Below are 57,671 nucleotides of genomic sequence, written 5' to 3' on the forward strand. Positions count from 1 at the left end.
CCGACATGGGGCATTCCTTGTGGTGATGGACACAGATACTTTTTATCCCCTCGGCCACCAGGATGTCCCCGGAACGGCGGTCTATCACATCCACCATCAATCCTGTCACCTGGCAGAAATCGTTGAGCATCCGCGACAGCCTGTTGATGTCCACATAATCTGAAAGCTCACGTCTGACGCAGGTCCGGGCCCCGGCCTCAAAACCTTCGTGCCGGAAAGCATGGCTTATTACCGCTGTTTTCATCGCATCCCCCGTTTTTTTTAAACCTCATCCAGCCCGCGCCGCCACTCCCGTCAGCGGCGAAAGCCTACACTGATGAGGTCATCCGTTTATCTTCGTGATATATGGAGCCGCTTCTTCTTATGGACTTGTCCAACTGGCGCGCCACACCCTCCAACTCCTCCACATCCAGGCTGGCTAACGCCGCGATCTCTCTGGAGGTAAAAGAAAAACCCAAGTCCACGGCGGCCCTGTTCAGCGAATCCTTCGCCCTCAGCCTGAATTCCTCGTCGGTTATTATCCGCCCGAGGAAATGTTCCACCGATTCCTGGCTCATGACCGTTATCACTCCTAATTCATCCTTAACGAGTCCCTTCGCCCGGGTATCGCCGCCCCCTCTTTCCCGGCATGCCACCCAAGTGGCGATGCCCCGGCGATTACCCAGGCTCCAGGCTCTCACCCTTGTCTAATTAGCAATTACTTTGCCAAAGCATATAAGCCTATTTAATCAAGTAGTTATATTAATTCATGTACGTAAAAAGTGTGTTGTAAAAACACACGTGTGGCTTTTTACGACAAAGGTTTTGTGGGGAAATACAACAGGTTACGAGGTGCGGCGGTAGAAGATGCCTCTATCCACCTTCAATAATTCGGCGGCGCGGGACTTGTTATTCCCGCATTTTGTAAGAGTTTCCAACAGTACATTGTTGATGATGGAGTCCAGCGAGATATTTTCTTTGGGGATTGACAGGTTCAGCCGGAAAACGCCATCCTCCGCGCCGGGGACATGCGATGTCCCCGGGTTGCCCATCCCCTGCGATTCATTGATGATCAGGTGTTCGGGCTGGATCAGCTCGTCATCGGTGAGTATCGCCGCCCGTTCAACGCAATTTCGAAGCTCCCGGATGTTGCCAGGCCAGGGGTAATGGACCATAAGCTCCATGGCGTTTTCCGATATGCCAGGCAAGACTTTGCCAAACTGCGACCGGAACTGGTCCAGGAAATGATGGCACAACGCCGGGATGTCTTCCTGCCTCTCCCGCAACGGGGGCAGGTGTATGGGGAACGTGTTCACCCGGTGGAACAGGTCTTCCCGGAAATCTCCGGTCCTGCTCAACTCTTGCAGGTTGCGGTTTGTGGCCACTATCAGCCGGAACTCCGCCTTGATGGGTTTGTTGGAGCCAAGCCTTTCATAGGTGCGCTCCTGAAGGGTACGCAGGAGCTTCGCCTGCAGGTCCAGCGGCATGTCGCCTATCTCGTCCAGCAGAAGGGTTCCGTTACGCGCCGCGTCAAACTTGCCGGGCCTGTCGCGGTCGGCCCCGGTGAACGCCCCCTTGGCGTGGCCGAACAGCTCGCTTTCCAGCAGGTTGGCGGGGATACCGGCGCAGTTCACGGCCACGAAATTGTTTTCCACCGTTTCCCCCGCCGAGTGGATGGCCCGGGCCAGCACCTCTTTGCCCACGCCGCTTTCCCCGTAAATGGCCACGGTTACCGCCGGGGTTTTGGCCACCCGTTCGGCCAGCCGCAGTGCCTCCATCATGGCCGGGGCGTTGGTGATGATGTTCTGGAAGCTGAACTTGTCCATTAACTGGCTTTTCAGCTTTTTGTTCTGCTCCGAAAGCTTGAAATGGCTCAGGGAGCGCTGGATGGTGGTAAGCACCCTTTGAGGGTCGCACGGCTTCTGGATATAGTCGTAGGCGCCGTATCTCATGCAGGCCACGGCGTTGTCCACACTCGCGTATCCGGTGAGGATAATGAACGGCACGTCGCCGAACCGCTCCCGCACCTGCTGGAGAAGCTCGAGCCCGGTCATGTTGGGCATCATGTAGTCGGCCAGCACCACGTCTATCTTCAGCTTGCCCAGCATGTCCATGGCCTGGGCGCCTGTGGGGGCGGTGAGGCATTCCAGCCCGCTCTTTTTCATCACCTCCGAGAAGACGCTGAGGATTATCTCGTCATCGTCCACAATCAGGGCGGTGGCGCCAGCCACAAGGTCATCGCCGCCAACTCCAAACCCCATGCCCCAAACTCCAAAAAAGTTTATCCCCAGCCGGGAGTTTATTATATAACCTCCGGCGCCGGGGCGTAATGGGTAAAACTGGGTAGTGTCTCAGTTTGAAAGTACAGGGGAGATTCTTCACTTACGCTCAGAATGACAATATAAAAGCCGTTGATAACATTGTCATCCTGAGCGAAGCGCAAGCGAAGTGAAGGATCTGCCTGTTATTTGAGATTCAAACTGGGACACCACCGAAAACTGTTCTAACCCATTATTACTACGGTAATAATGGCTGATAAATTTTTCCATTACAGGGCCCGGTTTTATCGGTTAAAATTACGCGTTATTCCTGTTTTCCTGCCAGCGTCCGCCAGACCTTAAGGAGCGCGTTGCGGTTTTTGCGGCCCATGGGCTTAACCGCGTTCCCGTGGCCAGGGGTGGCGCCGTCTGGTTACAAAACGCGGTAAAGCTAACTGAGGGAGAGCTAAAAGGTGAAGTTCACCTGGAGCGTGGGTAGGATCGTCCTTACCCCGGAATTCATTAAAACCTACTCCCTCATGGCCTTTGCCGTAATCTTGATAAGCCTTTTCACCCTTAGCGCCGCCGTTTACTCTTACGAAACCGAGATTACAGACCGGGCGCAGGCGGGGCACGACGGGATGGCCCACCGTCTCACAAAGGAAATGTCGCTTTACTTCGAGGAGGCCGCGTTCCAGCTTCAACTTGTGGCCGACAATATGGATATCCTCAGCGTCACCCCCGAAACGGCCAAGCTGGCGCTGGACGCCACCAACGCCGACGCTTTCGATTTCCTGGACATATACCTGTACGACACTCAAAAGAACGTGATCACCTCCACCGCGGTGGAGGGCCTTATGGAAACCACGTTAACCGATGACGATAAACTCCTGTTTTTCCCCGTTGTGGAAGATGTTACCTTTTCCAAAGTAAAGTTCACCAAAAACAAGGTGCCATACGTTTCCATAGCCGTCCCTTTTTATGACAGGGGCTTGGTGGTGGGTATGCTAATCGGCCATTTGAACCTTAAAAGGCTTTGGTGGTGGATAGACGAGGTGAACACCGGCAGGGTTATGCGTCTCACCATTATTCAGCCGAAAACCGGCGTGATAGTGGCGGACCAGGCCAAAAAGAAGGTAAGCACCACTTACCGCCACTGGCCCCCCAGGGGCAAGTTAAGCAAGGCAAACGCATGGCCCGGAATAATAGTCCACGACGGGAGCGGGTTGAAATACCTTACGTACAACAGGACCTTCGGGTTTCCCCTGGTTCTGGCGATAACTACCGATTTAACCGTTTATGAAGCCAACATAGCCTCCATGCGGATGAACACCGCGGGCATCTGCTTTCTGGCGCTGTTATTATGCCTGCTCGTTACGCTCCGCGTTACCTACAAGCTCATGCGCAACCAGTTGATCATGGAAGACGCCATGAGCATGTACGAAAAACACCAGCTGGAGGCGGACGACCCGTCGCTGGAAAAAGCAGGAGGGCTGGTTAAATCTTTCGGCTCCATGATCCAGAACGTGGACAAGGAGCGCAGGCAGGAAATTATCCAGGAAAGCCTTTCCAACGTTGGCAGGATGACCTCCATTTTGGCGCACGACCTGCGCCATGGCCTGCACGTTATACTGAACGTGGTTTACATGATGGACCAGCTGGACGATTCCCTGAAGGGGATAATAGTAAAAACCGTGCACGACCTTACCACCAAAACCTCGGACATGATGGACTTCATCCGCGCCAACAAGGTGGATCCGCGCCCAACTTCAGTAGGCTCCGTGGCGCTCCAGGCCATGGAAACCGTGAAATACAGCGAACGCGCAAAGGACAGGGACATTTCAATTACGGAAGACGGCAACAGCAAAGTTACAATTGTGCTGGACAGGCAAAGGATGATAGCCGCCCTGGCCAACCTTATGCGCAACTCTGTGGAGGCTGGCGCCAAAAAGGTAACCCTTTCCACAAAACGGATAGGGGATAATATAGAGTTTATAGTGGTGGACGATGGGCCGGGCATACCGTTGGAGTTGCGGGAAAAGGTTTGGTTGCCGTTTTTCAGCACCAAGTCCAAAGGGTTCGGCATAGGCCTGGCGCTGGTGGAAACCGTGGCCCGCGCCCACGGCGGCGAGGCGTATATAGAAACAACCGGGGAAAAGGGTACGGACATAAGGATGTTAATGCCCCTGGTTCCGCCTAAATACCATGGCGCGCTTTACGAGGTGGACGAGCTTGGCGGCCTTTCCGACGAGGCCAGGCTGATGGTGGAATCTGTGGACACCCGGGGAAAAAACATCCGCTGATGAAATCTTGATTAGAGCGTTTTAGATATAGGCATGGAAAAATTAAATAGCTTGTTTAACGCCATTCGGGGCCGTGTCGCCCGGCCATTTGCCGTTTCCACCGGCGCCATAAAGGCAAAGCTTGTTGCCTTGCTTATGCTTCTACCCCTGGCAACGGCAGGATGTATAGGAGAAACAGTCATCAAGTCAGTGATGAAGAACGATGAGCCGGACACTTTCAGGGTGGGGTGGAACGTTGTTGGCCTGGAATTGACAATGCCAAATTTACTTAACCTCATGACAATGGATCAAATATTAAGCTACATGGTTAATTCTACCATTAAAGATCCTAATTATAAGTTTGATACCATTGTTGAACAATACAAAATGCTTGGTAATGGCAAAAAAATTATTATAAAGCTTAAGGATGACGCGGCTTTTCATGACCTTACGCCAGTAACCGCCTACAATGTGGCGCGCTCATTTGAATATGAGTCACAAATACAACCGACAAAACCGGAGTTCACTCTTGTTTTTAAAGCATTAAGCGACAAAGTTATTAGCGTGGAGTCAACCGATCCAATAAATTTATCTAATTTAAGGTTTCATATATTGAACCTGGATGGCTCAAAGCAAGTTGACATCAACAAATTCGACATTGTCGGCACGGGGCCGTATGAATTTTTATCTTTTGATAAAACAAAAAAAATACTAAGAATGAAAAAATTCCACCGGCAAACCCTTACTGATAGCATTGATGAGAAATACCTTGAATATTACTTATTTGATGATTATGAAAGCTCCCTGAACGCCTACCTGGAGGGTGTTGTAGATTATTTGCTTCTATCCACATTGGAAGACTTGCCTTTTTTGCGGCAGAATCAGAACAATATTTTTGTTGATACCATGACTAATTATCCCACGCTATTGATATTCAACTCGCGCCATCCATTGTTTAAAGACCAGCGCGTGAGGAAGGCATTTAGCCATTATATTGATAGAAAGGCCCTGGCCAACAGCAAATTCGCCCTTAATGGAGACGCCGTGCCCACTTTGGCGCCATTGCACATGTCCAGCCCTAGAACCGAGCCATTTATTGAAGATTACGACCCTGCCAGGGCGGAGCTTTTGTTAAGCCAGGCTGGCTTCACAAAAACGCCGCGTGGCTTTTGGCTGAAAAATGGCAAAATTTTGACTTTGGAAATATCATTCCCGGAACAGGATTCTTCCGGATTAAAAGCCATGCGGTTCCTTGCCAAGCATTTTGAGGCAAATGGAGTTAAGTGCAAATTACGGATGATTACCACAGGAAAATATGTCGATATCATTACCAGCAATGGTGATGATTGGCAGATAATGTATAAAATAATTATCGACAGAAACAATATATATTCTACAAACGATATTTATTCACCTAACAACGGCGAGAGTATTATAAAATGGTTAGACGCCAAATCGCAAAACAAATTTGGAAGTCTTTATGATAATTACTTGCTAAATAGGGATGACGCCGCATTGAAGAGCGGGTTGCAAAAGTTGATTCTGGAAGAAGCCCCTTGCGCCGCCATGTTCTATACAAAAGATTTTGGGATATTAAGAAGTGATTTCCGGTATTGGGGCGAAAAGATTTCCAGGGATATTTACGGTCTATATTATCTGGACAGGTAATCTTAATTGCTTCGCCAGGAACATTATATGCTTCGCCAGGGTCGCCTTATATTGCTTCGCCGGGGTCGCCTGACCCCGGTCTTCTTCAAGGAACCCGTGGTCGCCTTATAAGCGCTTCACCGGGGTCGCCTGACCCCGGTCTTCTTCAGGAACCCGTGGTCGCCTTATAAGCGCTTCGCCGGGGTCGCCTGACCCCGGTCTTCTCCGCTCCGCTCAGGAACCCGTGGCCTGGCGACCACGGGGAAGCGGTGGAATAGGTCGCCCCCATATGCTTCGCCGGGGTTGCCCCTATGCTTCACCGAGGTCGCCTGACCTCGGTTCCTACATCATCCGCTTTTCGCTTCACCGGGGTCGCCTGACCCCGGTCTTCTCCGCTCCGCTCAGGAAAACCCGTGGTCGGGCGACCACGGGGAAGCGATCACAAAACACCAACGGGGAAGCGCTCTAATGGTAACCACGGGGAAGCAGTGGAAAGGGGCCGCCCACATATCCGCTTCGCCGGGATCGCCCCCTATGCTTCACCGGGGTCGCCTGACCCCGGTCTTTTATCGCTTCACCGGGGTCGCCTGACCCCGGTTCCTAGTCCCATGGTGTCCAGGGGCTCACCACCTCCACCGGTAACGGGCCGCTCTGTCCTAAATAATCCCGGGCGCTTGACCAGGCAAAGTTCTCCGGCCTGTCGCAAAGCCGCCACTTCTTCGCAAGAGGGTTATTATGTATATATTCCAGCTTTTGTTTTAAAAACTCCCACGATATTAGTTTTTTGGGAGAGTGGGTTTTTTGCCATATCTGGATTTTCCTGTCCCGCTTCTCCACCGTGAACCGGCTTAATAAAGGGTCATTGTCACGATTTAGGGTTTCGATTATTTTCTTGGCTGTGTATTTATGGAAATCTCTTAGAAAATCCGCCAATACGTTACCTTCATTTATAGTTATTATCATGTGGATGTGGTTTGGCATGATTACATAGCCGTTTATTTTAATTTTGCCTTGTTGCGCCCTGGTAGATAGCGATTCAAGTATTATCCCGGCCATTTCCTTGCGGTGGAAAAGATGCGCCCATTGGTTGATAGTGGAGGTGATGAAATAAGCTTGGCGCATGAATCTATGATACGACAAATCAGGAACCCGGGGTCGCCTTATATGCTTCACCGAGGTCGCCTGACCTCGGTCTTCTCCACTCCGCTCAGGAACCCGTGGTCGGGCGACCACGGGGAAGCGGGGGGAAGGGGCCGCCCCCATATGCGCTTCTATGCTTCAACCGAAGTCGCCTTAAATGCGCTTCACCGAGGTCGCCTGACCTCGGTCTTCTCCACTCCGCTCAGGAATCCGTGGTCGGGCGACCACGGGGAAGCAATCGTAAAACAACCACGGGGTAGCGATCAAACAACAAGCCACCGGGACGCCAAAGCGCCCCGGCGTACGATGAACAAACTAGGCAATTCTGGCTACAGTCCCACCACAGCAACCAGCGGGCTCAACGAAACCTCTAAGTTCCTTTTTCTTCGCGGCTTTGGTCTTTTTCATAATGTCTCTCCTGTATGATTGAACATTAGTCTTGGGGTTGTCCCCATATGCTTCACCGAGGTCGCCTGACCTCGGGCCTTCTTCATATGCTTCACCGGGGTGGCCCCATATTGCTTCACCGGGGTCGCCTGACCCCGGTCTTCTTCAAGGAACCCGTGGTCGGGCGACCACGGGGAAGCAATCGTAAAACACCAACGGGGAAGCGCTCTAATGGTAACCACGGGGTAGCTATCAAACAACAAGCCACCGGGACGCCAAAGCGCCCCGGCGCTTGCAACAACTAGACTACTTTCGTAACTGCGCCAGAACAACAGCCTATGGCTGAGGCCTTTGATGTGGCCCTTATTGTCTTTTTAGCGGCGGTTTTCTTTGCTGGTTTCTTGGACGCGGATTTCTTTGCGGTGGCGGATTTTTTGGACGCGGATTTCTTTTTTGTAGCCATGAGAAGCCCCTTAAAGTTGGTATTAATAGACCAGAAGAACAGCCCACTCTTTTATATTCACTGAGGGGTTTCGCAACCCCGCAGTATTTGCCCTAACACCAGGGTTATTAAAACCCAAGTGATTGATGGTAATTTAGACCAGCTTCAAGGACGCACCACTACAGCACCCCAACGGCTCAACAAAACCCCTGAGCTGTTTCTTGTTGTTTATGCGGGCGCTGATTTTCTTGGTCTTCATGATTACATAGTTCCTTACAAAGTACGTTTACACTAATCACCGTGTTGGCCCTTGCCAGCCGGCGATATAAAAAACATTCACCAGTCCGTGGTCAGCGACCACGGGGAAGCAATCATAAAACGACCACGGGGAAGTGTTCAAAATGCGACCCGGTGGAAGCATTTTAGATGCTTCGACAAGCTCAGCATGACACGTTATTGCCGCACCGCACTTTTCAGGCGGAGTCTGCCGAAGCCCTACCAAGAGCGCCGCAACCCACATGGTTCGACAGGCTCAGCATGACACGTTAATGTCAGCCCGATCGCGCCGAGGGGCGCTTCGCCGAGATTCCCTGACCCCGCCCGGTCTTTTATCGCTTCGCCGTGGTCGCCCTTTTTGCTTCGCCGTGGTCGCCCTTTTTGCTTCGCCGTGGTCGCCTGACCTCGGTATATCCATCATTCGCGGGCAACCTCAGGGGGTTGCCCCTACAATACGCACAGGGCTACCCGTGCAACTTTTCAACGGGGGATTTACCGCTTTGTTTTGCCCGGTTGCCTAATGGCGTTTTAAAACCCGCGCCGGGATTTAACAACACCAGCGCCAATTTAAAAACACCCGCGTAAGCTTAGGGCTTTCGCCCTTACGCCCGCCGCGCCGAAACAAAACAAAACAAACGCGATTGGATTAGGACGCAGTTAAACGGCTATGCTCCCCCAAAAACCGGCACCAGCGTGTTGCGCTGGTAACCAGCCTCTACGCCATTTATTACTTGACATTAATTTTTATCATTTTACCGGCAAGTAAATCAACAAATTTTTTATAGAAATTTTACATTATTTATACCAGTTACAATAATATATATGGCCATACCATTAATATTGTCAAAATATCCCTACAAATGGTATTCCCCAATAAAAGTGGTGGATTATATCCATCTAAACCTTGGCTAAACCAACGCCATGTTTTGTGAAACGAATATAGGCAAACGCCATAATGATGTAATGCAACATGGCAGTTATTTCCAGGAGCGGTGGTCGGGCGACCACGGGGAAGCAATCAAAAAAAACACCACGGGGAAGCAAATTTCAACTTTATCCTCCACGCCCGGCCCAGCGGGTTACCCCCTCCCGCCTCCGGCGGACTCCCCCTTGGCAAGGGGGAGAAAGTAATAGCGAGCCATCACCCGCCACCAACACCCGCCATCAACACCGCGCCGCCATCGGGCCGTTTTGATGTAAAATGTTTTCATGATACGCAAAGCCTTTATTAAAACGTTGTCGGCAACCCTGTTAATGGCCGCAGTGGCGCTTTTCGCCTCCGCGCAGACCGGCGCCAAACACGCGCTGGTGATCACCGTGAACGGCGCCATAAACCCCGTGGCCGCCGAGTATATCGTTAAATCCATCGCCACCGCCGAAGCCGACCCCACAGTGGAAACGCTGGTTATCCAGCTGGACACCCCCGGCGGGCTGGACACATCCATGCGCCAGATAGTAAAAGAACTGCAACGCACGCCCATGCCCGTTATCGTGTATGTGGCGCCCAGCGGCTCCCGCGCGGCTTCGGCGGGGGCGTTCATCACCATGGCGGCCCATGTGGCGGCAATGGCCCCGGGCACCAATATCGGCGCGGCCTCGCCGGTGAACATGGGGGGAGAGGGGATGGACGTTACCATGAAGAAAAAAGTTACCAACGACGCGGCGGCGTACATCCGCTCATTAGCGGAAGCCCACGGCAGGAACGCCGACGCCGGGGAAGAGATGGTCCGCAGGGGCGCCTCCATGCAGGAGACAATGGCATTGGCGGAAAACGTGGTGGACCTGGTGGCGGCGGACCTGCCAGCATTGCTGGCCATGGTGGACGGGCGGGTGGTGAAAACCGCCGCCGGGGAGCGGAAGCTTGCCACCAAAGGGCTTGCGGTAAAACGGCTGGACATGAACTGGCGCGAGAAGATATTCGACGCCCTGGCGGACCCGAACATCGCCTACATGCTAATGATGCTGGGGTTTTACGGGCTGTTTTTCGAGCTATCCAACCCCGGCACGGTGCTTCCGGGCCTTTTGGGGGCCATATGCCTGATACTGGCGTTTTACTCGTTGCAAACCCTGCCCATCAGTTACGCCGGGGCCTTGCTTATACTGCTGGCGCTCATCATGTTCATGCTGGAGATATGGATACCCAGTTACGGGATGCTAACGCTGGGGGGGTTGATATCGCTGATTCTTGGGTCGCTTATGCTGGTGGACTCGCCGGAAGAATATATGCGGATCAGCCTTTCGATGGTATTGCCTGTGTCTGTGGGCACGGCGGCGTTTTTCTTTTTTCTGGTTGGTTCGGGCATCCGGGCGCAGTACCGTAAATCCATCACCGGCATGGAGGGGCTTATAGGGGAAGAGGGAATCGCCGAGACCGACATTTCCATGGACTCGCCCGGCACGGTTACGGCGCAGGGGGACATATGGAGCGCCGTTCCGCAAGACGGCCCCATCACCAAGGGAGAGCGGGTGGTGGTGGTTGGCCAGAAGGGGCTAACGCTTACGGTGAAGGCCGAAACCGTCAACCCACGTGGCGTTTGACGCGGGGCAGGAAATCCGCCGGGTTCAGGGGTTTGGTAACGTAATCGTCGGCGCCCATGGCGAAGGCTTTGTGGCGGGTTTCAATTTCTTCTTTGTCCCCGGCTCCACCGGCGGCCGTAACCACAACCACGGGAATGTTCTTTATGGAGTGGTTGTGCTTTATACGGAATAAAAGCTCGAACCCGTCCATCTCCGGCATGTTTATATCGGTTATCACCAGGTCCGGTTTTTCCGGTTCTCTTATGATCCTGCGGATGGCCTCGGCGCCGTTCTCGGCTTCTTTTATCTCCAGATCGAAAGTGAACAGCATGGATTTTATCACCTCCCGCGCCAGTTCCTGATCGTCCACCAGCAAAACGCTGGGTTTGCGGTGGGGGAGTTTTACGAAGAACACGCTCCCCTGCCCCAGCCGGGACTCCACCCAAATCTCCCCCCCATGGGCCGAAACGATATCCTTGCAATATGGCAGGCCCAGGCCCGTGCCTTTCTCCCCGCTGGTGCCGGGGGTGGAGGTTTTTATGTCCGGCCGGAAGATGTCGGATACGGCGGACGGATCTATCCCCACTCCGTTATCACGCACGGCAAAGGTCCCGCGCGCGCCGTTGGGGCTGAAGAAATCTATTTTTCCGCCCTGCAGGCTGAACTTCAAAGCGTTGGTTAGCAGGTTGCGCATAACCTCGCCCATAAGCGTAGGGTCGGCGAATATGCGGGAGCCATCGGGAATGTCGTTCACAATCTCCACCCCTTTTCTGGCGGCGGTGTGGCTTAGGCTGTCTATCACCGAGCCGGCCAGGTCTTTTAGCTGGAAGAATTTGGAAGCGGGTTTTATCTGGCCGGTCTGCAACCTGCTCATGTCGAAAAGGTCGTCTATCAGGCGGATGAGGCCATCCATGCCAGCGGATATTTTTTTGGCCATGTCGGCCTTGCGGGCGTCGTCCAGCGCGTATTCCTCGGCGCGTTCCAGGATGTGGGTCATGCCCTTTATGTTGTGCATGGGGCTTCTTAAGTCGTGAGAGATGAGGTTGACGAAGCGGTCTTTTATCTTGTTCATCTCCTCGGCCTCTTCCTTGGCGCGGCGCAGTTTGGCTTCGGCCTCTTTCTGATCCGTGATGTCCCGCACAGCCACCACCCGGGCCTTCTGGCCCTTATACATTATTTCGCGGCTGTGGATTTCCACCGGGAACACAGAGCCGTCCTTGCGGACGGATATTGTATCGTAGCTGGCGGCGCCGCCCTGCTGGATCTTTTTGCGTATAAGCTCCTGGCTCTGCGGCGGCATGATCTCGAGCATGTTTTTCCCTATCAGCTCGGGAACGCTGAACCCGCACATTTCCGCCAGCTGGCGGTTGGCGGCCAGGGTAACCCCGTCGACGTGGATGAAGATACCCTCGTAGGCGGCCTCGGCAAGCTCTCTGAACCGGCTTTCAGATTCCCTTAACGCCTCGTTGGCGGTGGATATCTGGATAGTTTTACTGGCCACCAGTTCTTCGAGCTGGTCGTTTGAGCGGCTGAGCGTTTCTTTCAAAATCCCCTCACGCTCGAGCAGATGGCGCTGGGCGGTCTCGTTTTCCAACCGCATGAAATTGATCCTGTCGGCCAGGGCGAACGAAAGCAGAATCACGTCCAGCCCCGCGCCCACCTGCGGCGCCCACAAAGACCAAGGGGCATATGGAAGATACCCCAGGTCTTTCAGGGAAAGTATGGCCACGCCGCCTAAAACCGCCGACCATGACAACACGTAGAACCTGGCGGGGCGGTAGCCTTTAAGCAGGCGGGACACGCCGAAGGCCAGGAAGATGGGGGCCGTTATCAGAGACGAGTAATAGAGCAAATCCAGCGAGAATTCCCAGAATCCGAGGCAGGACGTTACAAACCCCAACGCGAACACCCATTTGAGCGCGAGAAGGATTTTGTCTATCAACGGGGCCGCGCCACCCCTCGTGCCCAGGAACGATTGCGTGAACCAGGTGGCGGAAAAGAAGGCGGCAAAATAGGCTAATACCGGCCCGAAATCGGCAAGGTAAACAGAATCCCCCCACAGGTACTGATAGGCAAGGCCGTTGTAGGCGAACAGGGCCAGCGTTATTCCAGCGATATATAACACATAGTAGAAGTAACTTTTGTCCCGCACCGAGATGAAAAGGAAAAAGTTGTAGAAAGCCATCACCACCATGGCGCCGTAATAAATGCCCAGCCAGATATACTCCACTCCATTCCGCTGGTGGAACTTGTCCGGCGTCCAAACGTTCACCTTCACTTTCAACCCGCCGTAGTTTGAATAGGCGAACCTTAAATAAACCGTTTTTTCGGACCTGGCTGGAACGGCCACCTCAAACGCAGGTTTCCTGTATTGCACGGCGCGCAGGCTGAACGGGACATGGTCGCCGGATTTACGCTCTATAAACCCCGCGCCTTTGGCGGGCTCGTAAAAATTCACGAAATCGAACAGTGGATGGTCACTCTCCACAATTACGGATTGGGGGATATCGGAGGGGTTGGATAAAGTGAACCGCGCCCACAACGCCGCGCCGCCGAGGCCGAAATTGAGAGAGTCCGAGGTGGCCCTGATGAAACGCGCCTCGAATTCCGGGTTGGCGACCTGCTTTATGGTGAGTTTCCTGTCAGCGTCCTTCAGATAATGGAGCGAACGCCCCACGGATCCGCCGTCCACCCAAGGGCCGATGACAACGTCGGCTTTGGAAACGGTAGCCCCGGCCATTGTAAATATAAGGGCCAGCGCCGCCCCTGTTCTAAAGGTCCATAATTTTCGCGGCAAGTTCTACTCCAGCATGAGGGTCCAGAAAAGGAACCTGTTTATTTCCCGCCAGGCGGACTGGGCGCTGGTTTTGTCGAAAGAGGGGTTTTCAGGCTCCATGAAGGCGTGGCCTGCGTCGAACGTGATTATCTCCAGCTGTTTGCCCATGGCGGCCATCCTTTTTTCAAAGTTGGGCAACATTTCGGGAATGGGCTCTAAATAAGGGTCTTTGGCGCCGTAAACGCCCAGCGTCGGCCCGGCGATTTTACCCAGCACGAAGGGGTCATACTCCACATAGCCGTAAACTATCACCGTGGCGTCCACCGTGGCGCTGGTGGCTACACGCAAGGCTTGCCGCCCACCCATCGAAAAGCCCACCACGGCTATCTTTCCATGGCGCTCCCTTATTTTCTGCGCCGCCGTTCTCATTTTTATCAACGCTTCGGGGCTTTCGGCGGTATTAACGTAAAATCCCTGGGCAATCTCCGGGTCATCCGTCACCCGTCCATCGTAAAGGTCTATGGCGTAGGCGGCGTAACCGGCTTTGGCAAGCTGGTCCGTCACACTTTTCACCCAGCCGTTCAAACCCCACCATGGGTGAAGGACCAGAACCCCCGCGCGGGCGTCTTCCTTGCCGGAGAAATAAAGGTTGAAAGGGCCAGCCCCTGCGCAATCCATGGTTATCATTTTGCCGGAGAAACTGCTGGGCACGGATGAGACATATTCGGTGAATGCTGGCTGGGCCGTAACGGATAAAGCGAATGCCAGATAAACGGCAAAACCGACAATGGCTGATGAAACTTTAACCATAACCCCCTCCCCCGTTTAAGCCACGCGCCGCCCCCCAGCGGCTTTCATGCGTACAGGAGTTTCCATTATAATTCAATTTGCGGCGGGAACGGATATGCCTTATAAATGGACCATGTTTATAGGACATTACGGGGCCGCCATGGCGGCGAAAAAACTGGCCCCTAAAGCATCCCTGGGCGCGTTGATCATGGCCGCGCAGTTCATAGACCTTATATGGCCTCCCCTGCTCTTACTGGGTATTGAAAAAGCCCGCATAACTCCGGGAATCACTGAATTCACCCCGCTGGATTTCTATTTCTACCCATATTCCCACTCGCTTTTAATGACTTTTATATGGGCCTGCGCCTTTGGCGGAATTTATTTCGCCATAAGGAAGAACACTGTGGAAACCCTGGTCCTTTGCGCCCTTGTGATGAGCCATTGGGCTCTGGATTTTCTCGTCCATAGGCCAGACCTGCCGCTGGCCCCGGGTGTGGACATTTTTTACGGGCTGGGTTTGTGGAACAGCGTGGCTGGGACGCTGGCGGTAGAACTTTCCATGTTCCTGGCGGGAGCGTATCTTTATTACAGTTCCGTAAAACCATTGGGCAAATCCAGAGCCATTGGTTTTTTCACGGTAATAGTTCTGTTTTTGGCCATTTACGTGGGCAATCTAGCCTCTATCCCGCCCAGCATGGAAATGGTCGGAGCGTCGGGGCTATTGCTATGGCTGTTTGTCGCGTGGGGGTTCTGGGTGGATAAAAATACCGCAAGGTAATGTCACTCAATGAACATTGCGTCTCCATAGCTGAAGAATTTGTACTCTTCCCTCACCGCTTCCTCATAAGCCTTCAACGCCAGCTCACGCCCCATGAACGCCGAGACCAGTATCAACAGGGTGGATTTGGGCAGGTGAAAGTTGGTCAGCAATGCGTCCACCGCGCGGAATTTGTAACCTGGGGTGATAAATAGCCTGGTTTCACCCCGGCCATGCCTTAAGAGCCCATTGTCACCGGCGGCGCTCTCCAATAACCTGGTCACCGTGCTACCCACAGCCACCACGCGCCTTTTTTCCCTTTTTGCGGCGTTTATGGCCTGGGCTGAATCTTCGCTTATCTCGAAAGGCTCGGCGTCCATCACGTGATCCTCTATAACCTCCGATTTCACAGGGCGGAACGTTCCCGGCCCAACGTGGAGAGTTACCGGAACCACCACCACACCCAGGCGCTTTATCTTCTCCATGATCGCATCGGAGAAGTGAAGCCCGGCGGTGGGCGCGGCGCAGGAGCCCTCCAAGCTGGCGAACACGGTCTGGTATCTATCCCGGTCTGCGCTATCGGCGGCCCCGCTCTCCCGTTTAATATAAGGCGGCAAGGGAACCTGCCCGAAGGTTTCGGTGAGCCTTTTCATCTCGCTTTCCGGCTCGAACCGCACCAGCGCTTTTCCATCATCACGTTTTTTAAGAAATGTCACGGCGCCATCACCGGCCAGCAAAACCTCCCCATCTTTTACTTTCTGGGCTCCGCCCGCCAGCGCCTCCCACTCCCCGCCACCGAGGTTGCGAATTAAAAGTATCTCCACCACGGCCCCGGTCTTGCGGCGGGTGATAAGCCGCGCCGGGAAAACTTTCGTGACATTTATGGCCAGCGTATCCCCTTCCCTAAGGAGCGAAGGGAAATCGGCGAACCGCAGATGACGTGTCCGCCCATCAGCCCGGTTAACGGCCATAAGCCTGCTTTCACCGCGACCGGCGCTGGGTCTTTGGGCTATTAGCCGCTCCGGCAATTGGTAATCGAATAAGTCGATACTGGTCATGAATCGTTAGGGAATGGTTTATAGCCCTTATGGGTAAACGAAATGGGCCATTTCGGGCCGTTTAATTAACGAGCCTGTGATCCGGCGGATTGAGTTTCCGGCGAGGGGCTTTCCACGACCGCGATGGGCGCGGACGCCGGATCCTCCGGGACAACCGCCTCCGGCCCGGCGGCTTGCGCTGGCTCTTGCAGTTGGGCCAATTGGAGTTCTTCGTAAATCTGCGTAAGCTCCACCCCTGGGTAGAAATGCTGGACTATCTCATCATAAGTGGCTCCATTTTCAGACATGCCCCGGGCGCTCCACTGGCTCATGCCAACTCCGTGCCCGAACCCTTCGCCAGAAAAGACGAAAGCCCCCTTCTTGCTTCTTCTAACTTCAAACTTTGTCGAAAGTATCCTGGTTTCACCAAGGATCCGGCGCAATGTTTCACCGCTTACGATAATCTTTTTTCCGGAGCCCAAGGATATCTTTGCCCGGCGCACACGGCCCGATTCCGTGTGCGAGATGGCGTCAATGGCCGTAACTGGCCCTCCGCGAACGCCTAGCCTGCCCAGTCTGGCGGCAACCTCTTTGGCGCCTATGGCCCGTCGCCAGGACCGGTGGGGCGACCTGTCTTCGAAAAGAGCCGGCCTGCTCACAAGATAAGGACGCCGTTCTCCGCCCCACACTTCCTTTAAATCCTCTGTCCTGCCGCCTGCGGAACTGTGGTAGAACGTTCCCGCCGTTTGGCCGTCATACCTTGCGATTATCCCACGGGTGGCGAACACCGCCTCTTTCACCGCCTGGTTCACCCCTTTTTGCCCGCCATAGACCTGGGAGTTATATGTATTGTCCAGGTCGTACGCCCGGCCACCGGAACGCTCCATCTGGTATAGCGCGAAGGTGCGCGCCGCTATGGCCTGGGCCTTAAGAGCTTCTTCCGGCCAGGAACCGCCCATTTCCCGCGCCACCACCCCGGCCACGTACTCCTCCAGATCCACATGGTTCACCACCATCATCCGGCCATGGCCGTCTTTTACAAACTGTATCTCGCCATGGAACCTTAATGAGCCAACCCTGATGGGGCCGCTGGATGTGGCCGTTACCTCGTTGTCCCGCGCCAGCCTGCCACCGATGGAAAACCCGCCTGGCTTAACGGCCACCCGGGCCGTGCCGCCCTCGGTTTTAAGAATCACATTCTCGGAGCCGAGCATGAATTTGATGGGCCATTCGGAATGGACTGTGACCGAAGAAAGCCCCTTCTCCACCGCCACGCGAATGGTTTTGGCGTGAGCGCCGGGGGTTGAAAAAGCGGCGAATGCGAACAGGGCGCAAAACGTCAATCGCGGCGCCAGTTTTATCCGGACGCCGCGACAGGTCGCTCCCGCTATGGCTGTATTAAAACTCATCAGAGCCCGTTGTCCATCCTGTATTCGTTCAGCTTGTTCCGCAATGTGCGGATGGAAACGCCCAGCGACTCGGCCGCGCGGGTCCTGTTCCCCTGGACGCTTTCCAGCGTCTTCATTATCAGTTTCTTTTCCATTTGCGCCACCGTGACGCCCGGCGCTAATTCGTCCCCGGCCGCAGGGGTGGCGGCGGAAACATCGGGGGATTTTACTATATCCAGCATAAGATCCGCCACCTTAATAAGAGGCCCGGAGGAGAGCAGTACCGCCCTTTCCATAACGTTCTCCAGCTCCCGCACGTTGCCGCGCCAGGAGTGACGCTCCAGCGCCTGCATGGCCTCGTCATCCAAGCCTTCCAGCGCCTTGCCCATGAGCGCGTTGAATTTTTCAACGAAGTGGCCCACGAGCGCGGCTATGTCCCCGGTCCGCTCGCGCAATGGCGGCAGGTATAAGGGGATGACGTTGAGCCGGAAATAAAGATCCTCCCGGAACTTGCCTTCCGTTACCGCCTGTTTGATGTCCCGGTTGGTGGTGGCTATCACCCGCACGTTTATCGGCACAGGATGGGCGCCCCCAACCCGGTCTATCTCGTTCTCCTGCAACACCCGCAGAAGCTTGGCCTGCAGTTGCGGATCCATCTCCGTGACCTCATCCAGAAGCAATGTGCCCCCGTCGGCCAGTTCGAACTTGCCGGTCTTGCGGGCGATGGCCCCGGTGAACGAACCTTTCTCATGCCCGAAAAGCTCCGACTCCAGGAGGCTCTCCGGCAGGGCGGCGCAGTTTACCGCCACAAAAGGGCCGTCGGACCGGTCGGAATTTTCATGGATAAACCGGGCCACCAGTTCCTTGCCGGTGCCCGACTCCCCATGGACAAGAACCGTGGACCTGGATGGGGCCACCCTGCGGGCGATGTCCAGCGTCTGCTGGAGCCGGTCGTTAACGCTGACGATAACGCGCCCCTGGAATTTCTTTTTTGCCGGTGAAGGCTCTACGCCAGGTTTTTTCAGCGATACCGGCCGGGCCTCATCAGCGCCGTTGAACAGGCGGCGGAAAAGTTCGTCTAGCGTGTCGGCGGAGAAGGGTTTTAATATGTAGTCGCTGGCGCCTTCTTTCATGGCCTCCACCGCGTCGTCCACCGCGCCATAGGCGGTTATAAGCACAAAGGGCGCTTCGCTCTTGCGCTCCCGGATGGCCCGAAGAAGGTCCAGCCCGTTCATGCGGGGCATGCGCATATCGGAAATGATTATCTCCGGCGACTTTTCCTCGAAGGCCTTAAGCCCCTCCTCGCCGTTGCCCGCGGTGAACACTTTGTGCCCGGCGCGGCTCAGCGCCTCTTTGAGGGCGATCCGCATTTCCTCCTCATCGTCCACTACCAGAACGTTTTTCGGTTCGATGGCTGTCCTCATCATGATAAGGAATTCTATTAAATGGCTCTCATGCCGCAAAAGAGCGCCTTGAAAATTTTACGCTAAAACCGGCCATCTTCATAAAAGAATGTTAAACCAAGCCCGGCGTGGCGTGGCGTAAATCATGTCCACGCGATAACATATCCCGATGGTCAATAAATTATTGGCGGTCATCGCCGCGGTTGTCATTACATCCGGCTCCGTGGCGGAGAGCCGAGAAAGCGCCGTTCAAAAAGGGTTGAGGTTTTATAACGAGGGGAAATACGCCGAGGCGCTGAAAGCTTTTCATATATCCAAACCCCGGGAGCTGGACCGGAGGGCTTATCTTGCCTGGGGACTGAGCGCGTACAGGATGGGGAAATTCGAATCCGCCGCTATGAAACTGGAAAAAGCGGCTGGGATGGGCAAACCGGATGGGGACACCTGGGCGCTGACGGCGGAATGCCACTTGAAATCCGGAAATCCCGGCAAAGCGTTGCAGGCTGTAAGGAAAACCGCTCCCTTAAAAGTCTCCAGCCGTGGCGAGGTGGACTTGTTGTGGGGCTCCATTGCTGAAGCCAGCGGAGCTTATGGCGAAGCGGCGCAAAAATACCGCTCGGCCCTCGGCGAGAATCCGGATAAGGAATTTGATATCCGCGCCGGATTAGGCAGGGTTTTGGCCGGGCTTGGCGATTACTCCGGCTCCATTGAAAACTTCACCAGGGCGGCAAAGCTGAAACCCGGCGACGCTGAGGCGTTTTCCGGTTTGGGATACGCGTATTTAAAATCGGGAATGCTGGCGCAGGCGGAGGAAAGTCTTTTAACAGCCGCCAGCCTTGCGCCAGGTTTGGCCCCGGTGTGGTACAACCTGGCCTGCGCCCAATCGAAACAGGGCAAGGTGGAGAATGCCTGCGCGTCCCTGTCGAAGGCGTTTGAGACCGGTTTTAACGACGTTAACGGCGCCCTGTCCGACGATGATCTGGCCGGGTTGAGGGGAAAAGAATGTTTCTTGAAACTCACCCGGCGCATCCCGGTAAAATGATCCAACTGGGTGGAAGTTAAAAAACCGAAGCGCAATTTTTATTGAGAAATTTTGGCTCAATTCCGGAAAAACCGTGTTATATTGTTACCGAAAAGCCCATCCAAGCCCAGGGCGCTAATCTCAAGAGAACTTTTGCCAACACGGGGGGACGTGAAGGTGGAAAGGTTCAAATGTTTTTTAAACAAGGAGTTGGCGCCGATGCTACCCAATAAGCCCATGTTCGCCACAAAAAAAGGATTCACCCTTGTGGAGCTATTGGTGACTGTTTCCATCATCGCTGTCCTGATGGTGATAGTCATCCCGGAGCTTCAGAGGTACCGCCAGCGGTTTTACGACACAACCGCGCTTTCGGACCTGAACCAGTTCACAAAGGCTGTGGCCAATACGGATACCCCTGCTTTTTTCATTAACTGGATCACCACACCGGGAACGCATCCCAACTTTCCCGAAGTGAAGATTAGCAACGAGGTCAATATTCTAGACGTCTCAATAGACACCGGTTTAGGGTGGGTATGGTACGCGTGGGGGTGCCATTTAAAAGGCGAAACCGGATATTTCCTTTATATCCCATATGGAACCGACCCGTGGGGCGGCTGGATGGTACCAAACCAGATTCAGGAGAGTCCGGCATATCGCTGGCTTTGCCCATGAGCGTAACGCCTGATAGGCGTTTTATAAGGGAGGCAGGGGCGTTTACTGGCGCCGTATGGCCTCTATCTCCCGCTCCAGCGCCTCTTCCACCCGGGTTTTTTCCTGCCTGAAATTTTCCTTGGCTTCCTCCAGAGCGGCGGCATATTCAGGGCGCCCGGCTATTTTCTTCATTTTCTCGTCGAGCATGATTTTGGCCTCGGCAATCTTCGCCTCGGTTTTGCTCCGGGCTTCGGCTATGGCCGCTTTTTGGCTGGCGCTCAAAGATTTTAACTCGCCCCCCGTAAGCTTCGCCGCCTTCTCCATGGCCAGTTCCAGCGCCGATTTCATTTTTTAGGCTCCTCTTCAATACGCAATATCTTGTTCGTTGTTTTTGCCTTCAGCAGGGTTTTTATCCTGGTTCCCGGGGCCAGCGCATCCCCCGGCTCCATGCCGTTCAACATGGCTGTTTCCATGGCCATCCCCTCGTCTCCACTGACCTCTTTGGCTATGGAGAGGAAAGTCTCCCCTTCTTTAACCGTGTGGATGTGCACCACCCAAGGCGGGTTGGTTTGCCCACGCCAGGCGGGTTTGCCGTACCTCAACCCCTCAATGGCGTCCAGATACCTGTCGCGGAAATCGTTTGTCTGCCCGTCGCGGGCTTTCAACAGTTCGCTTTTGCCTTCGGCTTCTATGATCCTGCTCACGGTGTCCGGATGGGTTGCGGCGAACCCGTGATAACTGTGCCCCCCCTTCCGCTCTATGACCCTCAGCGACTCCAGGAACTTCACTATCCCTGTGGGGTCATACCCCGCCTCGTACGCGGTGATCATCCCCACCTGGTCGCTCTCCATCTCAAACTCCCGGCCATACCCTAGAAGGACCTGTTGGGAAAGGGATGTGCTTACGGTAAGCCACGCGCCGGCGTTCGCGCGGATTTCCTCGCTCAATGCCAGGCCGCCCAGGGTGAGCAGGGCCGAGCCTATCTGTTTTTTCATCTGCCGCACGGCGTGGTGGCCTATCACATGGCCAACCTCGTGCCCTATCACGCCCGCCAATGCCGCCTCGGAGTTTAGCGTGGCCAGAAGCCCACGGGTCACATAAATATATCCGCCGGGCAGAGCGAAAGCGTTTATCATCTCTTGATCAACGACTTTGAAGTGATACTCGAATTCCGGCTCGCGGATTTTGGTGAGTACCTTGTTCCCGACCCGGGTAACGTATTCCTGCAAGGCCGGGTCTTCATAATAGCCGTAGGAGCGGATGATGTCCTTGTCCGCCTCGCGGCCTATGGCCTCCTCGTCGGATCCTTCAAACAGGGCCAGCCCATACCGGGCCGTGCCAACGACAAGCGCCATCGCCGCCAGAATGGCGATTAAAACCGGCAGACGCCAAGGCTTTTGAGCGTTCATTAAAAGTTCTGTTAAAATATAAATTTTAGCACATAACGCGAGGCCATTATCCGCCCGGGCTACACGGCGGAACCTTGGCCCCATTGCAGGATTGCGATTCGAAAGTGAATAAACCGTACAAGATCGGCCTTTTGCAGATGAGCATGTCCACTGATCCGGCGGAGAACATGTTGAAGGCCGTTTCTCTCATAGAGTCGGCGGCCAACGCTGGCGCCAGCGTTATTTGCCTGCCGGAGCTGTTCTTGACGCCATATTTCTGCCAGCGGGAGGACGCGGCGCTGTTCAACCACGCCGAGCCAATCCCCGGCCCGGCTACGGATACGCTGTGCAAAGCCGCGGCCAGGACCGGAGCCGTGATAGTAGCCTCGCTTTTCGAGAAACGGGCCAAGGGGCTTTACCATAACACCACGGCGGTCATCGGCCCCGATGGAAAGCTTATGGGGATTTACAGGAAAAACCACATTCCCGACGACCCGTCCTATTACGAGAAATATTATTTCACCCCCGGCGACCTGGGTTTCAAAACCTTCGACACATCTTTCGGTAAGCTTGGCGTCCTCATCTGCTGGGACCAGTGGTATCCCGAGGCGGCGCGGCTGACGGCGCTTTTGGGGGCGGAGGTCATCTTTTACCCCACGGCCATAGGCTGGCATCCGGCGGAGCGTGAACAGTTCGGCGCGGCGCAGAAAGACGCGTGGAGAACCGTCCAGCGGGGCCACGCCATAGCCAACGGGGTGTATGTGGCGGCGGTGAACCGGGTTGGGCGCGAAATCACCAAAGAAGGGGGCGACGGCATCCAGTTCTGGGGCGGCAGTTTTATAAGCGACCCATTCGGCGTGGTGACCGCCGAAGCCTCCGCCGACCGGGAGGAGATATTGATAACCGAGGTGGATCCGGCGAAGATCGAGGAGACCCGCCGCAACTGGCCGTTCCTGCGCGACCGCCGCATAGACCTGTACGGCGGAATAACAAGCCGCTATTCCGACTGACAGCGACACAGTGAAAACCTCGAAACTTACCGCCCTGCCCGCGCGGCAGGGTTACCGGATGCCCGCCGAGTGGGAAGGGCATGACGCCACATGGATATGCTGGCCCCAGAACGGGGAAGACTGGCCGGGCAAGCTGAACACCGTCCAGTGGGTGTTCGCCGAGATGGTCAAAAAACTCACCCTGGGCGAAACCGTCCGCATCATTGTTGGAAGCGTCGACAAATCCAAAAGCGTCCGGCGGATATTGGCCAAGTCCCGCGTGGACTTGACCCGGGTGGAGTTTTTCATCATACCCACCGACCGGGGCTGGACCCGCGACATGGGCCCCATATTCATTAAGAACGCCGCCGGGGAAAAGGCCATCGTAAATTTCAAATTCAACGCCTGGGCCAAGTACCCCAACTGGAGGCTGGATAACAAAGTGGCGGGCATAGTGGCGAGGAAGCTGAAAACGCCGATAGTGGAAGCGGTGGTAAATGGCGCGCCTTTCACGCTGGAAGGCGGGGCCATAGATGTGAACGGCAAAGGAACGCTAATCACCACCGTGGAATGTCTGCTGGACGATAAGGTTCAAACGCGAAACCCGGGATTGGGCAGGAAAGAGACCGAACAGGCGCTTGCCGGTTATCTGGGCGCTAAAAATGTTATATGGCTCAACAAGGGTATTGCCGGGGATGACACCCACGGCCATGTGGACGACCTTTGCCGGTTCGTTAACGCCAATACCGTGGTCTTATGCGCCGAGGATAATCCCGCCGAAGATAATTACCGCCCGCTGAACGAAAACCGCGAGATATTGCAAGGCGCAAGGCTGGAGGACGGCTCCAAACCGGAAGTTGTGTTATTGCCCATGCCGGCGCCATTGGTTTTCGACGGGTTGCGCCTTCCGGCCTCTTACGCCAACTTTTACATCGGCGACGCGGTGGTGATAGTCCCCACCTTCAACGACGTAAAAGACCGGGTGGCGCTGGGGATATTGTCCGAACTGTTTCCGGGGCGGCAAGTTATAGGCATCCACGCAGTGGATCTGGTGTGGGGGCTGGGCACGTTGCATTGCTTGACCCAGCAGGAGCCTAAAGGCATTTAAACCACCGCATCATGCTTGAACTTCAAGGTTATCATCTGGCAAACATCATTCCGCCCATGACTATTATCAGGAAGTACATAAACCTCTTTACCGTGTCTTTATGGACATTATCGCTGGTGGCCGAGCCTGACAGGGAACCGGCCACAAGAAACGGCGCGCAGATGGCGAACCATTTTAAGGCCGCAAGCGTGGCCAGACCGGAAAGAGCGTAGAACGTGATGACCATGATGTTGCTCACCACAAAATAGGTGACTAACACCCCTTTTTTTTGATCTATCTCCCAGGGCTGGGTCGTGACGAAAAAAACCGATATGGGGCCGTTTAACCCAAATGCGCCGCCCAGGATACCCGAGAAGAAACCGAACAAGTACGCGAGCCTGGCCCCCATTCGCAATTTGATTTCCGCCACCATCAGTGAAAATATTGCAAAGGCTATGAGAAATGAGCCAAGGCCCATTTTTATCATCGAGGGGTCCAGTGATTTAAGGAAATAGACCCCTATGGGTATGCCGAAAACGGCGCCGGTGAACAGCGGGCGGGACTTTTTAAAATCCAGCCGCTCATGCCACCGGAACATGAGGGTAAGGTTTATAAGGATACCATTCAACAGGGATAGCGGAATGGCTGTTTTCACGTCTATCAGCATGGCGAACAGCGGAATGGCGATAAGGGCGTGACCGAACCCGGCGGAACCCTGGGTGAACGCCGAGGCGAACGCTATCAGCGGTAACAGCCAATATTCGCTCACAGCGGCCTATCGAACGCGGGGAGAGCGCAAGACTGTCGTCTTCCCCCTATTTTTTATCCATGGCGCGGCGCACGGAGGAAACGAACTTTGATAGCTCCCGAACAGCCTGCTCCGGCGACCCGGCGGAGTTGATGACCCTTACCGCCTGTGAGCCGATAATGACGCCGTCCGCAACGGCGGACATCTGGCGGGCCTGCTCCGGCCCGGTAACGCCGAATCCGGCGCATACCGGAAGGCGCGTGGTTTTCTTGAGGGCTTTTATCCCCTTGCCAGCTTCCGTGGCGGATGCCAGCTTGTTGCCGGTGACGCCCGCCACGCTTATGTAATAAACAAACCCGGAAGAACGGGCCGCTATCTGCTTTAACCTTTGCGATGGGGACGTGGGCGCGGCCAGCATTATGATGTCCAGCCCATGATCTTTGGCCGAAGGGGCGAACTCGTCTATCTCCTCCAGCGGCGCATCGGGGATTATTATCCCATCCACGCCAGCTTCGGCGCATTGGCGCATGAACTTGTTAACCCCGTGGTTAATGATCAGCGTGGAGGCCAGCATGAACACCAGCGGAACGTCCGTTTGCTCACGGATCTTTTTAACCGCCGCCAGAACTTTCGTGAGGCTGGCTCCTCGCTTGATGGCCCGGTGGAAAGACTCCTGGATTACGGGCCCGTCCGCCAGCGGATCCGAGAATGGCACGCCAAGCTCCACGATGTCCGCCCCGGCCTTTTTAGCGGCCAGAACCAGCCTTACCGTGGTCTCGATGTCCGGATCTCCGGCGGTGAGGAATATCACCAGCGCACGGCGTTTTTCCGCCTTAAGCTTCGCGAATGTGGACTCTATCCTGCTCATCGGTTACTTCGCCCCCTTCTTCCCGCGGGAGCCGAGCAGACGCTGGGCCACCTCCACGTCCTTGTCGCCGCGCCCGGAAAGGCAGACGACTATTACCTTGTTCCTGCTCAATTTTGGCGCCATTTTCATGACATGAGCTATGGCGTGGGCCGACTCGAAAGCGGGCATGATGCCTTCTTCTTTCGAAAGAAGCTCGAAAGCATTCAGCGCCTCGTCATCGGTGACATTTACGTATTGGGCGATCCCCATATCTTTAAAATAGGCGTGCTCCGGGCCCACGCCTGGATAGTCCAGCCCCGCGGAAAGCGAATGAGTCTCCATCACCTGCCCGTCTTTGTCCAGCATAACGTAGCTCTTGGAGCCGTGCAGGACGCCCACTTTTCCCTTGGCCAGCGGCGCCCCATGTTTTCCTGTGGAAATGCCAAGCCCGCCCGCTTCCACGCCGATAAGCTCCACCTCGTCATCGTGAGCGAACGGATGGAATATGCCCATGGAGTTACTGCCGCCCCCCACGCAGGCGATTATCTTGTCCGGCAGGCGCCCTTCTTTCACCATTATCTGGAACCGGGTCTCGTGCCCGATAACGCTTTGGAACTCCCTCACAATTTTCGGGAACGGATGCGGGCCTATCACCGAACCGATTACCAGGTTCGTATGGTCGCTGGTGGCTATCCAGTCGCGGATGGCTTCGCTGGATGCTTCCTTGAGGGTCTTCGTGCCCACATCAACGGGGATAACGTCGGCCCCCAGAAGCTTCATGCGGAACACGTTTATCTTCTGCCGCTCCATGTCCTTGGAGCCCATGTACACGTCGCACTTCAATCCAAAAAGCGCCGCCGCAGTGGCCGTTGCCACCCCATGCTGGCCCGCGCCGGTCTCGGCGATGATCCTTTTCTTCTTCATCCGCAGGGCCAGAAGGCCCTGGCCGATGGTGTTGTTTATCTTGTGGGAGCCTGTATGGGCCAGGTCTTCCCTCTTTAGATAAACCCTGGCCCCGCCCAGCCGTTTCGTGAGTTTCTCGGCGAAATAAAGGGGCGTGGGCCTGCCTATGTATGTGGAGCGGTACCGCTCCAGCTTCCTTAAAAACTTCGAGTCCTTCAGGGCCTTGTCAAACTCGGCCTCCAGCCGCAAAAGGGCGGGCATCAGGGTTTCAATAACGTACCTGCCGCCGAATTGCCCGAAATGGCCGTTTGTATCGGGTATGGTCATATCATCTCCAAAATCGGAACCTGTAGAGTTTACCAGCCGTTTCGGCCAAAGTAAAACATCACAGGGGTGGAATGTGAAAGTTACGAACCGGCTCCCTCAAGCGCGGTTTCCATCCTACGGAATATATGCCCGGCCTGGCGCAACCGCAAGCTGGACTAAGACTTTTCCTTAGAATCCATCTTCCGGCTTTTTTAACTCCGGCGCTTCGCCCGCGCCCTTGACTATCTCTTTCACCAGTTCTTCAGTAAGCCGGTTAAGCCCCCGCCGCCCGGCGGCGCTGATGGGTATGGCGTCGAACCGTTGGGTTAAATCCATCACGGTCCCGGTATCCACCCTGTCCACCTTATTGAACACTGTTTTTCTGGGTATCTTGTCCAGCCCTATACGTTCAAGCACTTCTTCCACCGCGCGGATCTGTTTCTCAAAATCCGGGGCGGAGATGTCCACCAGATGGATAAGGATATCCGCGTCTTTCAACTCTTCAAGGGTGGAGCGGAACGCGTCCAGCAACTCGTCGGGCAGGTCGCGGATGAAGCCAACAGTGTCGGATATGACCACGTCCATATTCTTCGGGAACCGGATGCGGCGCGAGGTGGGGTCCAGCGTGGCGAACAGCTTGTCCTCCACCAGCACCGAGCTTTTTGTGAGAGCGTTGAGCAGGGTGGATTTACCGGCGTTGGTGTAGCCTATCACCGCTATCTGCGGCACGCCGGAGCGCTTTCTCAGGCTACGCCTCTGCTCCCTGCCGTGCCCGAGTTTTTTCAGAGCCGTCTCGGCCCGGTTTATCCTCTCCCTCAACCGGCGGCGGGTGATCTCCATGGATGTTTCACCGGGGCCTTTCATGCCTATGCCGCCCCGGATGCGGGAGAGGGCGTCGTCTTTCAACCCCACCCTGGGCAGGGAATATTTCAGGCGGGCCAGTTCCACCCTTAACTTGCCATCGGTGGAATGGGCCCTTCGGGCGAAGATGCGATGGATAAGCTGGGTGCGGTCCAAGGTCGGCATATCCGTGATATTTCCTATAAACCGCGCCTGCGCGGGGGTAAGCTCCTGGTCGAAAAGTATCATGTCGGCGTTGAGCGCCATGGAGCGGATGATAACGTCTTTCACCCTGCCGGAGCCAAGGAGATTCTGGGGGTTGGGAGAACCTCGATAGATCACCCTGTCCACCGGGATAATCTGCTCCGTGCGGGCCAGTTCTGAAAGTTCGTACAGGCGCTCCTCAGCGTCGGCTTTGGGCAGGCTGGATATGTGCACCAGCAGGGCCCGCAATGAACCTTTTTCTTCTTTGCGCGTGTCCCGCCGGGCGAAATCCTCCTCCAGCGACTTTATGATGTCGGCGAACCTCACCCCGGTATCGGGATATCGCGTGGAAGGCAGGGTTATCCAGGGTTCCGGCGCGTCAGGATCCGGGTTCAGATGGGCGGAATACAGGTTTTGCGGGTCGCCGTCGGGCGCCACGGCCACGGCCATTATCAAGTCCAGCCGCAACATGGCCAGGTCCGTCAGGTCTTCCTTGGAGAGCGGCTCGTCTTTCAAATGGGTATGGATGACACGAAAACCCCTCAACCTTCCCGTGCCGGAACGCAACCTGCTCAGCGATGGGATCACTATCTGGCTTTGATCCCCGGCTATGACATATTCCACCTTGCCGCGCCGGTCCATCACCAGCCCCACCTGCCTGCCCAGTTCGCGGGATATCCTGCTTAAGGTGAGGATAAGCTCCGGCGGCGCCACCACGTCCGCCTGCGTCTTGCGCCTGTAAAGCCTTTCAAGCGCCCTTATCTGCGACGGCTTTAAACCGGTGAGGTTGCCTTCAACAGCTTTTATGGCAGGTTCTCCAATTTAACGCCAGTATCGAAATCACTACTATTCATGTATCTGTTATACCACCACGTTAGATCAGGTTAAACCTGCCATGGTCCGCCTCGCTTGATTGGTGACAAGTCCTGTTTAAAACGCCTCCACCACCACGGAGACCAGCGTCTCGGCGGCGCGTTTGGCGGCGTCTTCGGTGGCGGCAAGCCGCTGGCTCTCCGCGGCGGCGATGGCGCTTTGGGATACATACCGCCATGTGATGGCCACCCTTTGTTTGGTCAGCGTTTTTTCCCTGCGGGCGTAACGGTGGGTTATCTGGATATCCAGGCTCACGATATATTCGGTGGCCACGTTGTCCGATGAATAGGCCACGGGCTGGAGGCTGTAAGACTCTATGGAGCCTACAAGAAGGGTGTCAGCCGCGCCGGAATCATCCACTTTCAGCCTGCCGTCCCGGATGAACTCGTCTTTCACGGCGCGGGTAACGATGGAGTCCAGCTCCGGCTCGCCGGTCTTGTTTTCGAACAGGGGGATGGACACGCTTCGCACATCCTGCGGTAAGGCGCTTCCCTTACCCACCAGCGCGTATCCGCAACCGGCCACAAGCGCCAGCGCTAAAACGCACAGCGCCCCGCCCACCGTATTATATTTTGAGCGTCTCACAGCGTGTATTCCATTTCAATTCCTGGGCCGGTGAGATACAAGAACATCCACCACCGAAGGATCGGCCAAGGTAGAGGTATCCCCCAAATTCGCAAGGTCGTTCTCGGCGATCTTGCGCAAAATCCTGCGCATTATCTTGCCGGACCGGGTTTTGGGCAAGCCGGGGGCGAACTGGATTACGTCCGGCTTGGCGATGGGGCCTATCTCTTTGGACACATGGTCGCTCAGTTTCTTCTTCAACTCCGGAGCCGCTGGGTCCACCCCCTGGTTCAAGGTGACAAAGGCGTATATCCCCTGCCCCTTGATGTCGTGCGGGTAACCCACCACCGCCGCTTCCGCCACCAGGTCGTGAGACACCAGGGCCGATTCCACCTCCGCCGTGCCAATACGATGCCCGGCCACGTTTATAACGTCGTCCACCCGGCCCATGAGCCAGTAATATCCGTCTTCATCCACCCTGGCGCCGTCGCCTGTGAAATATTTCCCGGGGTATTGGGAGAAATAGGTTTCGCGGAACCTTTCGTGATGGCCGTACACCGTGCGCATCTGGCCGGGCCACGAGGATTTTATGACAAGATACCCGCCCTCGTTCACCGCCGCCGGGGAACCGTCTTGTTTTATCACTTCAGGCTCCACGCCGAAAAAAGGCAAAGTGGCCGAGCCTGGCTTTGTGGCCACGGCGCCAGGCAACGGAGTGATAAGTATGCCGCCGGTCTCGGTTTGCCACCAGGTGTCAACTATGGGGCATGTCTCCCTGCCCACATGGTTGTGATACCACATCCACGCCTCGGGGTTTATGGGTTCCCCCACTGTACCCAAAAGCCGCAACGATGAAAGGTCGCACCCGGCGGGCCATTTTTCCCCTTCCCGGGCTACGGCGCGGATGGCCGTGGGGGCCGTGTAAAAAATCGTCACCTTGTACTTCTCCACCACTTTCCAGAACCGGTCCGGCTCGGGATAGGTGGGGACCCCCTCAAACATAAGGGTTGTGGCGCCGTTGGAAAGAGGCCCGTACACCACGTAACTGTGGCCGGTTATCCAGCCTATGTCTGCTGTACACCAGAATATGTCGTCCTCGTGATAGTCGAAGATATACCTGAACGTCTCGTGGGTGTACAGGAGGTATCCGCCGGTGGTGTGCAGAACCCCCTTGGGTTTGCCGGTGGAGCCGGAAGTGTAGAGGATAAAAAGCGGGTCCTCGGCGTTGTTGCTCACCGGTGGGCAATCGGCGCTGGCGTTGGCCATGGCGTCTTCCCACCATATGTCCCGCCCTTTCACCCAGTCCACCTCGTGGTTCGTGCGGCGGACGATAATCATCTGCTTCACCGAGGGGCATTGGGCCGCGGCGGTGTCCGCCGCTTTTTTCAGCTCTATAACCTTGCCCGCCCGGTAGCTTCCATCCGCGGTGATTACCAGCTTGGACTCGCAATCGTGGATCCGGTCCCGTAGAGATTCGGCCGAGAACCCGCCGAACACCACGCTATGGATAGCGCCAATACGGGCGCAGGCCAGCATGGCCACGGCCAGCTCCGGTATCATTCCCAGGTATATGGTCACCCGGTCGCCTTTTTCTATGCCATGTTTCTTTAGGACGTTGGCGAATTTCACCACCTCTGTGTGAAGCTGTCTATAGGTGATGGCTTTGGATTCGGTGGTATGGTCCCCCTCCCAAAGAATGGCTATCTTGTCTCCCCGGGTGGCCAGGTGACGGTCCAGACAGTTATAGGAAACGTTCAGTTCCCCGCCCTCGAACCATTTTATGCTGGCGTTTATAAAATCATACTGGCGCACACGGTTCCATTTCTTTGTCCATACCAGGCTTTGCCCGGCCCGTCCGGCCCAGAACCCATCCGGGTCTTCGATGGAGTTTTTGTATAGCTCCCGGTACTCATCCAGGCTTTTTATCCAGGCTTTTGAAGAGAATTCCGCTGAAGGAGGGAAGATCCTTCGTTCGGTGGACATGGACTGTATGGCGCCAGCTTCGGTCATGACAAGGTTCGCTCCTGGTTAGTGGTTGAGCAACGAAACGGTCCGGCGGATATATTATCAAAATGGGAGAGAGGCAGGAAGCCAGCCCTTAAATTTAGCCGTAGAGCTTTTATCAAGCCTCTCAAGTGGCCTGGCGTTATAACCTTTAGCGCCCGGCGGGCCGCCATACTCCCGGACCGGTTACATAAGTTGGCCGACTATGTAATGTGTCCCGTATTTTTCCAGGTTTTCCAGTTGCGTTTCCGAAGTGCCCAGGTGTTTTTCCTCGTCACGCAAAATCCCTTCCATCAGAAGACGCGAGCCATTGTCATTCTCGGCGGCGCATAGCCGGATGCCCTCGTTGTACATCTCTATAGCCTCGTTCTCAAGCTGTATGTTCCACCTAAGCATATCGGCGATCTCCACCATTTCCTCCCTGGGGATCTCATGCTTGGAATATTTAACGTTGCGGCCCAGATAGGTTATCCGTTCAGCCAGCATTTCGGCGTGACGCATCTCCTCCTTGGCGTCCTCCTTGCGCCCCTCGGCCAGTTTTGAAAAGCCGGCGTTGTCCAGCTTCACGTGCTGATCCATGTAAATACCGATTGCGCCTATTTCCGCGTTGTAAAGCGCGCAGAGATAATCCACCACCTTGTCACTTACGGTTCTTGGCATTTATACCTCCTGTCCCGGTCCTGGATTGAGTTATCCGGCGCAACCCGAGGCGCCGCCCAAATATCCACCACACCATTCTTCGCCATGACCTATCATATATTCTAGTTGAAAAACCTCTATTGCGCCCAATCTTCAAACCGGGTCCAGGTACAATGGCATAGCTTTTCTTATGTTCACTACAGTTTCAAGCGAAACGTCGGCCAAGGCTACCCCCTCACCAGTTTCAAGAAGATTTAAAACGCGGCCCCAGGGATCCACAATTACGGTGTGGCCAAAACAGCGCTTGGGGCCAACGCGCCCGGCCAAAGCTGGAGCCAGCATGTAACACTGGCTGTCCATGGCCCTGCACTTTACCAAGGTCAGCCAGTGCTCTTCGCCTGTTTCCCCGGTGAAAGCGGATGGCACGGCGATAATGTGCGCCCCCATATGCCTTAGCGTCGTGAAATGTCCGGGGAACCTGAGTTCGAAACAGAGCGAAAACCCCAGAGTCCAATCGTCCACCACCGTTGTTTTCGGCCCATCACCCGGGGTGAGCCACCGGCTTTCCCGGTAACTTCCAGCCTCTGTGTCCGCGTCGAAAAGATGGGTCTTGGCATATCGGGCCAGCCCTTTTCCATCCGGGCCGAACATGACAGAAACGTTTTGGGATTTATCCGGCTCTCCCGATGGAAGCAGAACCGAACCGGCCAATATAAATACGCCAAGCTCACGCGACGCCGCGCCAAATACTGAAAGGATATCCTCACCCTGCTTTGCCACACCGGCCCAGGTTTCCTCCGGCCCGTAATAGGTGAAATATTCGGGAAGCGCCACTAACCGCGCCCCCTCCGCCGCCGCCTGGCGCACAAACCCCAGCGCCTTCTCCACGGCCTGCGATGTGTCCGTCCCGGCGGATAACTGGATGGCGGCGACCTTCATTCAGTATTTCCGCCAGTTCATGGGAACTGAGTTGCGGGAGGCGTAGTTGTCCAGCTTGCTGAACAGTTTATCGGCTTCGGTGTATTGCCGTTCGGCGAAACCGCGATACAGCTTTATCTTTTCAAGCTTGCTCATTATGGTTGTGGAACTTTCCTGCTCCTTTAGCCATTTGAGGAATTCCTCCCAGTCTTTCCTGGTTTCGGCGAAATTATAAAAGTTTATTTTCCACCAGGCCTCGTCGTGACCGCCTGGGCGGCTGGCGGATGGCGGCAGTTCCTCCAATATCAGTTTCCTGCGCTGGGTGTTGATGGTGACCGAGAAGTTGGACATGAAATCCATCCCCACAAGCCCCTCGAACGACCCGGAGATGGACGGCGTGATGGTGGTGGGGATGAAATGATCCACCGCGTCCCCTACTTGCAGGGTGTCAATTATGGTGAGCGCCGCCGGAACCGTGCCACCGATGCCGCCGGCCTGGGTGTACAGCAGGCCGTCTTTCTTATCGAATAGCCCCAGCTTCTCGGCGAGGCGGGGGGAGATTACAAGGCCCGGCGCGCCCGTATCCAGCACCATGTCCACGGTTATGGAGTTGTTGAACCTTACGGGAATAATTATGCGGCGCGCGGTACCCTCATAAGCCTTGTACGGGATTTCATACCGCTTAAGCTTTTTCTCCTCCTCGGCTTTTTTAACCTCTGCGGAGGTAAGCATTCCCCCTTCGGAGGGTTGGGCCTCCTCCGGTTTTGGAGCTGGCTCTTTGCGTTTCTTGAACTCCTCAGTGACCACCTGGTTGCGGTATTTCGGGGGGATGCCCGCCGGTGTATCGGCGAAATGGACATTTCCCTGGTCGTCCACCCATTTGTACATGGTTTGGGCCGGGGCAAAGGTTCCGGTGAGGAGGGCTATAAACGCCGCCGCCAGGGCCGTTTGAAATACCTTGAATTTAGCGCCCATCGGAACCACTCCCTGATGTTTCACCGCAAGTCCAATAAAACATTACCAGCCACGGGCTTAATGTCAAGCCCGGCATGGCAGGGCTATTATCCTTGAACGCCAATAGAGGCAAGATAGGCGCCCACCAGTTTGTCGCCCCACAGCATGGCCGTAACCGCTCCAGCGGCAAGGAACGGGCCGAAGGGGATCTTGTCTTTCCTGCCACGGCCAAAAGCCACGATGGCCGTAACGCCGATGATGGCGCCTGTAACAGAGCCTAGCAGTATGGTGAGCAAGGTGAGTTTCCACCCTAAAAAAGCGCCCACGGCGGCCATCAGTTTTATGTCGCCGCCGCCCATGCCGCCGGGATACAGCGTGGCGATGGCGAAAAATATGCCGCCCCCCGCCAAGGCGCCGGTGATGGCCCCATAAAACCCCAGGGGCAATAATGGCGACACCATTAGCCCCAGCAGGGCGCCGCCCAGCGAAATCTCATCGGGGATTATCTGGAAATCCAGGTCTATAAAAGTGATGGCTATAAGGCCCCAGGCGAACAGGCAATACAGCGCCGCCATCATTGTGAACCCATGAACCGCCACCACGTTCAGGGTTATAAGGGCGGTGAGAAGCTCCACGAAAAAATACCGGGGGGATATGGGCTGGCCGCAATCCCTGCAAAAACCCATTAACACAAGCCAGCTTACCAGCGGGATATTGTCACTCCAGCGCACGGGGGAGCCGCAGGCGAAACAGTGGGAGCCAGGGCGGACGATGGAGCGGCCCATGGGAAGCCGGTATATGACCACGTTAAGGAAACTGCCCGCGCAGGCGCCGATGATGAATGCGTAGGCAAGCAGGAACCACGAGGGTAAGGTGGAAAAAGTCATTCCGTAATCCCCTCCACATCGCCGAACCGCTCGAAAACCACCCGGCGGGCGGTATCCATAGAGAACCCCCGGCGCACCAGGTGGTCGAAAATCTTCCGCTTGCGGGTTTTAGCGTCGGCCCCGGGCTTTAAAAACCGGAATTTCTTTTTAGCCGCTTCCAAAGCCACCGCGTATTCTTCCTCCGCCTCGCCAAACAGCGCGCTTACGGTCTCATCTATCAACTGCCCGTCAAACCCTTTGGCGGCCAGTTCCCGCCTCAGTTTACCGGGCCCAACCCGCATCCGGTCCACCCTGCCGGCGGCGTATCGCCGGCAGTACTCCGCATCATTGAGAAACCCGCCTTCCAGAAGCCGATGGATTACCTGCTCCACCTCCGGCGGCCCGTATTCCGCCGCCAGAAGTTTCGCCCTCAGCTCCCAAACCGAATGGGCCCGGCGGGCCAGGATTTTTAAAGCCCGGCCCCGGCAGGAAAGTTTTCCGCTATTATCCGCCATTCACAATATGCCTGGCGCCCGGCGCGTTATGCCTGGATTATTTTGCCGCCGCGGCTTTCTCGGCCATCATCGGCAAACCCAGCTTCTCCCGCAGTTTGTTCTCCAGCTCCATGGCGGTGTCGGGATAATCGCGCAGGAATTTTTTGGAGTTCTCCTTGCCCTGCCCTATGCGCTCGGTACCGTAGGAGAACCACGCGCCGGACTTCTGGATGAACCCGTGCGCCACGCCCAGGTCCACCAGATCCCCCTCGCGGGAGATGCCCTCGCCGAACACCATGTCCACCTCGGCTTCGCGGAATGGGGGCGCCATCTTGTTCTTCACTATTTTCACTTTCACGCGGTTGCCGATAGAGTCGTTCTGCTCTTTAATGGTGGCTATCCGGCGGATGTCCACCCTTATGCTGGCGTAAAATTTCAAGGCGTTGCCGCCGGTGGTGGTCTCCGGATTGCCGAAGGTTACACCGATTTTCTGCCGTATCTGGTTGATGAATATCAGGCAGGTTTTGGACTTGGAGACTATGGCGGTAAGTTTTCGCAACGCCTGGCTCATAAGCCGCGCCTGGAGACCCATTTGCGGATCCCCCATGTCCCCCTCCAGCTCGGATTTGGGCACCAGGGCCGCCACGGAGTCTATAACGATAACGTCCACCCCGCCGGAGCGGATGAGCATTTCGGTGATTTCCAGCGCCTGTTCACCGGTGTCCGGCTGGGAGATGAGCAGGTTGTCTATATCCACCCCCACGTTGCGGGCATAGTTGGGGTCGAACGCGTGTTCGGCGTCTATAAAAGCGGCGTTGCCGCCGGTTTTCTGCGCCTCGGCTATCACATGCAGGGTGAGCGTGGTTTTACCGGAAGATTCCGGCCCGAAAACCTCCACCACCCGGCCCCGGGGGAAACCACCGATACCCAAGGCGGAGTCTATAGATAACGTTCCCGTAGAGATGGCTTCCACCGGCTCGGCAGTGCTATCCCCCATGCGCATGATGGAGCCTTTGCCAAACTGCTTTTCTATTTGTGAAAGGGCGTTTAGCAGGGCTTTTTGTTTTTCACCGGTGTCCTTGGCCATCGTATCTCCTGTCAATTATGTTTTGACCTTGGGTAATTATAACCAACGGGAGGCAATTGTAAACGAAAATAAACCGAAAATAGTAATTATTTTTTAACATGTGAATATACAATGTATTGCATTACCGCAGGGCCGTGTTTTTTGAACTGGATGATTGTCATCCTTACGCTTTTTAGGTGTTATAACCCCGGACTGCTTATGCCAGCCAAGGGCCACGAGTTGATAACACCTCGCGGAGCGGGAACCTTTTTTCGTCGCTTACGCCATGTCATCCCGGCCAAGCGCCAGCGCGAGCCGGGACCAGGGCCTCAGACGAACAGCTAAGCCCTGATGCCGGATCAAGTCCGGCATGACAACAGTCGCTTCCCCGTGGTCGGGCGACCACGGGGAAGCAATTACAGGGCGACCACGGGGAAGCAGTCTCAGGACGATGAAGGGAAAGCATAGGGCGGCCACGGGTGGCCGCCCCTGCGAGAAACCGGGGTTGCAACAATAGCTGGTTTAAAACCCGTCCCTGCCAAAGAACCTGGGAACCGCGAAAGCGGGGATCTACTGCCGGGCCGCGCTATCGGCGGGTTTGGCTGGCGCTTCCTCTTTTTGCATTATCTCCACCTGGCCGGATTTGCGGAGTTTGTCCATGTACTGTTCAAACTTGCCTTCCAGCAAAGCCCTTCGCGCCATTTCCCGCGCCTCGCCATCGTCGCGTTTCTTCTTTCCGGTGATCTCCAGCAGTTTGAATATGCTGAACCCGTGGGGGCCTTGTACCGGTTTGGTTACGCCGCCGGTTTTTTCGGCCAGCAGGGCGCGGTCCACAACGGTATATGACCTGTCGCCGATGGTCATCATGCCGAGGCGCCCGGCGTTTGCCTGCGCGTCGGGGGCGATAGAATATTTGGTGGCCAGTTCATAAAAATTGCCGCCAGCCAGGGCTTTTTTGCGAACGGTTTCGGCCTCTTCTTTGGTCTTGGTCACAATCATAAGGGCGGCGGCGTACCGGGGCTGGTATTTTAGAAACTCGTTGGCGGCGATATAAGCGGCCACCTCTTTTTTGGACGGCTCATTTTGCGAATCCAGCCGCTGGCGCAATATGTTCACTGCCAGGCTGTGGTCAAACTCCCCAACTTGTTCTTTGTACCTTGCTATGTCCGCCAGGCCGTTGGCCCGGCCTTCGGCGGCGAATATTTTTTCCTCCACAATCCCGGCGACGAATTCCAGCAGGGCGGCCTTGTCAGACCCGAACCGTTTGGCCTGTTCTTTCACATCGCCGTATTTGATGTTGAAAAACGAACCGGTGGCCAGCGTGGCGGAATCTTTAATCGACGGTTCGCCTTTCCCGGCCAGGTCCGGTGATAGCTCCACCTTGTATTTTTCCAGCAGGATGGCGGTTTCCACCATCATCAGCTCTTTGCGTTTTCCGCTTTGCAGGATGGCCGTGGCGGCCTCTTTTGTGACACCCCTGTCCGCCATCAGCTTGTCCACGTCGGCGTCCACCACCTTTATCTTCTCGTCGAACAGTTTCCGGCGGTACAGGTCCGCCAGGACCGTATCCTGGTATTCGTTGGACTTCCGGACAAACTCCGGAGACGATAGCGCGCCAGCGTTCCGGGCCTCCTGGTATAAAAGCTCGGAATCTATCATTCCCTTCAGCGCCTCCAGGGCGCGGGCGTTGCGCTCCAGTTTCTCATCGGCGGTCATGGGCCCGCCGGAGGGAAGGCTACCTAAAGCCCGGTTCAACTCCTCCAGGGTTATCACTTTGGAGCCCACCCTGGCCACCGGCGTTTCGGCGCCAGCCGTATAAACATTCAGCGTGATTAAAGTAATGGTGATCGCAAACAGAACCCGTAACGTCATTTTCATTTATCCTCTGAACATAAAAAAGCGGCCGGAGAAGGGACTAAACCCTCTCTCCGGCCGCGACAGGTCAACAGGTCACTTCTTGATCTTCTTGGGATTGGCCCCGCCAAGATCAGGAGCGGTAGCGTGGATGAACGACACGGCCGCGTCGAAGTTCGTCCCTATGGAGTCGCCATTATACAGCAACTCCTCGGCTATCTTCGGCACCCCGCCCTTGTTCACCTCGTGGCAGGCGGCGCATTTCACCGGCCCGTGACTGCCGTCCGGGTTCATGGCGGCGGCCTGCTTGTACGTGGTCAGGTCCACCTTGCTTGTCACCGGATACAGCCCATGGATGGACTCGTGGCAGGCCTGACAGCTCAAGCCCGCATGCCCCTTGGAGTAGCGCATAAGGGAGTGCTTGCCCGGCTGGTTGATGGGGAAAGCCACCCCGCCCTGCCCTTCCACGAAGGGGGCGGCGTGACAGTCGGCGCAGTGGGGCGCGCCGGCGGACAGCCAGTAGTCCCGCCCATGGGTGGCGGCGCTATAAGGAACAGCGGCGCCGCCCTTGATGTTGGCGGAGTCACCAGGGTTGGCCGAGAGTATCTTCACGCTCACGTCGCCGTCCTCATCCTTGGAGGCCACAGGGCCCTGTTCGGTCACCGCTATGACGGCGATGTCCGGAACAAGCCTTTCCTTGGCCCAGGTGAGCATAACGCCGGAATCCTTGTCCTCGCCTTTCAGCGGAACTTTCGGGTCGATATATTTGGCCACCAGGTCTTTCTTGGAGACCCCTATGGCCTTGGCGATATCGTCCAGGGATTTGTTCCGGATGGTCTGCCCGGCCTGGGTGAAGGCGTGGGTCAGGTTGTCCCTCTGGTAAAGTTCGCGGGTGAGCTGGTTGTGGCAGTTGGTGCACCACAGCCCTTTCATCTTGCCACCCTCCATGGCCACGTTCTCCTTGAGGTACTTGCCCACCGCGTTGAGGCGGGAAGACTTGCTGGCCAGGTCTTTACCCTTCTGGGGGTTGGAGTGCACGTCGCGGCCGACGAAACAGCCGCCGGCGGCGTCGCGGTTGTCCGCGTTCTCATAGGCGTTCTTGCCGTCGGTGGTGATGGGATAGCCAGCCATGCTCCTGTCCTGCCTGTGGGCCGGATGGCAACCCTGGCACGCGCCGGACCTGCCCTGGGAGTCGGCCAAAGGCCGGGCGCTCTGGTGGGTGCGGTGGATGGCTTCGGTAAGCGGCATGATGACCGCGTCCTTGTCCTTCACGGTGGCGGAAACGTCACCGGCCTTCCTGGAGGACAGTTTGCCTATGACGTTGTCGGCATGGCATTCCTGGCAGAGCACCGCTCCCCGGCCCAGCCTGTTTGAGGTGGCCTTGGCGTTGTAGTTCTTCAGGAAGTCGGTGCCGTGCTTGGCGTCGTGGATTTCCATAATGGAAATGGCGGTGCCTTTGAGCCTGGCGAACCAGTCCGAAGCGCCCACCGATTTCCAATACTCCTGCTCGCCCTTGTACTTGTTATATTTGCCGCCGTTGGCGTTCTCGTTGGCGTGGCAGTTATAACAGTTGGGCACGTCTATGGGGTTGGTGCCGGTGTAGGACACCGGTTTGCCGGTGGCCGAATCCATCACCGCTTTGCCGGTTTTGGCGTCCACCAGGGTCACCCGCGCCTGCTGGTAGGGCTGGATGTCCTTCTCGGTGATCTTCATTATGCCCTTGCTCACCTCGTTGTCGAGGAAAGGCGTGAGCGGCAGGCCCAGCGCCTCCCATATGCCGGGGTTGGTGAGCACTATCGGCACGTTGTCCAGCACCGGGGACTTGGTGAACACTATGGTTCCCTTGTCGCCGGAATATTTAAGATAGCTACCGGAAACCGGCTGGCCGGAAGGGCCCGCGTCCAGCGGCACCGGGATCTCCACGCCCACCCTCAGCTTTTCGGAATCCTTGGAGGTTTTATTGGGGTTGGATCCTTCCAGGTCGGCGTAAACGTACAGATGGCGGAAGTATGCGTTGGCCACCGACTCGTTGGAGCCATAGGGGTTGCCGTCGCCGTTTATGTCGTAGGGCACGTTCCAATAGGCCATCTTGTTGCCTTCGGAATAGCTGTTGCCCACGTGCTCGTAGAAGAGCTTGAAGCGTTTGTCCCCGTCCACCAGCACCGACGGGTCTTTGGGATCCGCGGCCATGAGGGTGGGTTTATTGTCCTTTTTGTCGAACCTTGCGTGTTTTACAACCTGGGTGAGAATGCTGTTGTAAGGCGGTAGCACGCAACAATAAGAGAAATCGAACCCGGTGCAGTGCATGCCGAGCTCATAGTTTATGGAGATCACATAATCCTTGCTCTTGCTTGCGGCGCTGGCGGTTTGAATGTTCCCGCCGGAACCGGAAGCCACCAGCGCCGTAAGCGCCAGCGCCGCGCTTTTCTCCCCGAAAGCGCGTAATCTGTCAAAAACTCCCCTACGCTTCTTCATAGCCCTCTCCGCTAAAAAAGAAATGAAAAAATGGTAGCCACGGCGTAACAAGTTGAACAACCAGGTTACGGCCACTCTAAACGCGTGAAATGAAGACTGGACGCTCCAACCGCTCCCGGCGCGGTCGCGCTGGCCGGGGAAATTGCGCGATAAGGATTATCCCCCCTCTTCTTGAGGGATGAATATATTCCCGTTGCATAGGGTAGTAAATACCCCGGGGTAAAAAAGTTCCCAAGCGCTATATGTACTCATTTATAAAAATAAATACATTCCTCTAAAATGCACATTATCGGACAAACAAAAAGCCGGGCGGTTGAACACCCGGCTTGAAAGTATTTACAACGGCCCGGCTATGCCAAATCCCCTTCTTCCCCTTTGTCTTCACCGCCGATGCCGTATTTGGCCAGTTTGTACCGGAAGGAGCGGAACGTGAGGTTCACCAGCTTGGCGGCCTCTTTCTTTTTTCCTTGGGCCTTCTCCAGCGCCTTTAGCAGGTACTCCTTCTCGATGGAGCTGATGACCGTCTCCAGGTCCATCCCCGTCGCGGGAATGCGATAGGCATCATGCCCGGGCTCCGCGATGGAGAACCGGATGTAATCGGGCAGGTTCTCCACCTCTATCCTGGGGCCTGTGGTAAGCACCACCGCCCGTTCAATGACGTTCTCCAGCTCCCGCACGTTGCCGCGCCAGTAATGGTTTTCAAGCAATGTCATGGCCTCCGGCGATATGGAGGTTATTCTGCGGCGGTCTTCCTCCGAATATTTTTCCATGAACCGGGTGACCATCAGCGGGATGTCCTCCCGCCGCTCCCGCAATGGAGGGATGGAGAGGTTTATTATGTTCAGCCTGTAATAAAGGTCTTCGCGGAATTTCCCGGAACGGATAAGCTCGTCCAGGTTCTGGTTCGTGGCGGCTATCACGCGGATGTCCACCTTTATCTCTTTCACGCCGCCCACGCGTTTAAACTCCCGCTCTTGCAGGACCCGGAGCAACTTCACCTGCACCGATACCGGCGCCTCGGCCACCTCGTCCAGAAAGAACGTGCCTCCGTCCGCCAGTTCCATCAGGCCTTTCTTGTCCGCATGGGCGCCGGTGAAGGAGCCTTTCTGGTGGCCGAACAACTCGCTTTCCAACAGCTGTTCCGGCATGGCGCCGCAGTTGATGGACATGAAGGGTTTGTCTTTACGCTCCGACAGGTAATGGATGGCCTTGGCCACCAGTTCCTTGCCCACGCCGGACTCGCCGTTGATCATAACCGTGGAGCGGCTGTCCGCCACTTTCCTTATCATGCGGAAGAGGCTGGTCATTTTCCCGGACTTGCCCAACAGCTCGCCGATGGAATAGCTTTGGGCCACCTCTTCCTGCAGGCGGCGTATCTCCGCCTTGTCGCGGCGGCGCTCCAGCGCCTTGGCCACGGTGAGCTTTATCTCGTCTATCTTGAAGGGTTTTGTGATGTAATCGTAGGCGCCTATTTTCATGGCCTCCACGGCGGTGTCTGTGGAGGCGAAGGCGGTGATCATTATCACGGGCACGTTGGGGTCTTTTTCGGCGGATTTTTTGAGCACCGCCATGCCCCCGGCTTTGGGCATGTTGATGTCGGTGATCACCAGGTCTATATCGCGGGTTTCCAGCGCCTCCATGGCTATTTCGGCGGAAGAGGCGGAGACCACGTCGTACCCCTCGCGGTTCAGCATGATCTCCAGGAACTCGGTCATGCTCTTTTCGTCGTCGGCCACCAGTATGGTGAACATTGTTTATCGCGCCGCAGTATAAATAGGGCGGGGCATCCGCCGTTCAGGCGACAGAGCGGGCATGCGCTATTTCACCGTGGCGGATCGGGCGCATCTGCGACACGCGCAGGGTGACCACGGCAACGGTTTCACCATCGAGGGTTACAAACTCAACCTCCGCGCCTTCCCCATCCTTGTGAAGCATGACCACCGTGCCGATATCGCCTCGTTTCAGCCCAGCCGCTGGCAGATCGGTTTCCAGAACCACACTTTCAAGCTCGCGTATCATCACCTATTCTCCTTCGCTGGATACGCCGTCACGAAACGGGGCATGTCCTCCCCCTGTTCAACAAACCAAACGGAGCGCACTAACGGATTTCGCCCATCAGGTGATTCCAATGGCCCATCAATGACATATCGTGTTCCAAACATGGTTTGTTCCTGTTTCATATAATCATGGCGGGCATGATTTTTCAACGATTCCCTCAAGAACTCCGGATTGGACGGTAAAAAACCGAACCGGCTAAAGAATCTCGCCTTATGCTTGCCGTTTGGATGCATCCCGGAAAGCAGGTAACCAGTCACTTTATTCATGTCAACGTCCGCGAGGTGGAAATGAGGTATCCGCATGTTTCAATGTGTTCCCTCGGCCATGCTCCACTCGTTGGCGGCAACCAGTATGGTGAACATTGTTTATCGCGCCGCCAAGGGGTTTACAGGTTATTCGAACATATTAACGTTAACGGGCTGTTGCCCAAATAGTTTAGCGCCGTTTCAGCGATGTCGTCCCGGGCGTAGCGCAAGCGGAGACCCGGGATCAGGGCCCCTTTCCAAATACATATAAGGTCGCGGCCCCGGCTCGCGCTTCGCTTGGCCGGGGTGACATTGCGGGAAACGGTTTGTGCAACAGGCCGTTAAGACTCAAATGGTAGCTTATCGAGGGGCGGCTGGCAATGGCTGTGGGACGGCAACAATCCAGCGGGCGCCTGCTTCCCCGTGGCCGCCTGACGACGGATTCTCCTTGCTTCCCCGTGGCCGCCGACCACGGTCCTCTGTCGAATTAATTAAGTCCGGGGTCGGGCGACACCGGCGAAGCGACTGATGTCATGCCGGACTTGATCCGGCATCAGGGCTTCGCTGTTCGTCATTGACACCCTGATCCCGGCTCGCGCTGGCGCTTGGCCGGGATGACATTTCCACCCCCACTCCCCCTCAAAAAATCGCCCATAAACCGAATTGCTGATATAATTTAAACGCCCCAAAAGGGGCGGAATACTGGCCCATTATTTTACAATTTCAAGTTTTGCTGGAGATTCGGGTGCTGGAGCCGGAAACGAAGGATAAAACCATCCTTATAGTGGATGACGAGCAGGAAATCCGGCGTTTGCTGGAACGCCTCTTCGCCAAGGAAAATTACATTACCCTCACCGCGGAAACCGCCGTGGACGCGCTGATGAAAGCGCAGGACAACGATGTGGACATCGTTATCACCGACCTGCGCATGCCAGGGATGGACGGGCTGGAGCTTATTGGCCAGATCCACGACATCAAGCCCGGCATGCCGGTGGTGGTAATCTCCGGATACGGCACTTTCGACACGGTGGTGGACGCGGTGCGGAAGGGCGCCTTTTTCTTCGTTAACAAGCCTTTCGACCAGAACACCATTCTGGAGGCGGTCGCAAGGGGGCTAAGGCTTCCAAGGCATCACATGACGCACCTGCCGCCGGTGCCGGGAGCGAGCAACGTTATAGAGGCCAGCTTCCCGCCGGATCATGACAACATGGAAAAAATGAACCACCAGTTGTCCTCGGTGGCGGGCATCATGGGCTATTCGCCCCATCAACGGAACATCTCTATCCCCTTCGTGGCGGGGGAGCTTTTGGCCATGGCCGCCAAGGCTATGGAGGCCAACCCGCAACTTACGGTTTCAGCCCGGTTCCTGATAACGGAAGATACTGTGGAGATGGAATTCACAACGCCGCCCGGCGTGTATAACGCCGACCGTCTCCCCAGCTCTATAGAGGAGTTCGATATTACAGACCCGTCGAACATCGGGCTGTTAATGGCAAAGTATTACGCCGAGACGCTCACTTTTTCCCCCGACGGCGCCCAGGCCCGGGTGGTGATGAAGAAAGTAAACCTGTTCCGCGGCTGAACGGCGTTGCCCAAATAGGTTCTGCCGCTTCAGGAACGTCATCCCGGGTGTAGCGCAAGCGAAGGCCCGGAATCAGGGCCTCACTTATCCAGGATTAATGCCGAGACCCAGGCTCGCGCTTCACTTGGCCGGGGTGACAAGTTTGTTACTGCGCCATTTTGGCCATAGCCCGAAGCGAAGGTGGTTTTATTCGCGTATCTTAAGCCCGGGGAACCGCCGGGCCAGCCTCTCCAGCATTACGGACATCACGCCGTTCACCTCCTCGTCCTCCAGGCTCTTCTCCCGGCTACGGAAACCTATGGCGAACGCCGCGCTCTTCTTCCCCTCGCCCATGAAATACACGTCGAACAGCGACACGTCTTCTATAAGTTTGCTGGTCTCCCGGATTTCCAGCGCCAGCCGTTCCACCGCCAGGTCGTCGCCCACCGTAAGCGCAATGTCCCGCCGCACTGATGGGAACTTCGGAAGCTCCGCGAAGTTCACCAGGTTTTTATTGGCGTAGGCCGTGAAAAGGTAGCCCTCCTTGTCCGCTGGCTCTTCAATGTCTCTAGGGACGCATCTCAGCTTTATCTCCGCAAGCCACGTTGCGCCGGGTATTCCCAGCTTGTCCGCCGTTTCGGGATGTATCCTGCCCAGATACCCAACATCGGCGCCGTTGATCTTCATAACGGCGGACTCGAACGGATGCAGGTATGGCGTTTCCGAGCGCTCGTAAACCACAGGGCCCACGCCAAGGAAATCGAAATACCCTTGGATAAGCCCTTTCAACGCTACAAAACTCCAGGGCAGAACGGTGTTGAACCCGGCTTTGCCCCGGGTGTAACCATAGCCTTGTGATTTTGCGCCGGTAACCAGTATCCCGGCCCGGATGTCCTCGTGATTTTCGAAGAAGCAGGAGGATATCTCGTAAACCGACAAATCCCTGGTCTGATACCGCAAATTCTCCTGCAAGGTTTTCAGCAGGCTCGCCGAAAGGGTGTGGCGCATAACGCTCTGGGTCTGGATGATGCTGTTCTGAATCCTCTGCGTGGGCGCGGCCAGCCCCAGCGCCATGAAATCCTCGTCGCCAAGGAATGTATAAGTCACCGTTTCGTCCAGCCCGCACCCTTTAAAATAGTCCCGCGCTCGGGTCTCGAACAAAAACTCGTCGCTCTTTTTATATCTTGCCATTGATATGGACGGAAATGTGGGCTCCAGCGTGTCCAGCCCGCGCAAACGGGCCACCTCTTCTATAAGGTCTATCTCCCGCTCCAGATCCATGGCGCGGAACGGGGGTATCTCCACCGTCACCGATGGGCCTGAAATGGTGGCGGGCAGTTCCAGCTGTTCCATTATCCGCGCAATCTCGCTGGCAGGGACTTCCACGCCTAGAATCCGTTTGGTTTCTTTTTCGGTGATGGTTACCTTCGCCGGTGTGTACGGATTCGGGCATTGGTCACTCACGGCCACGGCGCGGGCCCCGGCGTGGGATACGAATAATTCCACGGCCCGGTCTTCGGCCACGGGGAGGTTTACAATGTCCACTCCCCGTTCGAACCGGTACGACGAGTCGGTAAACACCGCCAGCCGTTTAGCCGTTTTCCTTATGAGCCGCCCGTCGAACACCGCTGACTCCAGAAGGATGTTCGTGGTGGATTCGGCCACTTTAGCGCGCTCCCCGCCGATTACCCCCGCCAGGGCTATGGGGCCCTCGTCGTCGGCTATCACCAGGTCGCCGGGCAAAAGTTTCCGCTCGGCTCCGTCCAGGCATAATATTGTCTCCCACTCGCGGGCCAGGCGGCCGTAAACGGAGCCTTTCAGCTTGTCCATATCGAAAGCGTGAAGCGGCTGGCCCTCTTGCAGAAGGATGTAGTTGGTAATATCCACCGCGTTGTTGATGGGGCCAATGCCGGACTTTATGAGCCGCAGCCGCATGGAAAGCGGAGAGGGAGCCACCTTGACGTTTTCCAGCGTAACGCCGCGATAACGATACACCCCGGCGCTTTCCAGCTTAATATTTATGGGTCCGCCCGTGGAGATGTTCAACGCCGGGGCCGTGGAAGGGCACTTAACCCCGTAAATGGCGCATATCTCCCGCGCCAGGCCGCGAACGCTTAGCGCGTCCCCCCGGTTGGCGGTAACGTCTATCTCTATTATCCTCTCCTCCCCCAGGCCGAGAAGGGCGCTAACGTCCACCCCGGCGGGTGTGTCATTATCAAAAATGAACACGCCGCCGGAAGTATCCTCCAGCCCAAGTTCCTTCAGGGATACGAACATGCCGGAAGAGTCGTAATCGCCGAACTTCACCGGCGATATGGTCCTGCCGCCTATCACGGCGCCCGGCTTGGCAAGCCCTACAACCGCCCCTTCGAACACGTTGGTGGCGGCGGTGATTATCTGCGCGCCGCCCTGACCAGTGTCCACCTGGCAGATCAGCAAGGCGTCTTTTTGCGGATGTTTGGCGACGCTTTTTATTTTGGCGGTCACAAGGTTTTCCACCCGTTCGCCAAAAGGCCGGGCCACGGTCTCGATGCCGGATACCGACAGTTTGGCGGCCACATCTTCCGCGCTGGCGGTGATTGGCGCGAATTCTTTTATCCAGGAATAAGGGATTCTCATCTGCAACCTATGTTAAACAAGGGAGGTATTTTAGTACAAAACCAGCCAGGAAAAAACCGGGACGGGGAGATGGACGGCAAAAGCAGGTTTACAGCCATGGTGGACTGCGCCAAAATGGACGAAAAAAGGAGACCATACATGAAACACCATCTGCTCCTGGGCGCCGCCGTCTTGATAATGTCCACCGCCGCATGCACTGAGCCAAAAGCGGTTGAACAGCCGGCCGCGGAACAACAAGCCCCGCAAACCGTGCGTGAACAGGCCGAAACCGCGGGCAAACTGGGCGACCAGACAGTTACAAAAGACTTGGAGAAAAACCTTACCGGCGTTGTGGACTCGTCGGCGGAGCATAATAAAGAGCTGGACGCGGCCGGAAAATGACTCTTTGGGAACGGGCCACTGTCCCATTAACGCTTCCCCGTGGTCGCTAACCACGGATTCCATCCATCGCTTCTCCATATTCAGCCTATCCAATAATGGACATGGTTTAGGGGTTGGTGAAGAAACCGGGGTCGGGCGACCCCGTGGAAGCGAAATACCCGGATTGAGGTGGCGTCAGGTGGATACTATCTCAGTACAGCTAGTACATCCCCTCCATGCCGCTACCGGTTGCGTTCAACTGTCAAAAAACACCGATGGCGACACATGGAAACGTTTGGACAGATCCCCTATCTGCCGGGTGTTGAAGTGATTCTCACGGATAAGGCGACCCCATGTGTCCAGCGCGGTTCGCGAATCCGGACGCTTGAGCTTGAATTGTTCAACATGGCTCATACCGATAAGCCTCACAAGGCAAATATTGCATATTGCTAAAATGAATAAATGGGAGGCTTTCAAATAAAAAAGGGGCTACCCGACGGGTAGCCCCTGTAAAGAAAGCTATTAGAACTAGTACATCCCTTCCATGCCGCCCATGCCGCCGCCGGGCATGGCGGGACCGGCGGGTTTATCCTCCGGTATCTCGCTTATCATGGCTTCGGTGGTCAGCAGAAGGCCCGCGATGGACGCGGCGTTCTGCAGGGCGGTGCGGGTGACCTTTGTGGGGTCTATTATGCCCGCGTCCAGCATGTCCACATACTCGCCGGTGGCCGCGTTGAGGCCCACGGTCTGCTTCTCCTTGGCCACGTGCTGTACAACCACGGAGCCTTCCAGCCCGGCGTTGTTGGCTATCTGGCGCAGGGGCTCCTGGATGGCGCGGCGGATGATCTCCACGCCGATCTGCTGGTCTTTATTCTCGCACTCCACCTTCTCAAGGGAGCTGATGCAACGGATGAGCGCCACGCCGCCGCCGGGGACGATACCCTCTTCCACCGCCGCGCGGGTGGCGTGCAGGGCGTCTTCCACGCGGGCTTTCTTCTCTTTCATCTCCGTCTCGGTGGCCGCGCCGACGTTGATGACGGCCACGCCGCCAACCAGCTTGGCCAGCCGCTCCTGCAGTTTCTCCCGGTCGTAGTCCGAGGTGGTCTCCTCGATCTGGTTGCGGATCTGCTTTACGCGGCCTTCGATATCTTTGCCTTTGCCTTTGCCCTCAACGATGGTGGTGTTGTCCTTGTCCACGGTGATGCGTTTGGCCTGGCCCAGGTCTTCAACGGTGATGTTTTCCAGCTTGATGCCCAGCTCTTCGGAGATGACATTGCCGCCGGTGAGGATGGCTATGTCTTTCAGCATTTCCTTCCTGCGGTCACCAAATCCGGGGGCTTTCACGGCGCACACCTGCAGGGTGCCCCTCAGCTTGTTCACCACCAGGGTGGCCAGGGCCTCGCCTTCCACGTCCTCGGAAACGATCACCAGCGGCTTGCCCATTTTGGCGATCTTTTCGAGGATGGGGAGCAGGTCTTTCATGCTGGAGATTTTCTTCTCGTTGAGAAGGATGTAACAGTCCTCCAGATGGCACTCCATCTTGTCGGGGTTGGTTACGAAATAAGGGGAAAGGTAGCCGCGGTCAAACTGCATGCCTTCCACTATCTCAAGGGAGGTCTCCATGCTCTTGGCCTCTTCCACGGTGATAACGCCGTCTTTGCCAACCTTGTCCATGGCCTCGGCGATAAGCTCGCCGATGGTGGAGTCGTTATTGGCGGAGATGGTGCCAACCTGGGCTATCTCTTTTTTATCCTTGGTGGCTTTCGAGAGCTTCTTGAGCTTCTCGATCACTTTTTCAACAGCCAGGTCTATGCCCCGTTTCAGGTCCATGGGGTTGGCGCCGGCGGCTATGTTCTTCATGCCTTCGCGGAAAATGGCCTGGGCCAGCACGGTGGCGGTGGTGGTGCCGTCACCAGCCACGTCGGAGGTTTTGGAGGCCACTTCGTTTACCAGCTGGGCGCCCATGTTCTCGTACGGGTCTTTGAGGTCAATCTCTTTAGCCACGGTCACGCCGTCTTTAGTGATGATGGGCGAGCCGAATTTCTTGGAGATGATGACGTTCCGGCCTTTGGGCCCCAGGGTGACCTTCACCGCGTTGGCGAGCTGGTCCATGCCGCGCATAAGCTTGTGGCGCGCGTCTTCGCTGTAGGATATCTGTTTAGCCATTCTAGCTGTAACCTCTGATTAAATGGGTTGTTATGATTGTTGATCCGTTTACGGGGCTTATTCCACCACGCCGAGGATGTCGTCTTCCCGCATAAGCAGGTATTCCTCGCCGTCCAGCTTTATCTCGGTGCCGGCGTATTTGGAGTAGATCACCTTGTCCCCTTTTTTCACGGACATGGGGCGGATCTTGCCGTCTTCCAAAGATTTACCCGGGCCAACAGCCACCACACTGCCCTCTTGGGGTTTTTCCTTGGCGGAATCTGGGATGATTATGCCGCCCTTCATAGTTTCCTTGGCTTCCGCCTGCTTAATAAGCACCCGGTCGTTCAACGGCCTGATGTTAACACCCATCTAGCTATCCTCCTTCATATCAATAACTTAAAGAAATTGAACCGTGTCGGCTATCCAAGGGTTATTTTTTATGACCCCTCTAGACACCAACCCGTTAGCGCTCTATGGCTTCGAGCGCTAACAACGCATTAAAGATAGTACGGGGGTTTCTGAAAAGCAAGGTGATGCGGAAAAAAAGTGAACTAAATCTTATTTTGCCTGATTTTCGCTTTTATAATGAAAAGTGGGTAGTGTCTCAGTTTGAAAGCGCAGGGGAGATTCTTCACTTACGCTCAGAATGACAATATAAGAGCCGTTGATCGCATTGTCATCCTGAGCGAAGCGCAAGCGAAGTGAAGGATCTGTCTATTATTTGAGATCCAAACTGGGACACCACCGAAAAGTGCCAGTTATTGCTTTTCTACGGAAGCTGGTTTCACAGCGGCGCGGAAATCTTCCGCCAGAAAGTCCGGCGTTTTGTCCATGTTGTACAGAAAACATATAAGGGCCAAGGTGGAGGCTATCATCAGGTGCGGCCCGAAAAACCAGAATATGAGCGGGACGGAGAAATAATAGGCTCTCATCCCGTAGCTGTAAAAATTGCCCGCCCGGTTCAAATACATCGCCACATGCGCGGGAAGGATGGGGGAGTGGATCATGTACCCGATATGGTTGTAGAGCCGCACGGACATGGAGAAAGAGAAGAACGCGAACAGGAAATCCACCACAATAAGCAACACCTTTAGCATCCACAACTCGCGCCGGGTGTCGCCGAATATGTTAAGAGCGTGCCAGATGTTGTTCAGCTTGTCCCCCTGGGCGCTTAGCGTAAGGGCGCCTATTATAAGGAACACGGCGGTGGAGGCCATAAGCGTGGCCGCCATGGTGGAGTTCCGGAGGGTTTGAACGGCCAATACATCCTTGCCGGTGTCGGCCATAACCTTTTCCACCCAAGCCTGGCGCACCTTGAAGTTTACGGACTGGATGGTGAACGCTGGATCGCCCCGGAGTTTGAGTCGCATATACAGCTGATACGCCGCCAGCATCGCCGCGCAAGAGGCGAACGCCACAGCGTCCCCGCCGAAATCGCTTAATAAACCGGTCAATTCCGCTCCGGTAAAAGTTAATACACTTGTTGGATTATAACACCGGCGCGGCTGTCAGCGGCGGCTTCACCGATCCTCCCTAAAATCCTTAGCCGGATTGGGGAATGCGCCAAACCGGGCGTTCCATTTATCCTCCTCCCGTAGCAACATCCACATGCCGGGTTTGGGCAGTGGTTTGAACCCGGCTTTCTCATACACACCGTGAGCGTCTTTTGTGGCCAGTAGCCACATGAAAACGTTCTTGTGGTCCGGATGGTTGAACACGAAGCGGATCATGGCGTTGGCTATGCCCCTGCGCCGGTGGGCCTCGTCCACATAAATGTCCATGAAATAGGCGAACCTCGTTCTGTCGCTTAACGCGCGCAGATAACCCACCTGTATTCCATCGAAATAACAGCCCACGGTGATACTGGAATGTGTGGCGGCCAATTCTATCTCGTCCCTGCCGATCCCCGGGCACCAGTATTCCTTTGAAAGCCATTTTTCAACCCGGGCGAAATCGAGCCGGGCGAAGGAATCGTCAATCTCGTAATGTTCGTTGTAAACGCTGATCATAACGAGATTCTCCTCGCTATTAATAAATCATCTATACACATCCTTAGCCCCGCCTTGTAGAACATCACATGCCTGATCACCCGCCATGCCCCGGCTCCTTTCGTTCGCCACTCATTGCCCTTCCTTCTCCCGCTTGAATCCGATCTTGGGGCGGGTTGGGATGGCGGGGGACATCAACTGGCGGATGGCGTCGAACACGGCCTTGAACTGGGCGTCATACTTTTTTTCCATCTCTTCCAGCTTTTTCGCCAAATCCTTATGGGTTGCGAGCATTTCACGAAGCTTGACAAAAGCCCTCATAATGAGAATATTGACCTCAATAGCTCTTTCGCTATTGAGCACACTGGAGAGCATGGCCACGCCTTGCTCAGTAAAAGCATAGGGCAGGTATTTAGAATGTTCCCCCCTTTTTAAGGGGCCAAAATGGCGCCTTAAAGAATCGTATTCTTCTTTCGACAACTGGATCATGAAATCTTCGGGGAAACGGGTTATATTCCGTTTCACCTGCCTTTTCAGGTGCTTAACCTCAACGCCATACAACTCGGCCAAATCGCTATCCAGCATGAGCTTCTCGCCGCGAATCAGAAGAATCTTTTGCTCGATAAGCTCCACCGGTATCAACGCTTTCATATCGTCTCCGTCTTTAAGGCGCCAAATTGTGATCTCAAGTTGTCAGATACCTGACTCCCCATGCCTCGCCTCCTTTAGCGATGTCTCCAGCTCCTCGACGCTTGGCAGTTCGCTTTTAAACTTCCTGGGCAGGGTCTCCGTGAGTTTATATCCCGATACGCCTATTGGTTTCCGGGTGTCGCGCAGGGCGTATTCCACGACCACCTTGTTTTTCGATTTGCACAGGATAATCCCGATGCTCGGCTGGTCGTCTTTATGGCGTAGCAGGTCATCCACGGCGGAAAGGTAAAAGTTCATCTTCCCCGCGTATTCCGGCTGGAATTCCCCAACCTTTAGTTCTATCACCACGAAACAACGCAGGCGCAGGTGGTAGAAGAGCAGGTCAATATAAAAATCTTCCCCGCCGACTTCCAGATGGTATTGACTGCCGACAAAGGCGAATCCCACGCCAAGTTCCAACAGGAACGCCCTTATCTGCTCCAACAGCGCCTTTTCCACGTCCCGTTCCTTGGCCTCTTCGCCGATGGTCAGGAAATCAAAGACGTATGGGTCTTTCAATATCTGCCGGGCAAGCTCTGATTGAGGCGCTGGCAGGGTGCGGTCGAAGTTCGAGACGGCTTTCCCTTGGCGCTTGTACAGGCCGCTTTCGATTTGGTGGACAAGAACGTTGCGCGACCAGCCGTTTTGGATGGTCTGGCGTATGTACCATTCGCGCTCGATAGGGTTTTTGACTTTATCAATTAGGACGACATTGTGAAACCAGGGTATTTGTGCAGCAACCTGCTGCACAAATTGCGTTTCTTGATATATCTCGGCAAACTCCCTCATATATTTGAGATTACGAGGGGAGAATCCTTTCATCTCCGGGAATTCGTGCCGTAGGTCTAACGCCAGCCGATCCACAACCTTTGTTCCCCAACCCTCTTGCCGCTGGCTATCGAGAATTTGGCGGCCAATCTCCCAATAAAGCAGAACCAATTCGCGGTTGGCGGCAAGACCGGCGCGAATCTGGGCGGATCGAATCTTCCCCTTAAGGTCTTCCAGCAGGAGCGCATAGTCCACATGGGCTTTGCCTAATTGTGCAACAGGCGCTTGCATAATTGCGGATTCAGTTTTTGGAGCCTTACCTTTACCTGCCATACCCTGCCCTTTCCGTATTCTCACCACACGCCAGGGATGAACCTGTATTTCACCTGTTTTTTGTAGGCTACGTAGTCCGGGTCTTTCAAGAGATGCCGCTCCTCGGTCAACGCGCGAAGATAATAGATGTAGTTCCACACCGCCAGGAATACAAACTGCCATGGGCTTGCGAAGTTTCGAATGTTCTCCGCCCACCATGCGAAATTTTTAGAGATGTACGCCGGATGGCGGATGAAGGCGTATGGCCCCCGGGCCAGGATGCCCCGGTTGGTAAGGTTCGAAAACCTCAAGCCGAAAGCCATGGTGGCCCAGACATAAACGGTGAAGGCCAGCAGAGTTATGGTTTTAAGCGTGAAATCCATCATGCCCATGAAAACCGCCGGAGCGTCTGGGTTTAAGCTGGCGGTGGCGGTGGCCAGTTGCATCAGATATGGCGAGTCGCCATACCCCCGGTTATACGGAAGATAGTTAGTTGTTATCCCGTTGAACGGCGGGTAGCAGATTATGGCCGCAAGCCAGCCGGTAACGGAAGGGTCCACGCTTTTGGACTTGTTGTTGAGCCAGCGAAGCGAAAAAACGTATCCCGTAAGGCTCAGCGAAACGTCCATCACGAAAATAGCGTGGAACGCGCTGAAATAGAACCTGTCGAACATGCCCGATAACGCTATGAACCCCTCAATCCCGGCGCCTCCAAAGTACTGGCCGGAATTGGTTAATACCTCAGTCAACTGCTTTAGAAACTGGGGGAAATTGGAGAAAAACCCGCCGCATTCCACAAACAGGAACGTGGTCATAAGCGGCACGAAGAAAAACTTCACCCCCAGGTCGCGCAAAACAACCAATGTGGATTTGTTTTTCATCACACGGCGCAGGCTGTCTTTGCGGCCTTTTATGCGGCGGAAAACCGCGCGGAAAAACAACATGGCCAGAAACCCCGCGTCTTTCCTGTCCTCCCCCCGGCTGTTCCTCAAAAGGTTCGTCACAAACCCGTAAGGGAACCCCAGTAACAGGTAGCCAAGATATATATAAGATATGGTTATCCGCCAGTTTTCATAATAATTGCTGATGTAAAACGGATGCGCCCGGAAAATGATCAACACCGGCGTAAGCAGGCACAACCCGGCCAGCCAGCGGAACAACGCCGTTTTTGCCGCCAGGGGAACAGGATTTTTAACTTTAAACGCGCCCGTTCGCGCCCACCGCCCCGCTGGCGGGAGCCACATCAATAAAAGGGCAAGAAACATGAGGGCGCAAACTATCTCGTACCGCGTCCACTCCCATCCAAGCCAAACCAGGGTTATGCCGTCAAAGAAAACCTGGGAACCCATGGCCACGGCCCAGGCCATAGCCGCTCCAACAAAGGCGACGGCAAAACAGGCGGCCCTTTGAGGTTTCGATTTGAGGAACTCCCAGGTCACCATCACGGCGAACCCGAGCAGGACCACTATGAGCACATCAAAATAGTCCCGGTTTATGAACTCATACCCCCACTTGCCGGGAAAAAGCCAAAGACAGTTTCTGGCCTGGGGCCCGCCGTTTGGGATTATGTCCGCGCGGAAAATGGCGTAAGCCGCCACCATGGCCAGCATCAGGAACGCCCCAAACATGCCTGTGGACGGGTCCTGACAACCTTTTGCGGGGTCGAATTCCTCCCGGCGCGGCGTTTCCGGGGAATTTGCGGTTGAAGTTAAAGGGGGAGGCGTTTTCATCGCATTAATTAATAATTCGAACGGGGGAAGCCAAAGGCCAAGGAAAGACAGGTGAATTTATATTACCCATGTTTTGAAGACAAGCCTAGCCGATAGGCCGATTTGAAGTCAACCCCGCCACAAACCATCTTTAAGGATGCCTGTAAAACCAAAAAGTTTTGTGGTAGATTATTCTCTCAAGTCCGGCGCTGGAGGGGGCGATGGATTTTTACAGGCGCTATGGGCGCCCATGCATGGCAGGGGTCACATTTACGGCTTAACAAGTCTGGGGATGGTCATGGCAACAGAGAGCTTGAATCATTACAACATGAAAGTGAACAACGCCAAGGAACTATTGGCGGCAATCTCGAATTGTTGCGCGAAAATAGACGGTAATAAACTAAAGGTTACCGATCCCGCCGCATTGCGCGGCCACGGCATAGACAGGCTCATCATAAACGCGGTCTTTGGAAAAGACGCCGAGATCCGCGGCACGGCCCGCTGGGTAATAAAAGCCGCGGCGCTGGAGCTGGGCCTGTGGCCTGCCTCCATCCAGGGGCTTTACGACGCCATGGGCAGGAGCGAGGTTCGTGGATACACCGTTCCCGCCATCAACATCCGCGGCCTCACTTACGACGTGGCCCGGGCGGTTTTCCATACGGCAATAAGGAACAACACCGGGGCGTTCATCTTCGAGATAGCCCGGTCTGAGATCGATTACACGTTCCAGCGGCCCGCCGAATATTCCACGGCCCTGCTGGCCGCCGGAATAAAAGAGGGCTACAAAGGGCCGGTATTTATCCAGGGGGACCATTTCCAGGTCTCCGCTAAAAAATACAAGGCCGACCCGGTTAAGGAAATCGAGGGGCTTAAAAACCTCATCGCCGAGGCCATAGACGGCCAGTTCTACAATATAGACATAGACACATCCACCCTGGTGGACCTTTCCAAACCCACAATTCTCGAACAGCAAAGGCTGAACTTCGAGGTGGGGGCCGAGCTTTGCGCCTATGTGCGGAGCCGGGAGCCTGAAGGGGTCACCATATCGGTGGGTGGCGAGATAGGCGAAGTGGGCGAAAAGAACTCCACCGTGGAGGAACTGGACGCCTACATGGAAGGTTTCGAGGCGACGCTAAAAAAGATCAACCCGGCGTTGAGGGGCATAAGCAAGGTATCCGTTCAAACGGGCACATCCCACGGCGGTGTGCCGTTGCCGGACGGCACTGTGGCCAAGGTCAAGCTGGACTTTGACACGCTGGAGAAGCTCAGCCACCGGGCCAGGGAAAGATACGGCATGTCCGGCGCGGTGCAACACGGCGCCTCCACACTGCCGGAGGAGGCTTTCGACAGGTTCCCTGGAACCACCGCCTCCGAGATCCACCTGGCCACCGGGTTCCAGAACATGATTTTCGACTCGGAACATTTTCCCGAGGTGTTGAGGGATCAAATTTACGACCAGATCAAACAGAAGTTCCGTGATGAATGGAAAGACGGGCAGACTGTGGAGCAGTTCATATATAAAACCCGCAAAAAAGGGTTTGGCCTGGCCAAGGAAGACATCTGGCGGATGGAAGAGCTCACCCGAGCCGGCATCCGGGAGGAATTGGAGAAGAAATTCGACTTCCTGTTCCATAAACTGGCGGTGGGCAATAACCACAAGGATGTGGATAAACACATCACCCCGGTGAAGATAGCCCCGGTGCTGGAGAAAGAAATAGCCGCCGCCGGGGGTTACAAGGTGGAAGCTGTAAAAACCGAGGAGGGGGCGGACTAGCCCCCTCTCCTTCCTATTGCGCCGGGCATATTTGTAATTATTTGCGCGGCGTTGTAACTATCCGTGCCATAAGACCTTATCCGCGCCGCCTAAAAAAACTTCAAACCACCCTAAAGTAATCAAGTCCCCTCTCCGATAAGTAGATATCGGGCATTGCGAGTTTACCCAGGGAGGATCATCATGGAATCATCTGCGGTTGGCGGAACAGGCGGTTTGGCTCCCGCCCAGCAGGCCTCGGGCGCGGGCCAGGCAAACGTGGCTGTACAGAAAAAAGCTTTGGATATGGCGAAGGCTCAAGGAGCCCAATTGGTGGATATGATCCAAAAGAGCGGCGCCACCTTTGAAACCACAGCATAGACAGTTCTTGCGTGGACTCGCAGGGCGCTTTCCATGCCCCCGGCTTTTTAACCACATAACCGGGGGCCGGGAAGCGTTAAAGTATAATGTTCTTAAATGGCCTTTATAAATCCGGCTAAAAGGCGGATGGGAGGATGTCATGGCCGACAAGTATTACGATTACAGCAAGATGAACTCGGTTTCCCCTTACCAGGCAGGCAAGTCGGGCTACTCCAAGTTCAGCAAGAACACCCAGCCCCAGAAAGCCGATAAAGCCGCCACCGAACGAAACGCCGAGTTTGCCAAGGTGAAAGACCGGGCGGACCGTTCCCAA

The 57,671-nt window shown here is 55.6% G+C and carries 48 protein-coding genes (2 of these 48 cut by a window edge); 13 read left to right on the forward strand and 35 right to left on the reverse strand.

Going from position 1 to position 57,671, the window contains the following annotated elements; genetic code table 11:
• The 3 genes from HY751_05190 to HY751_05200 form a co-directional block, all read right to left on the reverse strand.
• On the reverse strand, positions 1 to 244 hold the start of the coding sequence (locus HY751_05190) for a PocR ligand-binding domain-containing protein (protein ID MBI4665790.1). It extends 395 nt beyond the left edge of the window; only the first 244 of its 639 coding nucleotides appear in the window; the start codon lies at positions 242 to 244; its stop codon lies off the left edge, out of view.
• A gap of 64 nt (positions 245 to 308) precedes the next feature.
• On the reverse strand, positions 309 to 557 hold the full coding sequence (locus HY751_05195; protein ID MBI4665791.1) for a Franean1_4349 family RiPP: 249 nt from the start codon (positions 555 to 557) through the stop codon (positions 309 to 311).
• Between the two features lie 267 nt (positions 558 to 824).
• The gene (locus tag HY751_05200; protein MBI4665792.1) at positions 825 to 2,240 is read right to left on the reverse strand and encodes a sigma-54-dependent Fis family transcriptional regulator; all 1,416 of its coding nucleotides are present in this window, start codon (positions 2,238 to 2,240) and stop codon (positions 825 to 827) included.
• A 470-nt stretch (positions 2,241 to 2,710) separates the two neighbouring features.
• Here HY751_05200 and HY751_05205 point away from each other — a divergent pair, with 470 nt between their 5' ends.
• Both HY751_05205 and HY751_05210 read left to right on the forward strand, forming a co-directional pair.
• A complete protein-coding gene (locus HY751_05205; GenBank protein MBI4665793.1) occupies positions 2,711 to 4,540 on the forward strand; it encodes a sensor histidine kinase in 1,830 nt (609 codons plus the stop codon).
• Between the two features lie 33 nt (positions 4,541 to 4,573).
• Positions 4,574 to 6,187 (forward strand): hypothetical protein, encoded by a 1,614-nt coding sequence (locus HY751_05210; GenBank protein MBI4665794.1) that lies wholly within the window; start codon positions 4,574 to 4,576, stop codon positions 6,185 to 6,187.
• Positions 6,188 to 6,766: 579 nt separating this feature from the next.
• Here the strand turns inward: HY751_05210 and HY751_05215 are convergent.
• Positions 6,767 to 7,288 carry a transposase gene (locus HY751_05215; protein ID MBI4665795.1) on the reverse strand — a complete coding sequence of 174 codons (522 nt, stop codon included), beginning with the start codon at positions 7,286 to 7,288 and terminating at the stop codon, positions 6,767 to 6,769.
• A gap of 2,332 nt (positions 7,289 to 9,620) precedes the next feature.
• Between HY751_05215 and HY751_05220 the strand changes: the two genes are divergently transcribed.
• Positions 9,621 to 10,949, forward strand: coding sequence for a nodulation protein NfeD (locus tag HY751_05220; GenBank protein MBI4665796.1), 1,329 nt, complete (start codon positions 9,621 to 9,623; stop codon positions 10,947 to 10,949).
• On the opposite strand, the gene HY751_05225 is transcribed toward HY751_05220, so the two are convergent.
• Both HY751_05225 and HY751_05230 read right to left on the reverse strand, forming a co-directional pair.
• Positions 10,930 to 13,725 (reverse strand): response regulator, encoded by a 2,796-nt coding sequence (locus tag HY751_05225; protein MBI4665797.1) that lies wholly within the window; start codon positions 13,723 to 13,725, stop codon positions 10,930 to 10,932. The two genes, HY751_05220 and HY751_05225, sit on opposite strands and share 20 nt — an antisense overlap.
• 3 nt (positions 13,726 to 13,728) lie before the next feature.
• Positions 13,729 to 14,514, reverse strand: coding sequence for an alpha/beta fold hydrolase (locus HY751_05230; protein MBI4665798.1), 786 nt, complete (start codon positions 14,512 to 14,514; stop codon positions 13,729 to 13,731).
• A 94-nt stretch (positions 14,515 to 14,608) separates the two neighbouring features.
• Between HY751_05230 and HY751_05235 the strand changes: the two genes are divergently transcribed.
• Entirely contained in the window at positions 14,609 to 15,271 is a 663-nt protein-coding gene (locus HY751_05235; protein ID MBI4665799.1) for a hypothetical protein, read from the forward strand.
• A 2-nt stretch (positions 15,272 to 15,273) separates the two neighbouring features.
• Here the strand turns inward: HY751_05235 and queA are convergent, their stop codons facing one another.
• The 3 genes from queA to HY751_05250 all read right to left on the reverse strand — a co-directional run bounded on the left by queA (position 15,274) and on the right by HY751_05250 (position 19,099).
• The gene (gene queA / locus HY751_05240; protein ID MBI4665800.1) at positions 15,274 to 16,308 is read right to left on the reverse strand and encodes a tRNA preQ1(34) S-adenosylmethionine ribosyltransferase-isomerase QueA; all 1,035 of its coding nucleotides are present in this window, start codon (positions 16,306 to 16,308) and stop codon (positions 15,274 to 15,276) included.
• Positions 16,309 to 16,373: 65 nt separating this feature from the next.
• Positions 16,374 to 17,696, reverse strand: coding sequence for a SpoIID/LytB domain-containing protein (locus HY751_05245; GenBank protein ID MBI4665801.1), 1,323 nt, complete (start codon positions 17,694 to 17,696; stop codon positions 16,374 to 16,376).
• Positions 17,696 to 19,099: a sigma-54-dependent Fis family transcriptional regulator gene (locus HY751_05250; GenBank protein ID MBI4665802.1), complete on the reverse strand. Its 1,404-nt coding sequence runs from the start codon at positions 19,097 to 19,099 to the stop codon at positions 17,696 to 17,698. The genes HY751_05245 and HY751_05250 overlap by 1 nt, the downstream gene beginning before the upstream one ends.
• Before the next feature lie 148 nt (positions 19,100 to 19,247).
• Between HY751_05250 and HY751_05255 the strand changes: the two genes are divergently transcribed.
• Positions 19,248 to 20,120, forward strand: a complete 873-nt coding sequence (locus HY751_05255) for a tetratricopeptide repeat protein (GenBank protein ID MBI4665803.1) — start codon at positions 19,248 to 19,250, stop codon at positions 20,118 to 20,120.
• A gap of 216 nt (positions 20,121 to 20,336) precedes the next feature.
• On the forward strand, positions 20,337 to 20,771 hold the full coding sequence (locus HY751_05260; GenBank protein MBI4665804.1) for a prepilin-type N-terminal cleavage/methylation domain-containing protein: 435 nt from the start codon (positions 20,337 to 20,339) through the stop codon (positions 20,769 to 20,771).
• A gap of 42 nt (positions 20,772 to 20,813) precedes the next feature.
• Here HY751_05260 and HY751_05265 read toward each other — a convergent pair whose 3' ends face one another.
• Together HY751_05265 and HY751_05270 are read right to left on the reverse strand one after the other, a co-directional pair.
• On the reverse strand, positions 20,814 to 21,098 hold the full coding sequence (locus HY751_05265; GenBank protein ID MBI4665805.1) for a hypothetical protein: 285 nt from the start codon (positions 21,096 to 21,098) through the stop codon (positions 20,814 to 20,816).
• Positions 21,095 to 22,159 carry a M48 family metalloprotease gene (locus tag HY751_05270; GenBank protein ID MBI4665806.1) on the reverse strand — a complete coding sequence of 355 codons (1,065 nt, stop codon included), beginning with the start codon at positions 22,157 to 22,159 and terminating at the stop codon, positions 21,095 to 21,097. Before HY751_05270 ends, HY751_05265 begins: the two co-directional genes overlap by 4 nt.
• 137 nt (positions 22,160 to 22,296) lie before the next feature.
• Between HY751_05270 and HY751_05275 the strand changes: the two genes are divergently transcribed.
• Together HY751_05275 and HY751_05280 are read left to right on the forward strand one after the other, a co-directional pair.
• Positions 22,297 to 23,148, forward strand: a complete 852-nt coding sequence (locus tag HY751_05275) for a carbon-nitrogen hydrolase (GenBank protein MBI4665807.1) — start codon at positions 22,297 to 22,299, stop codon at positions 23,146 to 23,148.
• Between the two features lie 58 nt (positions 23,149 to 23,206).
• A complete protein-coding gene (locus tag HY751_05280; protein MBI4665808.1) occupies positions 23,207 to 24,235 on the forward strand; it encodes an agmatine deiminase family protein in 1,029 nt (342 codons plus the stop codon).
• A gap of 31 nt (positions 24,236 to 24,266) precedes the next feature.
• On the opposite strand, the gene HY751_05285 is transcribed toward HY751_05280, so the two are convergent.
• The 16 genes from HY751_05285 to HY751_05360 form a co-directional block, all read right to left on the reverse strand.
• Complete coding sequence (locus tag HY751_05285; GenBank protein MBI4665809.1) at positions 24,267 to 24,983, reverse strand: sulfite exporter TauE/SafE family protein; 717 nt, start codon at positions 24,981 to 24,983, stop codon at positions 24,267 to 24,269.
• Between the two features lie 46 nt (positions 24,984 to 25,029).
• The gene (locus HY751_05290; GenBank protein ID MBI4665810.1) at positions 25,030 to 25,830 is read right to left on the reverse strand and encodes a tryptophan synthase subunit alpha; all 801 of its coding nucleotides are present in this window, start codon (positions 25,828 to 25,830) and stop codon (positions 25,030 to 25,032) included.
• Positions 25,831 to 25,833: 3 nt separating this feature from the next.
• Positions 25,834 to 27,039, reverse strand: a complete 1,206-nt coding sequence (trpB, locus tag HY751_05295) for a tryptophan synthase subunit beta (GenBank protein MBI4665811.1) — start codon at positions 27,037 to 27,039, stop codon at positions 25,834 to 25,836.
• Positions 27,040 to 27,207: 168 nt separating this feature from the next.
• The gene (gene hflX, locus HY751_05300; GenBank protein ID MBI4665812.1) at positions 27,208 to 28,776 is read right to left on the reverse strand and encodes a GTPase HflX; all 1,569 of its coding nucleotides are present in this window, start codon (positions 28,774 to 28,776) and stop codon (positions 27,208 to 27,210) included.
• 216 nt (positions 28,777 to 28,992) lie between these two features.
• A complete protein-coding gene (locus HY751_05305) occupies positions 28,993 to 29,520 on the reverse strand; it encodes an LptE family protein (GenBank protein MBI4665813.1) in 528 nt (175 codons plus the stop codon).
• Positions 29,521 to 29,535: 15 nt separating this feature from the next.
• Positions 29,536 to 31,509: an acetate--CoA ligase gene (gene acs / locus HY751_05310; GenBank protein MBI4665814.1), complete on the reverse strand. Its 1,974-nt coding sequence runs from the start codon at positions 31,507 to 31,509 to the stop codon at positions 29,536 to 29,538.
• A gap of 180 nt (positions 31,510 to 31,689) precedes the next feature.
• The gene (locus HY751_05315) at positions 31,690 to 32,163 is read right to left on the reverse strand and encodes a hypothetical protein (GenBank protein ID MBI4665815.1); all 474 of its coding nucleotides are present in this window, start codon (positions 32,161 to 32,163) and stop codon (positions 31,690 to 31,692) included.
• A 132-nt stretch (positions 32,164 to 32,295) separates the two neighbouring features.
• Positions 32,296 to 33,081: a carbon-nitrogen hydrolase family protein gene (locus HY751_05320; protein ID MBI4665816.1), complete on the reverse strand. Its 786-nt coding sequence runs from the start codon at positions 33,079 to 33,081 to the stop codon at positions 32,296 to 32,298.
• Positions 33,082 to 34,035 (reverse strand): aspartyl protease family protein, encoded by a 954-nt coding sequence (locus HY751_05325; GenBank protein MBI4665817.1) that lies wholly within the window; start codon positions 34,033 to 34,035, stop codon positions 33,082 to 33,084.
• 86 nt (positions 34,036 to 34,121) lie between these two features.
• Positions 34,122 to 34,901, reverse strand: a complete 780-nt coding sequence (locus HY751_05330; protein ID MBI4665818.1) for a prepilin peptidase — start codon at positions 34,899 to 34,901, stop codon at positions 34,122 to 34,124.
• Positions 34,898 to 35,395 (reverse strand): regulatory protein RecX, encoded by a 498-nt coding sequence (locus HY751_05335; protein MBI4665819.1) that lies wholly within the window; start codon positions 35,393 to 35,395, stop codon positions 34,898 to 34,900. Before HY751_05335 ends, HY751_05330 begins: the two co-directional genes overlap by 4 nt.
• Before the next feature lie 37 nt (positions 35,396 to 35,432).
• Complete coding sequence (recA, locus tag HY751_05340; protein MBI4665820.1) at positions 35,433 to 36,461, reverse strand: recombinase RecA; 1,029 nt, start codon at positions 36,459 to 36,461, stop codon at positions 35,433 to 35,435.
• Positions 36,462 to 37,010: 549 nt separating this feature from the next.
• Positions 37,011 to 38,312: a peptidylprolyl isomerase gene (locus tag HY751_05345; GenBank protein MBI4665821.1), complete on the reverse strand. Its 1,302-nt coding sequence runs from the start codon at positions 38,310 to 38,312 to the stop codon at positions 37,011 to 37,013.
• 78 nt (positions 38,313 to 38,390) lie between these two features.
• Positions 38,391 to 40,769, reverse strand: coding sequence for a hypothetical protein (locus tag HY751_05350; protein ID MBI4665822.1), 2,379 nt, complete (start codon positions 40,767 to 40,769; stop codon positions 38,391 to 38,393).
• 350 nt (positions 40,770 to 41,119) lie between these two features.
• The gene (locus HY751_05355; protein ID MBI4665823.1) at positions 41,120 to 42,520 is read right to left on the reverse strand and encodes a sigma-54-dependent Fis family transcriptional regulator; all 1,401 of its coding nucleotides are present in this window, start codon (positions 42,518 to 42,520) and stop codon (positions 41,120 to 41,122) included.
• A gap of 43 nt (positions 42,521 to 42,563) precedes the next feature.
• Complete coding sequence (locus tag HY751_05360) at positions 42,564 to 42,788, reverse strand: DUF4926 domain-containing protein (GenBank protein ID MBI4665824.1); 225 nt, start codon at positions 42,786 to 42,788, stop codon at positions 42,564 to 42,566.
• 1,029 nt (positions 42,789 to 43,817) lie between these two features.
• On the opposite strand from HY751_05360, the gene HY751_05365 reads away from it, so the two are divergent.
• Positions 43,818 to 44,654: a response regulator gene (locus HY751_05365; protein ID MBI4665825.1), complete on the forward strand. Its 837-nt coding sequence runs from the start codon at positions 43,818 to 43,820 to the stop codon at positions 44,652 to 44,654.
• A gap of 186 nt (positions 44,655 to 44,840) precedes the next feature.
• Here the strand turns inward: HY751_05365 and HY751_05370 are convergent, their stop codons facing one another.
• Positions 44,841 to 47,252 carry a phenylalanine--tRNA ligase subunit beta gene (locus HY751_05370; GenBank protein MBI4665826.1) on the reverse strand — a complete coding sequence of 804 codons (2,412 nt, stop codon included), beginning with the start codon at positions 47,250 to 47,252 and terminating at the stop codon, positions 44,841 to 44,843.
• 69 nt (positions 47,253 to 47,321) lie between these two features.
• On the opposite strand from HY751_05370, the gene HY751_05375 reads away from it, so the two are divergent.
• Positions 47,322 to 47,633, forward strand: a complete 312-nt coding sequence (locus HY751_05375; protein MBI4665827.1) for a hypothetical protein — start codon at positions 47,322 to 47,324, stop codon at positions 47,631 to 47,633.
• Between the two features lie 507 nt (positions 47,634 to 48,140).
• Here HY751_05375 and groL read toward each other — a convergent pair.
• The 7 genes from groL to HY751_05410 form a co-directional block, all read right to left on the reverse strand.
• Entirely contained in the window at positions 48,141 to 49,778 is a 1,638-nt protein-coding gene (gene groL, locus HY751_05380; GenBank protein MBI4665828.1) for a chaperonin GroEL, read from the reverse strand.
• Between the two features lie 57 nt (positions 49,779 to 49,835).
• Positions 49,836 to 50,129 (reverse strand): co-chaperone GroES, encoded by a 294-nt coding sequence (gene groES / locus HY751_05385; GenBank protein ID MBI4665829.1) that lies wholly within the window; start codon positions 50,127 to 50,129, stop codon positions 49,836 to 49,838.
• Between the two features lie 389 nt (positions 50,130 to 50,518).
• Positions 50,519 to 51,154: a DUF599 domain-containing protein gene (locus HY751_05390; GenBank protein MBI4665830.1), complete on the reverse strand. Its 636-nt coding sequence runs from the start codon at positions 51,152 to 51,154 to the stop codon at positions 50,519 to 50,521.
• 126 nt (positions 51,155 to 51,280) lie between these two features.
• Complete coding sequence (locus HY751_05395) at positions 51,281 to 51,769, reverse strand: GNAT family N-acetyltransferase (protein ID MBI4665831.1); 489 nt, start codon at positions 51,767 to 51,769, stop codon at positions 51,281 to 51,283.
• Positions 51,770 to 51,880: 111 nt separating this feature from the next.
• Positions 51,881 to 52,399, reverse strand: coding sequence for an ORF6N domain-containing protein (locus tag HY751_05400; GenBank protein MBI4665832.1), 519 nt, complete (start codon positions 52,397 to 52,399; stop codon positions 51,881 to 51,883).
• Between the two features lie 42 nt (positions 52,400 to 52,441).
• On the reverse strand, positions 52,442 to 53,497 hold the full coding sequence (locus tag HY751_05405) for a DUF1016 domain-containing protein (GenBank protein MBI4665833.1): 1,056 nt from the start codon (positions 53,495 to 53,497) through the stop codon (positions 52,442 to 52,444).
• A 62-nt stretch (positions 53,498 to 53,559) separates the two neighbouring features.
• Entirely contained in the window at positions 53,560 to 55,248 is a 1,689-nt protein-coding gene (locus HY751_05410) for a hypothetical protein (protein ID MBI4665834.1), read from the reverse strand.
• Between the two features lie 307 nt (positions 55,249 to 55,555).
• Here HY751_05410 and HY751_05415 point away from each other — a divergent pair, with 307 nt between their 5' ends.
• The 3 genes from HY751_05415 to HY751_05425 all read left to right on the forward strand — a co-directional run.
• Entirely contained in the window at positions 55,556 to 57,001 is a 1,446-nt protein-coding gene (locus HY751_05415; GenBank protein ID MBI4665835.1) for a class II fructose-bisphosphate aldolase, read from the forward strand.
• A gap of 180 nt (positions 57,002 to 57,181) precedes the next feature.
• Positions 57,182 to 57,358 carry a YjfB family protein gene (locus tag HY751_05420; protein MBI4665836.1) on the forward strand — a complete coding sequence of 59 codons (177 nt, stop codon included), beginning with the start codon at positions 57,182 to 57,184 and terminating at the stop codon, positions 57,356 to 57,358.
• A gap of 139 nt (positions 57,359 to 57,497) precedes the next feature.
• Positions 57,498 to 57,671, forward strand: partial view of a hypothetical protein gene (locus tag HY751_05425; protein MBI4665837.1) — the 5' portion only. The gene runs 123 nt beyond the window's last position; 174 of the gene's 297 nt are visible here — the first part of the coding sequence; it begins with the start codon at positions 57,498 to 57,500; the stop codon falls past the right edge of the window.

The organism is Nitrospinota bacterium, assembly GCA_016208975.1.
Lineage (GTDB): Bacteria > Nitrospinota_A > UBA7883 > UBA7883 > JACRLM01 > JACQXA01.

Bases quoted from the DNA above. Each gene is read 5' to 3' on its own strand.
- HY751_05195 (MBI4665791.1), bottom strand. From the start codon at position 557: ATGAGCCAGGAATCGGTGGAACATTTCCTCGGGCGGATAATAACCGAC.
- HY751_05200 (MBI4665792.1), bottom strand. From the start codon at position 2,240: ATGGGGTTTGGAGTTGGCGGCGATGACCTTGTGGCTGGCGCCACCGCC.
- HY751_05210 (MBI4665794.1), top strand. From the start codon at position 4,574: ATGGAAAAATTAAATAGCTTGTTTAACGCCATTCGGGGCCGTGTCGCC.
- HY751_05215 (MBI4665795.1), bottom strand. From the start codon at position 7,288: ATGCGCCAAGCTTATTTCATCACCTCCACTATCAACCAATGGGCGCAT.
- HY751_05220 (MBI4665796.1), top strand. From the start codon at position 9,621: ATGATACGCAAAGCCTTTATTAAAACGTTGTCGGCAACCCTGTTAATG.
- HY751_05230 (MBI4665798.1), bottom strand. From the start codon at position 14,514: ATGGTTAAAGTTTCATCAGCCATTGTCGGTTTTGCCGTTTATCTGGCA.
- HY751_05235 (MBI4665799.1), top strand. From the start codon at position 14,609: ATGCCTTATAAATGGACCATGTTTATAGGACATTACGGGGCCGCCATG.
- queA (MBI4665800.1), bottom strand. From the start codon at position 16,308: ATGACCAGTATCGACTTATTCGATTACCAATTGCCGGAGCGGCTAATA.
- HY751_05245 (MBI4665801.1), bottom strand. From the start codon at position 17,696: ATGAGTTTTAATACAGCCATAGCGGGAGCGACCTGTCGCGGCGTCCGG.
- HY751_05250 (MBI4665802.1), bottom strand. From the start codon at position 19,099: ATGAGGACAGCCATCGAACCGAAAAACGTTCTGGTAGTGGACGATGAG.
- HY751_05255 (MBI4665803.1), top strand. From the start codon at position 19,248: ATGGTCAATAAATTATTGGCGGTCATCGCCGCGGTTGTCATTACATCC.
- HY751_05260 (MBI4665804.1), top strand. From the start codon at position 20,337: ATGTTCGCCACAAAAAAAGGATTCACCCTTGTGGAGCTATTGGTGACT.
- HY751_05265 (MBI4665805.1), bottom strand. From the start codon at position 21,098: ATGAAATCGGCGCTGGAACTGGCCATGGAGAAGGCGGCGAAGCTTACG.
- HY751_05270 (MBI4665806.1), bottom strand. From the start codon at position 22,159: ATGAACGCTCAAAAGCCTTGGCGTCTGCCGGTTTTAATCGCCATTCTG.
- HY751_05275 (MBI4665807.1), top strand. From the start codon at position 22,297: ATGAGCATGTCCACTGATCCGGCGGAGAACATGTTGAAGGCCGTTTCT.
- HY751_05280 (MBI4665808.1), top strand. From the start codon at position 23,207: ATGCCCGCCGAGTGGGAAGGGCATGACGCCACATGGATATGCTGGCCC.
- HY751_05290 (MBI4665810.1), bottom strand. From the start codon at position 25,830: ATGAGCAGGATAGAGTCCACATTCGCGAAGCTTAAGGCGGAAAAACGC.
- trpB (MBI4665811.1), bottom strand. From the start codon at position 27,039: ATGACCATACCCGATACAAACGGCCATTTCGGGCAATTCGGCGGCAGG.
- acs (MBI4665814.1), bottom strand. From the start codon at position 31,509: ATGACCGAAGCTGGCGCCATACAGTCCATGTCCACCGAACGAAGGATC.
- HY751_05315 (MBI4665815.1), bottom strand. From the start codon at position 32,163: ATGCCAAGAACCGTAAGTGACAAGGTGGTGGATTATCTCTGCGCGCTT.
- HY751_05320 (MBI4665816.1), bottom strand. From the start codon at position 33,081: ATGAAGGTCGCCGCCATCCAGTTATCCGCCGGGACGGACACATCGCAG.
- HY751_05325 (MBI4665817.1), bottom strand. From the start codon at position 34,035: ATGGGCGCTAAATTCAAGGTATTTCAAACGGCCCTGGCGGCGGCGTTT.
- HY751_05330 (MBI4665818.1), bottom strand. From the start codon at position 34,901: ATGACTTTTTCCACCTTACCCTCGTGGTTCCTGCTTGCCTACGCATTC.
- HY751_05335 (MBI4665819.1), bottom strand. From the start codon at position 35,395: ATGGCGGATAATAGCGGAAAACTTTCCTGCCGGGGCCGGGCTTTAAAA.
- recA (MBI4665820.1), bottom strand. From the start codon at position 36,461: ATGGCCAAGGACACCGGTGAAAAACAAAAAGCCCTGCTAAACGCCCTT.
- HY751_05345 (MBI4665821.1), bottom strand. From the start codon at position 38,312: ATGACGTTACGGGTTCTGTTTGCGATCACCATTACTTTAATCACGCTG.
- HY751_05350 (MBI4665822.1), bottom strand. From the start codon at position 40,769: ATGAAGAAGCGTAGGGGAGTTTTTGACAGATTACGCGCTTTCGGGGAG.
- HY751_05355 (MBI4665823.1), bottom strand. From the start codon at position 42,520: ATGTTCACCATACTGGTGGCCGACGACGAAAAGAGCATGACCGAGTTC.
- HY751_05360 (MBI4665824.1), bottom strand. From the start codon at position 42,788: ATGATACGCGAGCTTGAAAGTGTGGTTCTGGAAACCGATCTGCCAGCG.
- HY751_05370 (MBI4665826.1), bottom strand. From the start codon at position 47,252: ATGAGAATCCCTTATTCCTGGATAAAAGAATTCGCGCCAATCACCGCC.
- HY751_05375 (MBI4665827.1), top strand. From the start codon at position 47,322: ATGGACGGCAAAAGCAGGTTTACAGCCATGGTGGACTGCGCCAAAATG.
- groL (MBI4665828.1), bottom strand. From the start codon at position 49,778: ATGGCTAAACAGATATCCTACAGCGAAGACGCGCGCCACAAGCTTATG.
- groES (MBI4665829.1), bottom strand. From the start codon at position 50,129: ATGGGTGTTAACATCAGGCCGTTGAACGACCGGGTGCTTATTAAGCAG.
- HY751_05390 (MBI4665830.1), bottom strand. From the start codon at position 51,154: ATGCTGGCGGCGTATCAGCTGTATATGCGACTCAAACTCCGGGGCGAT.
- HY751_05395 (MBI4665831.1), bottom strand. From the start codon at position 51,769: ATGATCAGCGTTTACAACGAACATTACGAGATTGACGATTCCTTCGCC.
- HY751_05400 (MBI4665832.1), bottom strand. From the start codon at position 52,399: ATGAAAGCGTTGATACCGGTGGAGCTTATCGAGCAAAAGATTCTTCTG.
- HY751_05405 (MBI4665833.1), bottom strand. From the start codon at position 53,497: ATGCAAGCGCCTGTTGCACAATTAGGCAAAGCCCATGTGGACTATGCG.
- HY751_05410 (MBI4665834.1), bottom strand. From the start codon at position 55,248: ATGAAAACGCCTCCCCCTTTAACTTCAACCGCAAATTCCCCGGAAACG.
- HY751_05415 (MBI4665835.1), top strand. From the start codon at position 55,556: ATGAAAGTGAACAACGCCAAGGAACTATTGGCGGCAATCTCGAATTGT.
- HY751_05420 (MBI4665836.1), top strand. From the start codon at position 57,182: ATGGAATCATCTGCGGTTGGCGGAACAGGCGGTTTGGCTCCCGCCCAG.